The organism is Streptomyces afghaniensis (assembly GCF_044327915.1).
Lineage (GTDB): Bacteria > Actinomycetota > Actinomycetes > Streptomycetales > Streptomycetaceae > Streptomyces > Streptomyces afghaniensis.
In genome coordinates, this window is record NZ_JBIRGJ010000013.1 from 182422 (window position 1) to 237968 (window position 55547).

The following is a 55547-nucleotide window of genomic DNA, read 5'->3' on the forward strand; positions in this document are numbered from 1 at the left end:
CTGATGGTTCCCGAGGAGACCCACGAACGCCACGGCCGCGCCCAGGCAGCACGCCTGCGGGCCGCGCTGACAGCCGGCAGCGACACCCCCCGAGCCGCCCGGATCCTCGCCGAACTCCAGGAACACAGCCCCGAGTTCGTCCGCATGTGGGAACTTCAGGAGGTCGCCCGACGCTACGACGACTGCAAGACCATCCTCCATCCCGAACTCGGCCGCATCGACGTCGACGCCCAGCTCCTGTTCACGGAGAACCGCGCCCAGACCCTGGTGGTGCTGACCACTCGCCCCGGCACGGAGAGCCACAGCAAACTCGAACTGCTCTCCGTCATAGGGCACCAGCAGCTCACCCCCTGACGTCTGGCGGCGCCGCGGCCCAGGCGCTTCATCTCTCCGTGGTCGGGCCGCCGGTTTGACCGGATGCCCCCTCCGTTTTACTCTCGGATGCATACGGAGGCGGCATCCGTTTTGATGCGGCCAAAGGATCACGGCAGGCAGGAGGGCGCATGAGCGCCGGTGAACAGCGGGGACGCAAGCCCCGCGCGGACGTCCAGCGCAACCGCGCCGCCCTCCTGGAGACCGCGCAGCGTCACTTCCTGCAGCACGGGGTCGGCACCTCCCTTGAGGCGGTGGCCAAGGAGGCGGGCGTCGGGCCCGGCACCCTGTACCGGCACTTCCCCACCCGGGAGGCGCTGCTGGCGGCTGTGCTGCAGACACGCTCCGAGGAACTGATGGCCCGCCGGGCCGACATCGATCAGCTCGGCGACCCGGCCGAGGCGCTGGAGCAGTGGCTGCGGGCGATGGAGGAGTACTTCAGCGCCTTCAGCGGGCTGCCGGACCCGCTCATGGCCGCGGCCCGGGCTCAGGAGCCGGACAACCCGCTCACGATTCCCTGCCACATCCTCATCTCCGCCACCGATCAGTACGTGCGAGCCGCGCAGCTCGCGGGGCGCGTGCGGGCGTCGGTGCAGGGGCACGACCTGTTCCTCGCGGCCTGTTCCATTGCCTGGATCAAGGGCAACGGCGCCGAGGAGGAGTCACTCGACCGGCTCCGCATGCTCATCGCGAGCGGCTACCGCGAGCGGGACACCCAGGCCTAGACGCCAGACCCCCGGACCCGGCCCCCGCAACACCAGGTGGCACGACCACCCAGCCATCACATCGCGCTGCCCTCAGGGGCAGTGCGACCTCCCAAAGGACAAATCATGAAAATTACTGTCATAGGCGCCGGCGCCATCGGCGGGAACCTCGCTGCCAAACTCAGCACGGCCGGTCACGACGTCCAGGTGGCCGACGCCCGCGGCCCCGAGGCCGTCCGGGCGGAGGTGCTGGAGTCCGGGGCCCGCGCGGCGGAGCTCGCCGACGCCGTCCAGGGCCGGGACGTCATCGTCCTGGCCATACCCTTCGGGGCGGCGGGGAAGCTGGCCGGCCTGTTCGCCTCGGTCCCCGCCGAGACGGTGGTCATCGACACCTCGAACTACTATCCGCACCTCAGCGGGCAGATCGAGGCCGTGGACAACGGCGCAGTCGAGAGCGTGTGGAACGCCGAGCAACTGGGGCGCCCCGTGGTCAAGGCATGGAACGCCGCCCTGGCGGAGACCCAGCGGACCAAGGGGGTTCCGGCCGGAACGCCCGGCCGCCTCGCCATCCCCGTCGCCGGCGACTCCGAGGAGGCGCGGCGTGTGGCCATGCAGCTCGTGGACGACACCGGCTTCGACCCCTACGACGCCGGCACGCTGGCCGACTCCTGGCGTCAGCAGCCGAACAGCCCCGCCTACTGCACCGAGCTGACCCTTGACGAGCTGCCGGCGGCCCTGGCCGCGGCCGACCGCGTCAAGGACGCCCGCATCCGCGACAGCGTGCCGGAACGCCTCGCCACCCTCCCGGCCACGGCCACCCTGGAGGACGTCGTCGAGATGAACCGCGCCGCCCACCGCTGAATCACCCGACGCGGCTCTCGTGCACGCAACGGCACGAGGGCGGCAGCGTCGGCACGCCACGAACACACACGACGAACACGAAGAGCGCACAGTCCCACGCGCTGCAGCCTGCGGCGTCGGCACGCCGCTGCCTGCGAGCATCCGCAAGCCTGCCTGCACCCGCAGGGCGCATCCTGCACCCGGCCCTTACGCCGGCTGCCTCCTTGCGTGGCCTGCCGTACTGCGCTGCGCCTGCCGCCGTGGCTTTTACTGCGCGCCATGGAGAGGAACCGCCTTGCCCGGCACCGCATCACCCTTCACCGACATCGCCCGCTCCCGACGCTCCCCCCGGCAGTTCCTGCCCGATGCCTTGTCCCCTTCGGACATCCGCGGCGTGCTGGAAGACGCACAGACGGCCCCCTCGAACAGCAACACCCAGCCGTGGACGGTGCACGTCGTCTCGGGTGCGGCGCGGGACGCCCTGGCCAAAGAGCTGCTCCGGGCCGAGGAGGAGGGACGGACCTCCCCGGATTTCACCGATGGCTACGGCGAGGGCATCTACCTCGAGCGGTCGCAGGCCCTGGGTGCGAGTGTTTACGGGGCCCGGGGTGTCGAGCGCTCGGACCGGGACGGCAGGAGGGCGGTGGTCCGCGAGAACCTGGAGTTCTACGGCGCTCCCCATGCCGCCTTCCTGTTCATGCCGGCACTCGGCGACGGGGTACGGACCGCCGGCGACATCGGCATGTACGCGCAGAACTTCCTGCTCTCGCTGGCGGCCCGGGGGCTGGCCGGCATCCCGCAGGCCGTGCTCGGCCTCTACGCCGACACCGTCCGCGAGTTCCTGGGTGTCCCCGCGGAGCTCAAGCTGCTGTTCGGCATCTCCTTCGGCATGGCTGACCCGGCGGCACCGGTGAACACGCTCCGTACGGAGCGGGTTCCGCTGCAGCGGAGCGTGGTCCTGCATGACACCCCGGGAGTCCTCGACAGGCAGTAGTTCCTCCGCCCGCCGGAACCATCAGACGCCGGGCCCGGGCCGCCACTCGGCCGACCCGGGCCCGGCGCCCGCGTACCGGAGAGATTCATTGCCGACACCCCGGTCCTGGACGTCGACCTCGACCACGATGCCCCGCACCCCATGATCGACCCGCTGCTGATCCTGGCCGGCCTCGCACGCGAGACCGAGCGGATCGGCTTGGTCACCACCGCCTCCACCACGTTCACCGAGCCCTGTAATCTCGCCCGCCAGTTGAGGCCCTGGACGTGATCAGCCGTCAAGCGCGCCGGCCGCGACCCGCCGCCCTGGAGCGGCGCCGCTTCCTGGACGAGGTCGTCGACCTGAAGCAGCGCGTCCGCTACCTCGGCGCCATGATCGGCCTCCCGCTCGGCCCTGGCCGGCTCGACGAGCCGCTGTCCGCGGACCAGCTCGCCGACGCCATGCCCAGCCCGCACGACCCGCGCTCCGTCCGCGCCCTCGAAGTGGCTCGGGAGGGGTGGACCCTGCACGACGTGCTCCCCCTCGGTGTCATCGACTACCACCCGGTGGCCGCCGGCCCCGCTGCCGACGTGGCCACCACATGCAGGTCGTCCCGATCCTGCAGGGGCGCGGCCTGTTCCACGACGACTACGAAGGCCCCACACTGCGCGAGAACCTCGGCGCCCACGAGCAGTACGGCAGTACGGCCTCGACCCGCGCCTCACGAAGCCGACCCGCCGAGTGTCCGTTTAGTCATACCTTGACCTAAATCTGACTGCAACAACACACATATCGGGCATACGGGCAGGCAGTGTGGGAGTGCGCCCGACGCTCGCCACATCTGGTGGGAGGTTCCACCTCATGGCTCGCATCCCCGGCCCTCACTCTGGGATCCCGGCCCCCCGTCCAGACGTCGCCTTGGCCCGGGGCTGTGAGAGATGCAATGGCTGGGGCACTGTCGTCACCCCCGAGGGCCGTCATGAACTGTGCGAGGCCTGCCAGCAACCCACCAGTGCCCCTCCTGCTGCGGCCACCGCGCCAAACTCCTGAGGAACCTTTCTGGCTCCCGCTTCGGTCGGCGGCCTGATCGACATGTGAGCCCGCTCTCCCGGGGAGTTGAAATGACAGGGGCCCGGGGCATGAACAGCGGACGAGCGCCGGGACCTGCGCTCGATGAGCAGATCCCGGCCGACACGGCTCGCCGTCCGTTGGTGGCCTGACGGGCCGGGCCTTACCTCAGGTGTCGGGTGAAGAACTGGACTGCGGCGTCTCCCGCGAACTGCGGGACGCCGGTGTGCCCGCCCATGTTGGCGTGCAGGGACTTCTCCTGGGAGCCGAAGGCGTCGAACAGTTCCAGGGCCGCCTGACGGTCGTTCCCTTCGTCGTCCCACTGCAGCAGGACGTGCAGCGGAATAGTGACCTGCCGGGCCTCCTCGAACATGGCGCGAGGCACGAAGCTCCCGGCGAAGAGGCCGGCGGCCACGATGCGCGGCTCGACCACCGCAAGCCGGATGCCGATGGAGATCACTCCTCCCGAGTAGCCGACCGGGCCGCCGATCTCGGGCAGCGAAAGGAGGGCGTCCAGGGTGGCCTGCCATTCCGGGACTGCCTTTTCGACCAGTGGGAGGACGAGAGCGTCGACGATCTCGTCGCTGACCGGCTCGCCGGCCTGCATCACCCGGCGCAGGTCGGCACGGGCCTGCTCGGCGGCGGGCCAGCGGGGCCGGTCGCCGCTTCCGGGGAGCTCGATGGTGGCCGTGGCGAAACCTTCCGCCGCGGAGCGAAGGGCCCGGACCACCAGTCGGGGGTACATCTTGCGCAGCCCGAGGGGAGGGTGGCCGAGCAGGATCAGCGGCACCGGTGTGCATACGGATGCGGGTGTCCACAGGATGCCGGGGATCTCACCGAGGATGAATTCGCGTTCGAGGACACCGTCGTCGAGACGCTGTTCAGAAGTGAAACGCATGGTCGTGCCTTTCGGGAGTGCACTGGAACGGCACTCCCGGACGACCTGTCTATCGCCCGACCGTGACCCCGGAGGGGAGCACCCATGTCGATACTGCGTTCACGGGTACCACCTCCTCGATCTCTCGCACGGCCTCCGAAAACGTAGCAGTGGTCACCCTCGTCCGTCAGCGGGTTTTCGCGGAACCTCCGTGGCCGGACCCCACGGAGACACTGGGTACTTTGGGTGTCGTCGCGACTTCCCGGTGTGGCGTGCGATTACTTGGAGCGCATCCAGGCGACCCTCGACCCCTTCGCGGGCCGTTCGTGTGGTGGGTGCTCACGGCCGTGCTGGTCGCCATCGCCGCCGCGGGGATCGTGGCCCGCTGGGTGCGCCACGGATGGACGGAGCGGCACCAGTCAGGTGATCGTGATCGGCGGGATCGTCGCCGGCTAGGCCGCTCTCGGCTGCTGGGTCTGTGGCCTGGCATGATCGTCCTTATGGACGTAGAGATCACATCAGCTGAGATATGTGACATCCATCAGGTCCTGGGGGATCACCCGCGCTACTGGGGAGAGCGCGACCTCCGGTCTCTGCACCTGTTTTCCTTGGTGCACGAGTTCGGTTCAACGTGCCTGGTGGCCCGTGCCGGGGACGGGATCCGCGGGTACGTCATCGGTTTCGTCACGCCCACCGGCACGGGGTACGTGCACTTGATCGCCACGCGGGACGATGCCCGGGGCACTGGGCTCGGGCGGCGTCTCTATGCGGCGTTCGCACAGGCCGCGCGTCACCAGGGCGCGCAACGGCTGAAGGCGATCACGTCTGTCGGGAACACCGGCTCGATCGCCTTCCACCGCGGTCTCGGCTTCGACATGCAGATCGTCGAGGACTACGACGGCCCCGGCCGCCCCATGGTCGTCTTCGGCCGGCCGCTGCCGCCGGAAGGCGCGGTCTGGTGAGGCGTTCAGCGACTCCGGAGAAGGCGCGGGAGCGCCGTGGTCAGGCGCCGGGGCCGAGCTCGTCGATGACGTAGCGGAGCTGCTGTTCGTCGAGTTCGTAGACGGTCTCGCCGGCCTGCGGGTCGCGGGCATGGAGGGTGTGGAACAGAGGGCCGTGCGCGCCGAGTTGATCCAGGGTGGCGGAGGCTCCCCGCACTGCCCGTTCGGTTCGCGGGGCGGCGGTGAGGCCAACACGGCTGACAACGCCTGGGGTGACCCACACCGAATGCGCCGCTCCGCGGTCACGGCAGGTGCCGGAGCCACACGGCGCATACTGCGCATGCTGCGCGACCCTCCTCCTATGGGAAGTCCTGGCACGGCTGCACCGTCGCCTCGGTCAACAGTGCGCTCCAGCGTGCCCGCGCCACCCTGGCCGCCCGCCGCCATGCGACCGGCGACACGGTGGCACAGTCGCCCGACGCCGTTCAGCGGGCACTGGCGAAGCGGTATGCCGCGGCCTTCTCCGGCTTCGACATGGAGGAGCTGCACATGCTGCTGCACGTGGACGCCACCATGTCCCTGCCGCCACACGCCCTGTGGATGCGAGGCGCCACCGACATCCAGGCGTGGCTGACCGGACCCGCCGTCGGCTGCCGGGGATCCCTGCTGGTCCCCACCGTGACGATCGGCTCGCCGGCCTTCGGCCAGTACCGGCCCAGCCTCACCGGAGCGGGATTCGAGCCCTGGGCCCTTCAGGTCGTCGACATCTCCGGGGACAGGATCACCGACATCCATGTCTTCCGGGACACCGAGCGGCTCTTCCCGCTTTTCAACCTGCCCCCGCACATCGGCGAGCAGCAGGTGTGACGCAGCACACCTTTCATCGACCGCTGAGTCTGTTCGTGTTCCTCGGTCATACCAGCGACAACACCAAAGCAACACAACGGACAGACAGGATGGCCGACATGACCGCCACCGTGAAGGGCCCTGCCAGCTACTTCCCTTCCATCGAGAAGAAGTACGGCCGCCCGATCGCGGAGTGGAAGGACCTGATCCGCTCCTCTCCTCTGACCAAGCACATGGAGCTCGTGAACTGGCTCAAGGCCGAGCACGGGCTGGGCCACGGTCACGCCAATGCTCTCGTCGCGCACACCCTTGCCGAGCAGTCCGGCAATTGAGCTGCCACGCACGGGAGCACATTGCATGGGGCGGTCCGAGCGCACCCCGCCAACGACGGGATGCGCTCGCACGCCGTGACCCGGGCAGGCCGCCCCGGTTCCTGCTGCACCGCGAGGAGTACCGCACCAGCAGCGAAACCGAGTAGGAGGACTTCCTCGGCGACTTCGAACACGCCGCAGACTCTCCGCCGGCACCTGCGTCCGCGCCTACGGCACCGCCTGCATCCACGACGCTTGCGTCAGAGGGTCGCTCCTCCGACCTGACCCGACCCAACGGTGCGGATTGCCGAGATCCGCGACAACTTGATCGCCCGAATCGCCGAAGCCGAGACGCAAGCCCGGCTCGGCGAGGTCGAAGGTCTCCACTAGGACAAGTTCGAAGAAGCGCGCGTCAAACGCCCTTCAGAACACGATCAAGTGCTGCCCGGCCCACGGGTCCCCAGTGCGGCTTGCCGCCGGGAAGGCCCCGATCTCCGTTCTGCCCCATGAGCATCAGGAAGAGGCTCTTCATAGCGGCCAGTCCGCGGGCGCGCCGGATCGTCGCCTCGTCTGCATGCGCGTACGTGTCGAAGAACCGTGAGGCCGTGCCCGCGGGTAGCAGCACCCATGCGGCGGCGAGGTCCCAGGCCGGGTCGCCGGCGAACATGGCACCGAAGTCGACGACGCCCGAGAGCGTTCCGTCCGAGACGACGACGTTCGCGGGATGGAGGTCGCCGTGCACCCACACTGGCGGGCCCTCCCACTCGGGGGCCGCGACGGCGTCGTCCCAGACGGCCCGGGTGTCGGCAGCGATGTCGTCGGGGGCGACGGCCTGGAAGAAGTTCTCGAAGCCCTCGGTGCACTTCTTGGGGTGAGCGCCGAAGTCCGAGCTGATCGGTGCCTCGTCGGGCGCCTCCACATGGAGCGCCCGGAGGAAGCCCGCCAGCGTGTCGGCCGCGTGGGCGCCGCGGCTGATCGAGCCGTGGTCCAGCGGCTCGCCGGGAACCCACGTCATCACGGTCCAGTACTTGGGGAAGCGCTCGGACGGTTCGCCGAACCGCACCGGGGTCGGCACCGGGAGCGGCAGGCGCGGGGCCAGCACGGGTAGCCACCGTCGCTCCTTGAGCTGGAGTTCGGGGGTGGGGTCCATGCGCTGCATGCGCACGGCCAACTCGTCCCCGAGACGCCACATCTGGTTGCCCCAGCCGCCCGCCACTTCGCGGATGGTCAGCCCTGCAAGGTCTGGATGTTGCTCCTGCAGCAGGTCGCGAACCAGGTCTGCGGTGATCTCGATCTCGGTGTCGGTCATGCGAAGTCACAGTACTGAGGCCGCAGCGGAAAGGCGGTCGCTCCCCGGAACATCTCGCTGTGAGGCCTCTGGCATCACCGATTCGGTTTCACAGCGCTGCAGAGGCTTTGGGACGGACCGGCCTCAAAGTTCAGGAACGTTTTTGAACTGCGGCTGGCTTTGGGTGGTAGCCAGTGATCATTTGGATGCCGGGACGCTCACGACTCCTGACTGCGCGTGTTGGAGCTCCTGGATCTGGTGTTCGCTGAGTTCGGCGCGTCGGGACGCCGGTGGGACGTGAAGTCCATCCTCGTAGTCACGAGCGGCAAAAGAGTGTCATTGGAGCCTCCGGTACAGGTCAGCGAGACGTCCGGGTCGTTGGCCGAGCTAAGGGCTGGTCGGCGGGGCGACGACCAACTCGGTGTTCGGGTCGTGCTCGATCTGTGGAGGGCCGGCGACGATCATGGTGGCTCGGGCCCACGGCTGTTCTCGCAACATGAACGGCAGTTCCTCCAGCAGCCAGTTCGCCATGTGCTCCAGCTGCTCGGGGGAGTCGCCGTCGCGGGCGACCAGCAAGCGCTCTTGCTCAGCGAGGTCACCCTGCATCCACACTGAGGCGTCCAACCACCGGGCAAGCTCTTCGCGGATGATGCCGGTGCCCTCGACCCAGATGAAGTCGGCACCGGCGGGGATGGTGATCGATCCGGGCCGGTCGTGGGTGATCCAGGCATCCGGGCGGAAGTGCACCGCCTCGCCCCGATGCAGGGGTTGCAGGATGTTCTCGACGAGCACGGCGCTCCAGTCGAAGTAGGCGTGGTTCCAGGCGATGTCGTCGGTGTGCACGATGGCGGAGTTGGGCACCGCCTTGCGCAGCCGCTCGGCCAGGGTGGTCTTGCCGGCGCCGCCCCGGCCGTCGACCGCGATCACCCGCGGACGTCCGGTGACGTCGGGTGATGCATCGCGCAGCTGTCGAACGGCTTCGAGCAGGGGCACAACCCGCCAGCCAACGGCCTCGGTCTCGCCTGGATGCAGATGCATCGACAACCTGTCTCCGGAGGTGAAGGCACCCATCCTGCCTGCCCGGACGGGTCCGCCGATCGCCTGACCTTATCGACGTCATGGCCGAGCGGCCACGTCCGTGTCGGGCCGCGGCACTCGATCCAGAGTGGCGCTGGAGACCATTCGCGGGCCACTCAGCGGTTGGTGTCGCCCCATCAGATCCCAAGCTCGGGACGCCAACCGCACGAGGGCCGGTTGAAGAGAAGCACCACTCCTTGCGTCTCGAGACGGGAGCACGCTACGGCCGCGAAGGCTGGCTGGGGACTCCTAGCGGCACGACTCACAGGGGCACGGTGCTTTCCCGGACCACGAGGGTGGGCCGGAGCAGGACCTGTTCGGCCTTGGCGTCCGGGTCCTTGAGGCGGTCGAGGAGGAGGCGCATGGTGTGTCGTGCGACCAGTTCCATCGGCTGGGCGAGGCTGGTCAAGCCCGGGTCGACGAGGCGTGCGCCGACGCTGTCGTCGAATCCCACGACGCCTACGTCACGGCCGACGGCCAGTCCGCGCTCCCGGCACGCCTGGAGCGCACCGATCGCGATCGTGTCGCTGACGCACACGAATCCTGTCGGCGGCGTCTTCCCGTCGAGGAGTCGGCCGGCGACCTCCCGGCCCGTGCTGATCTCGTCCGGCCCGCCGGCCGCGAGATCACGGGTCGAGAAGCCGTGTGAACGCATGGCCCGGCGCCAGCCGGACTCACGGTCGTCCCCGAATCCGCTGGGCCCGTCCAAGCCCAGGTAGGCAATGCGCCGGTGGCCGCGTTCGGCGAGATGGTCCACGGCCTGCTCCATGCCGGCGGCGCCGTCGACGTCGACCCACCACGTGTCCGACATGGGGTGACCCCAGGGGCGCCCGAAGGAGACGAAGGGGATGCCGCGTTCGCGCAGGAAGGTGATACGAGGGTCGTGGTCCTGGGTGAAAGTGATCACCAAGCAGTCGACGGTGTTCGTGCTGAAGATCTCCTGGATGACCTGGATCTCTTCCTCGTCGGTGGCGGCGGGGTGGCAGTAGACCGCGTGGTCAGCTCGGTGTGCCGCTACCGAGAGTTCGTAGAGATAGCTCGCCCATACCCCGCCCGACTGACCTTCGGTGGTCGGCAACAGCCGAAAGCCCACGGCCCGCGGAGACTGCGTTCGCAGTGAACGCGCAGCCTGGTTGGGTCGGTAACCCAACTCGTCGACTGCTTTGAGGACCCGACGCAGCGTTGTCGGGCTGAGACGGTCCGGGGAGTTCAAGGCGTAGTGAACCGTCTGCTTGGAGACTCCCACCCGCGCCGCCACCATGGCCATGGTCGGCCTTGACGATCCGGACGTTCCCTCAGTGGCCGGTCTCCGGCCGCGCTTCGGATCCGATGGTTGATCGGTAAAACCCATCCGCCCATTCTGGTCGGCAGGAAGCGTGACAGTCAAGGATGTTCGACTCGCCCGCCCGTATCGTCACGCCGGTCAGGCCGCAGGGGCGCTGCGGGCTGCCGTCGAGCGTCCTCCGGGTGTGTCACGCGTATGCCTCGCGCCCCAGCGAATCGCCGTGACCTGGTGAAAGGTCCGGCGAAGTGGTCAGGGGCATGTCGGGCCCGCCCCGTGACGCCCCAGTGCGGGCACCGCTGCGACGGTCGCCGTCTGTTGCGTGCAGACCTCTTGACTTGCTGCGGCAAACGCCCCTACGGTCCCCGTTTTATCGGTAACACGGAAGTTATATCGATGACACCGAGGGCCCGCGAACCTGCGCCCACAAGCTCGACCAGGCGCCGTGACGCGGCGAAACGAACAAGGGCTGCTCTACGGCGACGTACCGTCAGCGGAAGGGACGACTGTGTTCAGACACAAGAATGTGATCAGGGAGGCGGCTGGCGCCACGGCCATGGACCGCCGCAGCCTCCTCAAGGCGGGCATGTTCGCCGGTCTCGGTCTGGCCGCCGCGCCCGCGCTCGCGGCATGCGGTGGCAGTTCCGCAGCGGGTGGACCTGGACTGAAGTGGGCGGGTTGGGACGGGCCGCCCCAGTCGGAGGTGTTCCGCCGGTTCTCCGAGAAGATGACTGAGAAGCTGGGCGTGAAGGTCACCTACCAGCAGGTCGTGGGTGACTACCTCTCCAAGCTGCTGCCGCAACTGTCGGCCGGCGCTGCTCCGGACGCCTTCTACGTCGGTGACGTATACATGGCCAAGCTGATCGAGACCAAGCAGGTGCTCGACCTCACCGACTACCTGGAGAGCGGCAACGCCGCGGTCAAGCTCGATGACTTCCACGAGGGGCTGTACCGGTGGTGCAGGCCCGCGGACGGCAGCCCCGGGCTGTTCGGGCTGCCGGTGGACTGCAGTCCGCTGGTGTTCTGGTTCAACAAGGACCTCCTGGCCGAGGCGGGCGTCAGTACCGACCCGGCTGCCCGGTTCGAGGCGGGCACCTGGACCCAGGACGCGCTGACCGACCTGCTCGACAAGGTCCGCGCCACCAAGAAGAGGGGTCTGGTACTCAATGGCAGCAACTGGTTCGACTGGTTCGGCTGGATGTCCACCTTCGGCGGGACGCTCTTCGACGAGTCCGGTAAGGCGGTGTTCGACACCGACCCCAAGTCCCAGGAGGCGCTGGCTTGGCTGTTCGAGCAGTTGAAGTCGGGAAACATCACCTACTCCGGCGCCCTCCCGCAGGGACAGGGCGCTGACGTGCTGTTCTACGCCGGCCAGCTGGCCTGCCTCACCTACCCCCGCGTCATCCTGCCGAACATGAAGAAAGTCAAGTTCGGCTTCGATATCGCCCCCTTGCCCTCCCTGTCCGGTAAGGACGTCATGCCGGTACCGGTCAACACGGCGGCGCTGTCGGTCAACGCCAAGTCCAAGAACCGGGCCAAGGCGCTGGAGTTCCTCGGCAACTTCCTGAACGCCGAGGGGCAGAGGTTCCGCCTGTCCGGCGGCGGCAACGCGGTGCCGTCGATCAAGGGCCTGGACGACGTCGTCACCGAGGGCAACGTGCCCGCGCACGGCAGCCTGTTCAACGACGTCGCGGCCAAGGGCTACGCCGTCCCCAGCGCGATCGCCGGCAACGCGAAGGTCGCCCGAGAGCTCCCGGTGATGGTGGACAAGATGCTCAAGGCGGGCAACGAGACGCCGCGTTCGTTCAGCGGCAAGGTGGTCAAGCTGATCAACGGGGGCGCCTGATGGCCGTCAGCAGCGCCGGTTCCCGGGCCCGGGCGCGGCTGACGTCCGCGGACCCGGACGTCCACCCGGACCGCCGGAGCCGGCGTCGGCGAGGCGGGGACACGGCCGCGGGATACCTGTTCCTGGCGCCCCAGTTGCTGGGGCTGGTGGTGTTCATGGTCGGCCCGCTGCTGTTCGCCCTGGTGCTGGCGTTCTACCACTGGGACGGGTTCGGCACCCGGTCCTTCGCCGGCCTGTCCAACTTCACGGAGGTCGTGTCCGACCCGCGCATCCAGCGCTCGGCGGTCAACACCGTCTGGTTCACGGTGTTGCAGGTGCCGGGACTGATGCTCACGGGACTGTTCTTCGCCCTGCTGATGCAGCGTGCCGGCAAGCTGACCCCGGTGTACCGGCTGGCGTTCTTTGCTCCGGTGATCACCTCCTCAGTTGCGGTCGCGGCGATCTGGCTGTGGCTCTTCAACCCCGACATCAGCCCGGTCAACAACGCGCTACGCGGGATCGGGCTGCCCGCGCCGAACTGGCTGCAGGACGCCCGGTTCGTCATCCCGGCCTTCGCGATCGTCGGGATCTGGCAGGGCCTGGGCTACCAGCTGATCATGTTCATGGCCGGGCTGCAGAGCATCGACCGCTCGTTCCTGGAGGCCGCCTTGCTGGACGGCTGTTCGGAGTGGCAGAAGCTGCGGCACGTCACCATCCCGCTGCTGTCCCCGACCATCCTGTTCCTCTCCATCACCTCGATCATCGGCTCCTTCCAGGTGTTCGACTACATCTACGTCTTCTTCGACGACAGGGCTCCGGACTCCGCCCGCACCATCGTCTACGAGGTGGTCCGGATCGCCTTCGGGGAGTTCAACTTCGGGGCTGCATCGGCTCTCGCCTTCCTCCTGTTCCTGGCCCTGCTCCTAGTCACCGGCTGCCAGCTCGCAGCCCAGAAGAGATGGGTCCACTACACAGAATGAGTACTTTCTCCAACCCCATCAGCCGCACGGTCACGACCGCCAAGGGCGCTCCCGGCTCCGGTCGGCCCGCCCGGCCCGCCCGTCGCAAACTGCTGCTGCACGCGGTCCTCCTCGTCTGCGCCATCGGCATGGCGCTGCCGTTCGCCTGGATGCTGTTCTCCTCGTTCAAACCCCTGGGCGAGATCTTCATGCAGCCGCCCAAGCTCTTGCCCCAGGACTGGACCGAGCAGGGCTACCGCACCGCCCTGGGCGGGGCCGACTTCGTCCGCGGGTTCTGGAACAGCACCTACATCGCCCTGACGGTCACCGCGGTCTCCCTGCTCACCTCGGCGATGGCCGCCTACGCGTTCGCGCGGATCGACTTCTGGGGCCGCCGCTGGCTGTTCATGGTCTTCCTCGCGACCATGATGGTCCCCGGCCAGCTCACGATCATCCCGCTGTACATCATCATGGGCTGGCTTGGCTGGGTGGACACCCATGCCGCAATCATCGTGCCGCCCGCACTGTTCAACGCCTTCGGCGTCTTCCTGCTGCGCCAGTACATCAAGGGCATCCCCGTGGAGTTGGAGGAAGCCGCCCAGCTCGACGGCGCCGGCCGGGTCCGCACGTTCGTGACGATCATCCTGCCGCTGCTGCGCACCCCGCTCACGGCGTTGGGGATCTTCACCTTCCTCGCCCAGTGGAACAACTTCTTCTTCCCGCTGATCTTCCTCAACAGCTCCGACAAGTTCACGCTGCCGCTGCTGGTCAACCAGTTCAAGGGCCAGTACGTCTCTGACTGGCCCGCGCTGATGGCCGCCACGACCTTGCTGGCTGCACCGATGCTGATCGTGTTCGCGTTCGCGCAACGCCAGATCGTCGAAGGCATCGCCCTGTCCGGCTCCAAGTCCTGAGCCACGCGCGTTCAGGAGACCGGTTCTCGAACTCCGGGCTACGCCGAGGCCACCGAGCACTCCCAGCCCATGAACCCCCCACAACAAGACCCAACAGAGAAGGGCACGCATGACCCCCCACGGAGACCCCTCCGACCAGGACAACCCCACCCACGACCCGGCACCCGCGCGGTCCGAGCACGCTCCTCCCGGTCACGACGACCACACGACCACCGCCACGGAAAAGTCCCGGCCCGACGCCGGATGGACGCTCAGCACCACCGAAACCGACGGCGACTACGCGCCGACCTTCCTCGGCAACGGCTATTTCGGTGGCCGGATCCCCGCGGCGGGGACGGGATACGCGACGACGCCGATCGAAACCCAAGCGCACCTGGCCGGGTTCTTCGCCCAGGACGGCTCGATCGAGAAGTACGCGAACATCCCGACCTGGTCCACGCTCGCCTTCTCCGACGAGTCGGGCACCTACGGACGGCTGCCGCAGGCGGCACGGGCAGGTGAAGAGGACGACCCGGAGCGGGGAGCGGTCAGCGACTACCGGCAGACACTGGACCTGCGGGCCGGGTTGCTGACCACACAGGCGACATGGACCTCACCGGCGGGCCGCCGCACCGATCTCACGTATCAGGTACTGGTCCACCAGTCCCGGCATCGGGTGGCCGCGGTCCAGCTCACCTTCACACCGCACTGGAGTGGCAGCGCGCGCGTGTCCGGGGTCTTCGACGGGACCAGCGCAAGGCTGACCGAACGGTCGAGCAAGGGCTACGACGGTACGGCGGCCGAGTCGTACGAGACGGTGACGACGCTCGGCACGGGTATCACCGCAGCGCTCGCGTCGCGACTGGAACTGCCCACCGGGGTGGCGGCACACGTCGCCGAGTTCGAGACCGGCCAGGTGCAGTCGGCTGGTGTGCAGGCCACCTTCGATGTGCAGGCCGGCACCACGTACACGGTCACCAAGTACGTCGGTGTGGCCAGTTCCCAGGACTGCGAAGACCCGCTGCCGGCTGCTCGCGCCGCAGCGGCGGCCGCGACGGACACCGGGTACGGGGACCTGCTGGCCGAGCACGAGGCGGCGTGGGCCGACCTGTGGCGGGCCGACATCGAGGTCCTGGGGGACCCGGTGCTGCAGCTGCAGGTCCGAGCCAGCAAGTTCTACCTGCTGGAGAGCACCCGCGCCGGGGTGAACTGGAGCCTGTCCCCGTGCGGCCTGTCCGGCGACGGTTACAACGGGCACGTCTTCTGGGACACCGAGACCTGGATGTATCCAGCGCTGCTGGCCCAGCACCCGGACATTGCGGCGGGTATGAACACCTATCGACAGCAGCGGCTGGCCGCGGCCCAGGAGTACGCGACCCGAACGGGGTTCGCGGGCGCGAGGTTCCCCTGGGAGAGCGCCTTGCATGGAGACGAACAGACCCCACCCGGCTTCGAAATGGGTGACCTCGAACACCACATCACCGCTGACGTGGCACTCGCCCACTGGCAGTACTACCTCGCCACCGGCGATCGCGACTGGCTCGCCGAGAACGCCTGGCCGGTGCTGCGGGGTGCCGCCGAGTTCTGGATGAGCTCCGCCGTTCCCCATGCTGACGGCGGCTACGGCATCAACCAGGTGATGGGCCCGGACGAATACCACTTCCCGGTCGACAACAGCGTGTACACCAACGTCGCGGCCGCGGAGACCCTGCGGATCGCCACCCGGGCGGCGAAGGCCGTGGGCGTAGCCGCGGACCCCGAGTGGGACCGGGTCGCCGACGGCCTGCGGATCCCGTTCGACGAGGATCTGGGCATCCATCCGCAGTACGACGGCTACGACGGCGACACCGTCAAGCAGGCCGACGTGGTGATGTTGCAGTATCCCTGGGAGCACCCCATGCCCGCCGAGGTCGCGCGGAACGATCTCGACTACTACGTGCCGCGCACCGACCCCGACGGACCGTCCATGACCGACTCCATCCACTCCATCGCCCACGCCGCACTGGGTACGCCGGGGTCCGCGGCCTACGACTTCATGCGGCGCAGCGTGGACCCCTTCATACGCGGACCGTTCGCACAGTTCGCTGAGCAGCGTCACGGAGGCGCGTTCACGTTCACCACCGGACAGGGCGGCTTCCTGCAGGTGTTCCTCTACGGCTTCAGCGGGATGCGCTGGCGTGAGGACCGGCTCAGGCTCGACCCGATCCTGCCACCTCAGCTGGACGGCCTCACCCTGCGCCGGATGTTGTGGCAGGGACGCGAGTTCGACGTGGCGATCGGCCCGGAGCACACCACGATCACGCTGACCGGAGGTCTCCCGACGACAGTCGAGGTCGCGGGCGTGACACACCCACTGCGTCAGGGCGCACCGCTGATCCTGCCGACCCGCCGGCCTGACCTGCTGCCCACCAGTGACCTCGCCGGCGCGTCGAGGAGAGCGTGAGCGCAAGTGTTTCCCAGGAGATCGAACTCATGAGTTCACAAGCACACCGGAATCCGGCAGCTGCGTGCCAAGGGGCGGGATCGGAGTCGTCCTCTCGCCCAGAGCGCCCCGCGGGCCCAGTGACCATGACCTCGCCGGCCTACCGGGACCCTTCGAGGCCGCTCGAGGAACGCCTCGAGGATCTGCTCGCCCGCATGACGCTGCCGGAAAAGGTCGGGCAGATGCTGCAGCTGGACGCCCGGGGCGACCTGGAGGATGTCGTGGCCACGAAGCTGGCCGGGTCGATCCTGCATGCCTCACCCGAGCGCATGCACGCTGCCGTCGAGCTGGCGGCAGCCACCAGGCTGGGCATCCCGCTGCTCGTCGCCGACGACTGCATCCACGGCCACTCGTTCTGGCCGGGTGCCACGATCTTCCCCACGCAGTTGGGGATGGCCTGCACCTGGGACACCGAACTCGTCGAGCGCATGGCCCGGGCCACCGCGGTGGAAGTCGCCGCGACGGGCATCCACTGGACCTTCTCGCCGGTGCTGTGCATCACCCGCGACCTGCGCTGGGGCCGTGTGAACGAGACCTTCGGGGAGGACCCACTGCTCATCGGGGAGCTGGGCGCCGCGATGGTCCGCGGGTATCAAGGAGCGGGACTTGACGACCCGACAGCGGTTCTGGCCTGCGCCAAGCACTTCGCGGGCTACTCGGAGACGCAGGGCGGACGCGACGCGAGCGAGGCGGACCTGAGCCGGCGCAAGCTGCGCTCATGGTTCCTGCCGCCGTTCGAGAGGGCTGCTCGCGAGGGCTGCCGCACGTTCATGCTGGGCTACCAGGCGATGGACGGGGTCCCGATCACGGCGAACAGGTGGCTCCTGAACGATGTCCTCAAGGGCGAATGGGAGTTCAGCGGCACGCTCGTGACCGACTGGGACAACGTGGGCCGGATGGTGTGGGAGCAGAAGGTCTGCGCGGACGCCGTGGAGGCCGCGGCGGTCGCGGTGCAGGCCGGAAACGACCTGGTGATGACCACGCCGGACTTCTTCGAGGGCGCCCAGGAAGCAGTCGCGCAGGGGCGGCTGCGAGAGGAGGAGATCGACGAGGCGGTCCGGCGGATTCTGAAACTGAAGCTGGAACTGGGCCTGTTCGAGGACCCCCGCGCGCCGGACCGGGCACGCCAGGTCGACGTGATCGGGTGCGCCGAGCACAAAGCCCTCAACCTCGAAGTGGCCCGGAGGTCCCTGGTGCTGCTGCGCAACGACGGCACCTTGCCCTTCGACGGCGGACTGGCCGTAGAGGGTCACGGCCACACCGTCACCGCCGGGGGCCCTCGCACGATCGCCGTGATCGGCCCCAACGGCGACGACCCGCAGGCCATGCTCGGCGACTGGGCCGGCGCGTCCGGTCAGGTGGACTGGATGCCGGACGGGCACCCGCGCGAAACCGTCACGACGGTGCTCGACGGGTTCCGCGCAGCCGTTCCCGACGGGTGGACGGTCACCTACGCCCGCGGCGCCGACATCGGGCAGCTCGTGCCGGACCCACAAGGACCGGTGTATCCCGACGGGCAGCCACGTCCGCCCCTGTTCGCGCCCGCGCCCGTGGACGAGGCCCAGCTCGCGGAGGCGGTGAGCCTCGCGCGCGCGGCTGATTACGTCGTCGCCGTCGTCGGAGACACCGTCGCGTTGACGGGTGAGACGTGCTCGACCGCGACCCTGGAGCTGCAGGGCGGACAGGTCGCCCTCCTCGAGGCGCTCGTCGCCACCGGCACACCCGTCGTCGTGGTGCTGGTCCACGGCAAGCCTTCGGTACTCCCCGACGCCGCGCTGGCGGCGGCAGCGCTGATCGAGGCGTTCAACCCGGGCATGCGAGGCGGCCAGGCGGTGGCCGAGCTCGTCCTCGGTCTCATCGAGCCGTCGGGACGCCTGCCCCTGTCCGTGCCACGCCATGTCGGGCAGCAGCCCGTCTACTACAACCAGGTGCGCGGCCAGCATGGTGACCGTTACGCCGACCTGACCCAGGAACCACTCTTCGTCTTCGGGGAGGGCCTGTCCTACAGCACAATCGAGTACACCGACCTGGCCATCCTCGACGAAGTCGTGACACTGGACGGCGTGGTTCGCGCCGAGGTGACCGTCTCCAACACCGGTGCCCGGCCAGTACTGGAGACCGTGCAGGCCTACATCAGCGACGTGGTCACGAGCGTCACGTGGGCGGAGCGGGAACTCAAGGCCTGGCGCCAGGCCACGGTCCCACCCGGTGACAGTGTGCGGGTCCGGCTGGCGATCCCCGCCGCGGCATGCTCCCTGGTCGACGCCGAAGGGCGCCGGATCGTCGAGCCTGGAGCGTTCGACCTGCTCGTCGGCCACAGCTCACGCGCCGCCGACCTGCTTCGCGCCCGTTTCACCCTCAGCCGGCCGTGACATCCGCCACGACGCCACGGTGCAACGAGCTGCCGTGCGCGTCTCTGTGATCGGGGACCGGGGCGTGGCGCCGCACATCGTCCAGCCGGGGCAGCTCAGCCCTGTTCCAGGCCACCAGGGCCTGTCCGGTGTTCCTCCCCGCCGACCGGGCAGGCCCTGGTCCCCACCCATGCGCAGGGACGGGCCGTGGCCGTTCGTCCGGCGTGTCCTGTGCGTCTGCCGGACGCCTGGGGGGAAGCCGCCGTCGCAGCGCACGGTGAACGCGACGGTCCTCCCCGCCTTCTGCCGAAAGTCCGGAGTGCCGCAGTCAGACTCGCACGGCGCCCTGACCAGCCACCGGGGCCCTGGCACTCCTCGTGGAGACAACGGCGGCCCATAGCCGCACTCATTCCTGGTGCGGATCCAGGAGAAACCAGTAGTTCACCGTCGGTCCCTGCGCAGCAAGCCCACCTCCGAGGGCTTCGTAAAGGGACCGGGCCGCCACGTTCGCCTCCCCGGTGGTCAAGAACATCTTCGTTGCCCCGGCCTTCGCCCCAGCCTCCATGAAGGCGCGAAGAAGATCCCGTCCGACGCCCCGGCGGCGATGGGCTTCCGCCACCTCGAGTTGGTGGACATAAAGCATCGATGACGAGTCCGGGCGCGCCAAGCAGTGCCCCCAGCACCACCCGATGATCTCTGTCTCATCAGCCGCTACGAACGCGAGTGCGCTGGGCGTGCCGGCGAACGCTCGAACCACATCGGCCTCCTCCATGCCACGGAAGTGGCGGACCGCCCGCTCAAGCAGTGAAAGGTCGTCGCGCGAAATCTGTGTGATCACGCTCTCATCGTGCCCCGTTCGCTCAGGCGGCGGGAGCGGAGCGGTCGGCAACGGATGGGGTAAGCCGCTGGTGAGGTCTGAACGGTGCCGGGCTGGGGGGGCATGCACGACGCCCCTGATACCCCAACTCTGGTTGGGTGAGGTCACGGGGGCCTGCACGAAGGCAGCGTCGTTGCGGCGCGGCCGCTCCTGCACGCTGTCGCCATTCCTGAGGGAAAGGTCCGAATGAGTACCGATCCGGGTTCCGCAGTCGTCCTGATCACCGGCGTGATGGCGTCGGGGAAGTCCACCGTGGCTGAACTCCTGGCGAGGCAGCTGCCCCGAGCCGCCCACATCCGCGGTGACGTCTTCCGGCGGATGGTGGTCTCCGGCCGGGAGGAACTGCTGCCCGAGGAGACCACGGAGGCCAGGGCCCAACTGGACCTTCGCCACCGGCTCTCCGCGCTCGTAGCCGACGAGTACGCGCGCGACGGATGGACCGCGGTCGTCCAGGACATCATCCTGGGCGACGACCTGACCCGGTATGTCGCCAGGGTGCACACCCGCCCGCTGTACGTCGTCGTACTGGCCCCCTCCCGCGAGGTCGTGCGCGCCAGGGAGGCCGAGCGCGCGAAGACCGGGTACGGCGTCTGGACGGTCGAGGCACTCGACCACGCCCTGCGGGCGGAGACTTCGCGCATCGGGCTCTGGCTGGACACCTCTGAGCACACACCGGCACAGACGGTCTCAGCGATCCTCGACAACCTCCCCGCCGCCGACGTCGGGAACGGCTGACCAAGGTCACCGCGCGGCCCGGCTGCGGCACATCGGATCCACGTCGGCAACGGTCTGGCCGCCAAGGACTACGTGGGCTCCAGGTACGGCGATGCAACCTGCACTTACCTGGCGCACAGAGTGCCGGGGGAGCACGTCGCCACGTTCGGCACTTCCACCGGCCGATCTCGGCTTACCTCGCGTGCCTGTTGATGCTGATGGTGAAGTCTTGGGCACAAGAAGCCGGAGACCGTCCGCCACTACTTCAAGCCCGTTCCCCGTAGGCCATCTCCGAACTCACCAGCCTGCTCGCGCCAGGCGACGCGCGCGGGTGACAGCGGTCGCCGGGCCGCTGACCAGGCCAGGCCGCCCGTTGTAGCTCGCGGGTGACCCGGCCTGCTCCGACGCAGCAGTTCACCTGCCCCGTCTCGCTTCGGGAGCCTGCTCGGCCCGGTCGTCAGCGGGACGCTGCTATCAGGCGTCGCAGTGCGGTGTGAGCCGGTGGGCCCCAGGTGGCCTTACCCCCAGGGCGGCCGCGGACGCCGGCTTCTCCGATGCAGATGCCGCTGAGTGCGCGCAGCACCGCCCAGCCGCGGGCGCGGCGCAGGGTCGCGGCGTCCGGGGCCAACTGGTAGGCGTCATAGAAGCGGTCGGCGGCGCCGTCCGGCAGCAGCAGCCATGGGGCGGCGAGGTCGCAGGCCGGATCACCGGCACAGAGGTCGCCGAAGTCGATCACGCCGCAGAAGGTGCCATCCGCGGTGAGGATGTTGGCCGGATGCAGGTCGCCGTGAAGCCACAGTGCCGGGCCCGCCCACTCGGGCGCGGCGACGGCGTCTTCCCAGATCGCTCGGACCGCGTCCGGATCGGGGAGTAGCCCCAGCTCAATGGCCGAGGCGAGATGCTCGGCGAACTGCTCGGCTCGGTCGGCCAGTGGCCCCCCGCTGCCACGACCGGCGGGCGCCCCGTCGGGGGCAGGTCGGTGAAGAGCTGTAAGGAAGGCGGCCAAGGCGTCGGCGGCCTCCGCAGCGCGGGTGGCGGGAGCGTGGTCGGCGGGCGTGCCCGGCACCCAGGTGGTGACGATCCAGGGCCGCGGAAACCGCTCGGTGGGCTCGCCGAGGCGCTGCGGGACGGGGACCGGCAGTGGCAGGTGCGGGGCGAGGGCTGGCAGCCAGGCGTGCTCCTTGCGCAGCAGCGCGTCCGCGGACGGTGTCGCCCAGGGCACCCGGACGGCGAGGTCGTCGCCAAGCCGCCACAGTTGGTTGTCCCAGCCGCGCGCGCCGAGCCTCACAGGGCGATCGGCCAGGTCGGGGTGCTGGTCGCGCAGCAGGTCCCGGACCAAGTCCGCGGTGATCTCGATCTCGGTGTGGGTCATGCGGAGCAACGGTAGTCGGGCAGCGGCTCGCCCTCAGCCGGTTGACTGGGCTGCCTGTTCACAGGCCGAGCTGCACCGGTCCGGTTGGCACACCAGAGGTGATCAATGAGGTCAAAGGCGTGGCAAGGTCGCGCGGGGAGAACAGGTCGGTACCGACATATGCATCGACCTCATCAGGGTGCCACCACTTCAGACCGCTGATGTTCTCCGCGGCAAGCTGTTCGTCGGTCAGAGTCCCGCGCGGACTGAAATTGAAGGTACGTACAAGGAAGTAGTCGTTGATGACCCCGTCGTAGCCTTCGGCGTGACCAGGCGCCACGACCTCCTGGTGCCAGACATGCGGCGGATCGCTCCCGACGACTAGACCAACCTCTTCAAGCAGTTCACGGCGGAGGGCGGCAATTGGCGTCTCCCCAGGCTCGATTCCTCCACCGGGAGCTGCCCACACCACGGTGCCTGCTGGCTTTGGAATGGCGAACCGGCAGAGAAGGATGCAGTCGTCCTCATCGAGGATGATCGCGCGGACTGAACGTCGCAGGCTCACAGACGGCATCCGCACACGCTACTGAACTTGAATTCGTGATGTCGGTCTGACAGGGGCGGGTGGGGTGCTGCTGTCCGGCTCGAAGGGGGTCGACCAGCGGGCTTCCGTTCACCAGACTCCGTGCTGTTCTCTTCGACTCAGACCCGGCGTGCTGATGCAGCCGATCGGTGGCCTCGCCGACTTGAGCCGCGAAGTCCCCCCGACCGTGTTCCTGGAGAGGTACCCGGACGTCGAGGAGACCCTGGAGGAGCTGAGCCGGCGAGGGTGCGGATGGCCGTGGTGTCGGATGCCTGGCCCGGTTTGCCCGAACTCCAACGACTCGGCTGTCTCGGACGTGCCCTCCATCACCTCCCTGACGGAACTCCTGAATTTCTTCTGACACACCGGCACGGTCTCCTGGGTTCGGTCGCAGCGGAGTTGCCCTAACCACCGCGCAGATCCGAGTCGGCATCGTTGTCGCCGATGGTGACCGGCTGGTCGTTCTGGAGTTCGCCGAAGAGGGTCTTGGCCTGTGCCATGTTCCACAGCACCGCGTCACCGGCGTTCGGTGTGTAGTCGTTCGCGTTCGCGATCGGGACCGTCAGCTCGTGACCCTTTCCGCCGGAAATCCCCTTCAGTCCCAGGAACATTCGCGCCAGATCATAAGGGGTCATGTCCTTGTCCACGTTCAGCGTCGCGATACCCGCGTTGAGTGCCGGATAGAGCCTGAACGGGTTGAGGAGAGTGGACGGGGTCTCCGCCTGCCGGGCGACCGCGGCCAGGAACTTCTGCTGGTTCGCCATTCGGCTGAGGTCCTGGCCCGCTTCCTGGTGGCGCTCCCGGACCAGTTCGAGAGACTGTCCGCCGTCCAGCTTCCGGCACCCCGCCTTGAGGTCGGCTCCCGAAGCCTCGTCCACGATCGGCCGGTCCAAGCACACGGTGACGCCACCGAGCGCGTTGACGAGATCGACGAAGCCACCGAAGCCGATCTCCGCGTAGTGGTCGATGTGGACGCCGGTGTTGTACTCGACGGTCTCGGCCAGCAGTTGGCCACCGCCCAGGGAGTACGCCGAGTTGAGTTTGTTCGTCGTCGCCGGATGCCGTACGCCGTTCGGGTCGGTGAAGGCCGGAATGGTCACATAACTGTCGCGCGGCAGACTCACCAGAGTGTCACCATGCGCGCCGATGTGCAGCAGCATCGTCGAGTCGCTGTTTCCGTACGGGCCCTCGTCGTCATTGCCGGTGTGCAGTGCTTTCCGCTGTTGCGGCGTCAGGTTCTGGCGGTTGTCGGAGCCGGCGATGAGATAGGTGGTGCCCTGGTCCGGCGGCGGCCGGTCCGGGAGTTCGCCGAGGTTCACCGTACGGTCCAGCTTCTCGTCCGCCCATGCGTATGTACCTGCAAAGACTGCGAGCACCGTGAAAAGCAGTGCCAGCAGGGCCCGAGTGATTCTGCGACGCCCGTCGTGCGGCCGTACCACCGACGCCGGATCACGTTTCATCCGGACCTCCCTGAAGGTGAGCGTCGCCCCGCCGAACGGTGCCGTTCGATGTTCGCCGCGTCTCAGCGTAGGGATCGACTGAACACTCCCAGAGAGAGCTGCCGAATCTTGACCCTTGTCAGGCATGTTCCTGAGGAAAACTGCATGGATTCCCTACCCAGGCCTTATGGCATTTTCACGCGGATAGCGCGTAATAAGGAATCGCAGTAACGAATCGCAATAAGGAATCAGGGCCGGGCTCAGGGGAGGCGTTCGAGCATGATGGCTGTCGTGTCCCATGTCGGCCGCACCGGTCCACTCGGCCGGTTTGCCGCCGCCGGTGCCCTCGGCGCCGGAGCCGCGGTGCTCTTCGGTCTCGCGCGGTCCCTCTTCCGCTACGGTTTCGACGCCGTTGCCACCCTTGCCGTCTTCGCCGCCGCCACCGGTGCCGTGCTCGCGCTCGACGGGCTCGTACGCCGAAGCGCGGTGCCTCGGTGGCTGCGCCGTCTCATCACCCGTGGGTGCGTCCTCAGCCTCGGCGCGGCCGTGGTGCTCGCGGCATTGGGAGGTGCCCTCTTGGCAGCCACTCCGGGGGTGGGTGACGCGCAGGCCCGGGTGCGCGCACAGGCCGTCGCGCACGCGGTGAGCGACACCGATGCGGCCACGCCCCCGAGGGTCGTCGCGGCCCTGGTGGCCACCGAAGACGCCCGTTTCTGGCACAACCCCGGCATCGACCCTGTCGGAGTGCTGCGTGCGGTGGAGTTCTGGGCACGCGGTCACGGGGGCGACGGAGGAGGCGCCACCATCGAGCAGCAACTCGCCAAGATGCTCTACACCGACGGACAGCGCACCCGGCGCGACCAGCTGGAGCAGGTCGCGTTGGCCGTCAAGCTCGCTCATGCCTATCCCAAGGGGGAGATACTGCGGATGTACCTGTCCACCGCCTATTTCGGCCAGGGGTACTACGGTCTGACCGCGGCCGCTCGCGGGTACTTCAAGAAGAGTCCCGCCCAGCTGGACTGGCCCCAGGCCGCCCTCCTCGTCGGTCTCGTCCAGGCACCTTCCGCCTACGATCCCCTCCACCACCCCGATCTGGCCAAGCAGCGCCGGGCCGAGGTCCTGCACCGCCTGGAGGCCGTCGGCGACCTGACCCCACGCCAGGTCAAGGCATTCGCCGCCGCTCCGTTGGATGTCTGAAGCCGGGTCGGCCTCCGGCGTCGCACAACCCTGTGGGCGGGTTGTGAGTCCTCTGATCGATCACGTTGTGATCGGAGCCACGAGGAGACCGTCATCAATCCCATACGCAAGACCCTGACCGCCACCGCCGTCGTCGGAGCCGTCCTCGCGGGCGCGGCCGCCTGCGGAACGGTGGAGCAGCTGTCCGCCGGCAAGAAGCTCGACCGGGCCTTCGAGAAGCTCGGCAAGAAGAACACGCTCTCCTTCGAGCTCGACCTGGACACCGACGTCACGTCCCTGAAGGCGCTGGACGCCGGGTCAGGCCCCGCGCCCGGTGAGGAGATCCCGGACGAGGCCGCCGAGCTGCTCAGCGGCGCGAAGATCACGGTGACCGTGCAGTCGAGGAAGCCGCTCGACGAGTCCGGTGAGAAGGACCTCGTCGGCACGGCCATGAAGATCGGCACCCCGGACGGTGACCTCGTCGAGTACCGGCTGATCGGCGACCAGGCCTACATCCGTGCCGACCTGGACGCCATGGGCAAGATGACGGGCAGCCCCGTGCCGGACGTCGACGATCTGCCCCCGGAGGCCGGGGCGTTGAAGGACGTCATCGAGGGCAAGTGGGTGACGTACGACGCCAAGGAGATGGACAAGGCCGTCGCCGAGGGCCAGGAGGCCGAGGGCGGTCCCGCGCCCGCGCCGTCCCTCGACGCCAAGACGCAGCAGAAGCTCGTGAAGGCCCTCCGGGAAGTCATCTCCCGTGAGGTGGAGTTCAAGACGACCGGCGGCGGGGACGGCACCGAGCACGTCACCGCCACGGCTCCCTTCCGCACACTGATCACCGAGCTGTTCGACGAGATTCGCCCGCTGGTGAAGGACCTGCCGCAGGGCATGGATCTGCCGACGGCCAAGGACCTGAAGGACGCGCCCGACGCCAAGGTGACGGCGGACTTCACGCTCAAGAACGGCGAGCTGGCCCAAGTGGACGTGGACCTCGCCAAGCTGGCCGAGAAGGCGAAGGTCAAGAAGCTGGGTCTGACACTGCGGATGCGGGAGGGCAGCAGGCCCACCGCTCCGGCCGGTGCCACGAAGCTCGACCTGAACGAACTCATGAACGGCCTCTTCGCCGGCCCGGCGTTGAGCGACGCCGAGTCCGGCGAGAGCCCTCTGGCCGACGAGGACTTCCCCCTGGACGAAGTCTGATCGCGCACAGCGCGGGCTCCCGCCACCTCCCGAGGGACGAAGGCGGAAAGGACCCGTGCGGGAAGGACCCCCGGCAGGCGGTCGGCCTGGCAGGGGTCCTTGCCGGTGCGGCGAGCGTCAGCCGTCGGACTCCGCCGACGGGATGTAGGCACCGGGCACGTCGTCCGGGGCGTAGATCTTGCTCTCGCCGGGGTATGGGCGCGTCCAGTTGTGGGTCTGGTACCAGGTGAGGTGGTTCATCTGGGCCGGGTTGGCGTAGTCGGGAATGGCGTGGGGGCCGGTCAGATGCTGCTTGGACTTCCAGGCGTCCCACGCGGCGGCGAGGGACTCCTTGTCCGCCGGCACCTTCGCCGACGGTACGGCCGCGGCCTTGGGGTCCTGGGCCGCGGGGGTGTCCACGCCGCAGGACGGCGGGGTCTTCAGGCCGTCGGTCAGTGAGGTGCGGTTGGGCAGCGCGGTGAACGGCGTGTAGTCGGGGTGCCGGGTGAACGCGCCCCGCATGGGGGTGGCCGCGCTGTCCTTCTGGTTCATCGGGTGGATCCCGAGGATCTGCTCGATGGTGCGGATCATCGTGATCTGCGAGTAGTAGTGGCTGTCGACGGTGCCGTGCTGGGCCCAGGGGCTGATGATCTGGACCGGGGCTCGGTGGCCGTCGACGTGGTCCAGGCCGGCCTGGGAGTCGTCCTCGACGACGAAGATCGCCGAGTCCTTCCAGTACGGGCTGTGCGAGATCTTGTCGACGATCCTGCCGGTGGCGAGGTCGTTGTCGGCGACCTGGGCGGCCGGGCTCGCCGGGCCACCGGTGTGGTCGCTGGAGAGCCAGAACATGTTCAGGTTCGCCGGGCCGTTCTTCTCGAAGTCCTGCTTCCAGATCTCGTACCGGTACAGGTCCGGGATGCTGGTGTCGAACTTCGGGAAGCCGGGCACCGACACGCTGTTCAGCGACGGGATCGGTGAGGAGGAGTTCAGGGGGTAGGCGGTGGCCCGGCCGGTCGCGTCCATGTTCCTGGCGTCGCAGTACAGGTTCTGCCAGCTGGCCCCGGACGGCTTGGTCAGGAACTGCTGGAACTCGCCGAAGTCCCGCACGCTCTTGCCGGCCGCCTGCGCCCCCGTCCACAGGAAGCCGGTCTTCTGGTGGCCGAGGGCGTCGTCCTCGGTGTCGTAGCTGCGCGTGTACTCGCCGGCCGAGGACTCGGTGTACTCGGGGTTGTCGGCCTGCATGAGCCAGTTGTGGCCCTCGGCGGAGTTGGTGCCGATGTCGTAGGTGTTGTCGTACAGACCGAACTGCTCGGCCAATGCGTGCTGGTTCGGCGTCACGTTCTCGCCGAACTGAGTCAGCGACGGGTCGCCGTTGCCCTGGGGGATGTCACCGAGGACCTGGTCGTAGGTGCGGTTCTCCTTGACGATCAGGAAGACGTGCTTGATCGTCGACGGGTCGCCGATCCGCGCCGGAACCGGCTGCGGACTGACGCGGCTGTGGCCCTTGGCCAGCGGGACGGAGCCGGCGCTCCAGCCGTTCTGCTGGAAGACCTTGGCGGTCTGGGAGCGGATGACACGGTCGCTGGGCAGGGTGAACTGGGTCAGGCTGGAGGTCGTGTCGTGGGTGCCGTGACCGGCCGTGCCGGGGCGGCGCGCGTCGATGCCGCGGGTGTTGGAGACGACGACCTTCTTGCCCACGGTGGTGATCTCGGCGGGGAAGTAGTCCGTCGGGAGGAGCCCGATGTAGCTGACCGGCTCCTGCGGGGAGGTGTAGCGGTAGACGGCGACGGCGTTGGCGCGGCCGAGCGTCACCAGCAGGTGGCCGTCGTCGGTGAGGGTCACGGCGTCGGGCTCGTAGCCGACCGAGGCCTCCGGCCAGGGCTGGGTGGAGATGGTCTGTACGACCTTGCCGTTGGCGGTGTCGATGACCGACACGTTGTTGTCGGCGGTGTTGGTGACGAAAACCGCGCCCTTTCGGGCGTACACGGCGGTCGGGTGCAGACCGACGTCGATGGTGCCGACGGGGGCGGACGGGTCGGCCAGGTCGATGACGCTGACCGTGCCGGTGGTGGTGGCGCCGGTCTTCGGGTCGGCCGGCACCTGCGTGCCGTAGGAGTTGAGCGTGGAGTCGCCGGCCTTCGCCGGCCGGCCCCCCTCGTTGCTGACGTAGAGCTTGCCGCCGGCCAGGGCCATGCCGCGCGGGGCGTTGCCCACCGCCCAGCTCCGCTCGACGGCCCCGGTCGCCGCGTCGATCGCGACCACCCGGTTCTGGCCGTTGACCGCGGCGTACACGGTGGAACCGTCGGCGGAGAACACCGCAGCGGCGACCAGGGCCTGCTTGCTGCCGTCGGCCGGGACCCTGACGGCCACCGGGTCGGCGAGGGTGCCGTCCGCTTTCACGGTGAACTTGGTGTAGCCGTCGGCCTGGCCCAGCCACAACTGCTTGCCGTCGGGTGAGTACGTCGGGCCTTCCTGGCCGACGGAGCCGCTGCTGATGCGCAGGTCGTCGGCGGCGTTGGTGCCGACGCGCTGCTTGATCTGCCCGGTCGCGAGGTCCACGACCACCAGCGCGGCGTCGCCGTCGGTGACCGCGGCGGCGAGGTGGCCGCCGTCCGGGCTGACCGTCGACGACATGATCTTGCCGTCGTTGATGAGGAGACGGTCGCCGTACGGGGCGATGTACTGGTCGGCGGATACGACCTGGCCCTTGCCGGTGACCTGGCCGACCTGGTCGGTGCCGAACTGGCGGGTCTCGGCAACCGCGGTGCCGGTGGCCAGGGCGGCCGTGGTGATGCATGCCGTGACCAGCGTGGCCCGGCGGCTGACACGTCTGCCCAGCAGGTCGTAGTACTTCTTCTCGGCCTGCCGGCGACGGCGTGCTATCTGCATGTCATTCCTTCGGGGATCGGGCGACTTCGGGGGGTGGCCGGAGAGGAAGAGTTCAGGGAGCCGGGGACTCCGGGGAGGTGGCGAGCAGGTCGACGTTGCCGTCGAACTGCCACAGCGGGTTGGGTGCGTCTCCGGTCGAAGTCCGCACCAGGAAGTAGCCGTTCACTTCCTTCGGTCCGTCGCCGTCGGCGACGAAGCGCCCGTCTGCCGTGATGTCGAGCTGGTAGACGGCCGACCCGGTTGCCGCGGCGCCCGGCAGGTGCCAGGAGACGACGCACCGCCAGTCGTTGCCCGGGCCCTGGGCGCCGTCCTGGACACCGGCCTTGGTGCACGCCGCGGCGGTCCTCAACTGCGCCTCGGTGACAGGGGGCCGGTGGAGCTGGTCGGTCTGCAGGCGGTACAGGTGGGCGAACTCGGTGGCGAGCGAGTGCTGCACCTTGGCCTGCTCGATCCCGGAGCCGGTGGCCGTGGTCGTCGCCGCCACGACCGCGACCGTCACGCCGAGCAGCCCCACGAGCGGCAGGGCGGCCGTGGTGAGCGCGCGGCGCGCCGAGCCGTCGTCGGTGGGGTTGGTGAAGTCCCGCCGCAGGAACAGGACGTACGCCAGCACCGTCGCCGTCACGGCCCACAGGAGACTGACAACGATGCCGATGAGGAGCGAAGTGAGCTGCGCCGGACTGGTGAACAGGCCGTTCCAGGTGAGGAAGGCGTCGCCGGGCAGGGCGAGGCGCACGGCGACGGGCAGCGGCAGCATCTGGACGAGCTGCATGGCCAACGCGACGATCGCGGGCAGCAGCAGACCCATGGGGGAGCGGCCGAGTACGACCGACCCGAGGAGCCCGATTCCGGCGAGGGCCAGGGTCGGGGCGAGCACACAGGCCCAGGCCAGCAGGACCGTGCCGGCAGCGTTCCCGGGCTCGAGCAGATGGCCGTCGAGGCCGACCAGCGGCTGATTGCCGACGGCCACCAGCCCGCCGACCGTGCTGGAGACGGCCAGCCCGGCCACGAGCAGCAGGATGAAGGTGAGGCCGGCCAGTGCCTTCGCCGCGAAGATCCGCCGGGGCGAGCGGACAGCGACGAGCAGATGGCGCCAGGTGCCGAGCCGGTCCTCGGACGCGAACACGTCGCCGGCGACGACGGAGGTGAGCAGCGGAAGCGCCCAGGTGCCGGCGAAACCGAGTGTCACCAACGGCCCGGCCCACCCGGTGGCGTGCATCCAGCGGCCGAAGAGCGTGTCGGTGGGCAGCGTGCTCTGCGCGCTCACCCCGGCCACGAAGAGCGCCGGCGCGATCCAGCAGGCGAGGAGCAGGAGGCGGATCCGCCACTGGGAGAGGAGCTTGACGACCTCGAAACGGTAGCTCCGGGCAACTGTGACACGGCCTGACGCGGTGGTGTGCGCTTGCGCAGAGGGCACGGCGGCCGGGGTGGGGGGTGCGGATGAGGTTGTGGTTGCGGTCATCGACCCGTCTCCTGCTGCTGGGCGTCGGTCTTCTGCTGCTCGGTCAGTGCCAGGAACGCCGCCTCCAACGGGGAGACGACCGGGGCGAGTTCGCGCAGCGCGATGCCCTCGTGGACGAGCCGCACCACCAGGTCGTCGAGGTCGGGCACCAGCGCGCGCACCACCAGCACCTCCCGGCCCTGGCGTCCCGTGGTGTCGTCGGCCAGGTGGATTCCCGGCGCGTCGGCGGCCAGCCGGTACGCGCGCTCCGGGTCGGACGTGATCAGCCGGTAGTCGAGTTCGCGGTTCTCGGCGGCCAGCTTGCCCAGCGGCCCGGAAAAGACGATCCGCCCGGTCGCGAGGATGGTGACCTCGGAACACAGGACCTCCAGGTCGTCCATGCGGTGACTGGACAGGACGACGCTCGTTCCCTGCCGCGCGAGCCGGGTGAGAACACCGTGGACGTGCTTCTTCCCGGCCGGGTCAAGGCCGTTGGAAGGCTCGTCGAGGACCAGCAGCCGCGGCGTGGTGAGCAGGGCCGTGGCGAGGCCGAGCCGTTGACGCATGCCCAGGGAGAAGCCGCGGGTGCGGTCGTCGGCGACGTCCGCGAGCCCCACCTGAGCGAGTGCGTCGTCGATCCCGCCCGACCGCGTGTCGCCGCCCCGCAGAGCGGCGAGCGCGGCGAGGTTCTGCCGGGCGGTGAGCGAGGGGTACAGCCCCGGCCCGTCCAGGAACCCGGCGACACCGCCGGGCGCTTCGAACGCCCGGCCCACCGGCGTGCCGAGGATCTCCAGACGTCCGCTGTCCGCCACGGCCAGGCCGAGGAGGAGGCCGAGCAGTGTTGTCTTGCCGGCCCCGTTCGGACCGACCAGGCCGTGGATCTGGCCCTGTGCCACATCCAGGTCGACGCCGTCGAGCGCGACGACGTCGCCGAAGCACTTGGTGATGCCGCGAGCCCGGATGGCGAGCTGTGAGTCCATGAGCCCCTTCTTTCGGAAGGCTTCATGGACCATAGGGAGCACACACGACACCGACGGGGATCACCGGCTGAACGCTCAGGGAACGGGACCCCATACGGGAGTCAAAAGGCGTCCGTCGCGCCGGTGGTCGTAACTCTCCCGTGCGGTTGCGACGCGCAGGGACACAGCAGCAGGCCACTGTCTGCCGGCACCCTCACGGTCCTGGGCCGTCCAGCCCCCTTCTTCCGGTTGGCGGCTTCGTCCCTCTTCTCCGGGATGACCACCTTGATCAGCGCAGGTAGGCGCGGTTACCGCGGGACGAGTCGGTCTTGTCTGCCGCGACCGGGTCAGGCCGCGTGCGAGGACGGCCGACGGGCAGACGGACCCGCATCAATCCGAGCTTGCGCCGTCGCCGGACGTGTCGCCGCTGTCCCTGCTCGGGGCAGCGCGGTGAACACGCCGAAGTCTGGAAGGACCTGCGGCCGCGGCGGGAACAATCGGTCCGGCCGGCAGGGTTGCATCGACCGAGGGGACCGGCGCCGCACGGGCCGGGAAACACGGAGACCACAAGGTCTTCCGCCCCACCAGAATCCGGCCCTCAGGATCGCGGTACGCCCACCGCGCGCCTGGACCAAGACGCATTTACGCAGGAGGACTGTTTCATGACTGACCGGCCCTTGACGCTCATGGCAGTACACGCACACCCCGACGACGAGGCCACCGGAACCGGGGGTGTCCTCGCGCGGTACGCGGCGGAAGGCATCCGCACGGTTCTCGTGACGTGTACCGACGGCGGTTGCGGTGACGGGCCGGAGGGGGTCAAGCCGGGCGATCCGGGGCATGATCCGGCGGCGGTCGCCTTGATGCGCCGTCAAGAGCTTCAGGCGAGCTGTGATGTCCTGAAGGTCAGCGATCTGGAGATGCTGGACTATGCCGACTCCGGGATGATGGGCTGGCCGAGCAACGACGCCCCCGGCTCCTTCTGGCAGACCCCCGTGGAGGAGGGGGCCGCCCGACTCGCGGAACTCATGCGGCACTACCGACCTGACGTGGTCGTCACCTACGACGAGAACGGCTTCTACGGCCACCCCGACCACATCCAGGCCCACCGCATCACGATGGCGGCGCTGGAGATGACCGCGCTGTCACCGAAGGTGTACTGGACCACGATGCCCCGCTCGATGATGCAGCGGTTCGGCGAGATCATGCGCGAGTTCGGTGAGGACCTGCCGGAGCCGGATCCTGCCGAGGCCGCCGCGCTGGCCGAGATCGGCCTCCCCGACGACGAGATCACCACCTGGGTGGACACCACCGCGTTCAGCGGTCAGAAGTTCGACGCGTTGGCCGCGCACGCCAGTCAGGGCGAGAACATCTTCTTCCTCAAGATGGGCAAGGAGAGGTTCGGCGAGTTGATGGGCATGGAGACCTTCGTACGTGTCCAGGACACCACCGGCGCGGCCGTACCTGAGACCGACCTCTTCGCCGGACTGCGCTGATCCGCCCCATCCCACCGGCCGGGGAAGCGCATCAACCGCAGGGCGCGATCGAGCCGGTCGTGCACCGGAGGCTTGTTCACGCGAGTTCCGCTGGGGCGGCCGCGCCGGAATACGGGCGCGGCCCGCTGTGTTGGGTGGAGTGTGGTCGTGAAGGGGACAGTGTCCCCGGGCCTCACCTATTGCCTGCGGGGAAGATCGTTCGGCTGAAGCCCCGCAGCGCCTTTCGCCGCGTAGGCGACCGCCCTTCACGACCGCGCATGCGGATCAGCGCTGCCCGGTGACGCTTGCCGGGCAGGGCTGACTGCTGCTCCGGTCCGGGGCCATGCGCAGCAGCTGTACGGCTTCGCGGCGACCTGCCCACTCGGCGCCGGACAGTAGCCCTCGCCGATCTTCTTGTGGCCACTGTTCGAACGTGACCATTGACCGGCTTACGTCAGGCCGACTCTTCGTGTGTGGCGAGCAGCGGGGCATGACGGACGGCCGGACTGACTGTGCGGCTACCGAGCCCCGTCGATCACTCCACGCGCGGTCGGTACAGCCGCTTCGGGCCCGTCCGGCACGGGCTCCGCCTCTGCCGTAGTCCGAGCGGTCGCGGTCCCGGGAGGCTCGCTTCCCCTCGCGCCCGGATTCGCCGTGGTCTCCTGTCCCCGCTCGACCATGCCCAGCGCCACCCCGACGATGATGATCACGCCGCCCGTCACCTGGGCGAGCCGGATCGACTCCCCGTTGATCACGACGGCGCCGATGACGCCGAAGACCGGTACCAGGTTGAGGATGTTGACCGCGACGCTCGACGCCATCCTGCGCAGGCCGTAGTTGTAGAGCAGGAAGCCGCCGACCGAGCACGCCACGGCCAGGTAGACCAGCAGGGATGAAGCGGTCGCGCCCGGCATCCGCCAGTCGTCGGCCTCCAGCAGGGACGCGAGCAGGAAGCCGCCCGCGCCCGCCAGGGTCTGGTAGTAGGTGACGCTCGCGGCGTCCTGGCCGGCGCTCGCGCGCTTGCCGAGCACGTTGTAGCCGGCCCAGGCCAGCCCGCCGAGCAGCAGCAGGATGTCCCCCAGCCAGCGCGAACTGCCGCCGACCTCGGCCCCGTTGCGTACGACGAGGAACGCGCCGACGGTGGCCAGCAGCACGCCCGTCACACGCGGCAGCGGCATCCGGGTGCGGAAGACGACCAGCTCCACCAGCATCGTCATCAGCGGGTACGTGGCCACGATCAGCGACGCGTCGGATGCCGTGGACAGATCGACGCCGACGTTCTCGAGGATGAAGTACACGGTGATGCCGAGGAACCCGCTCAGGTAGAGCTGCCGCCGCTGCCGGGGGTCCGGACGGGCCGGGCGGTGCCTGCTCAGCCGTACCATCACGCCCAGGAGTAACGCCGCGATGGTGAACCTGATGGCGCCGATACTGAGCGGGCCGACATCCTCCAGTACCTGCTTGGTCACCGCGTACGAACTGCTCCAGAACAGCGCGGCCGCCATGACCGCACACACCGCCCACACCGTGGGTCCTCGATTGCGCATGACAAGTCGCCCCTCTCTACTACCCACTGCCGCCCACCACGCGATGACCGAACGAACATCGGTCAACTAGGCTGGAGGCTAACAAGATCATCGAAGATGATGCGAGGAGTCCGAATTACCTTCGGAATCCGGGGAGGTGAGGCAAGCGTGGACGAACTAGATTCGGCGTTGGTGCGGATGCTTCAGGAGGATGGTCGGCGCACCAACCGGGACATGGCTCAGGAACTCGGTATCGCCCCGTCCACGTGTCTGGAGCGAATCCGGTCGCTGCGCAGGAGCGGCGTCCTGACGGGATTTCATGCGGAGGCAGACCTCGCGGCGATCGGCCGCGGGTTGCAGGCGGTGATCGCCGTACGGGTCCGCCCGCCGACACGTGCTGTGATCGAGGCCTTCCAGACCTTCTTGGAGGGGATGCCCGAGGTCATCTCGATCTTCGTCCTCACCGGAAACGACGACTTCCTCGTGCACGTCGCCGTCCGGGACACCGACCATCTGCACGCAGTGGTCCTGGAGAAGCTGGCGAAGCGCCCGGAACTCGCCGACGTACGGACGTCGGTGGTTTATGGGCACATGCGCAAGAAGGTCATCGGTCCGGCGTGACACCGGCGCCGACCCCGCTCGCGGCGGGCCACCGGGCCCGCGGTGCGGTCGACGGAGACAAGAACCCGGGAACCCGTCCCAGTTGGGTTCTGCGGCCCCAGCCGGGCCGCAGAGTGGCGCACGCCGTGACCCGCGCGCGGCTGGCGGAAACCTTCTCGGGCGGCCCGGTCAGGAGGGAGAAGTTGCCGACGGGTACGGGCTGGTGGAGCCGGGCAATGGGGATGCTGTCAGGGTCAGGTCCCGGCAGGCGGAGGCGGCGCAGGCTGGCGGCGTCGAGTTCGGGGGCCCACTGGACGGGTTCGTCGATGCAACGAGCCCGGGCCTCGCGCGGCGAGGACGCCGACGTGCAGGAGCTGCCATAGAAGAAGTCGACGGCCCGGGCGGCGAAGGAGCAGCCGACGACCCAGAAGGTCGCAGCGAAGAAGACGACGAAGAAAGCTACGGCGAGGAAGACATCGGGACACCGCTCGAAGAGGGTTGCCGAGTGGCTCTGGACCAGGGGTCGAAGCAGGCCAGATCGGGGGAGGGGTTCAAGCGGTTCGGTGTCGGCGGGCGGGATGGTGCGTGCGGCGGCTGCAGTCGCTCAGACGCCCCATCGCATGCGGTCCCAGGTGACTGGGCCGACGATGCCGTCGTCTTTGATCTGCCACCCCCGCTGGAATTCCTTCACCCAGGCCTCGGTCCTTTCTCCGAAGTCGCCGTCGACCGTGAGGATCTGGCGGCCTGCCCATTCGTTGAGGATGCACTGGACCTCGCGTACCGCGTTGCCCTTGCTGCCGCGCCGCTGGGTCGCGGAGCCGTCGTAGTAGTCGCAGTAGTACTGGATCCCCACCTCGGACCGTGCCGACGCCGGCGCTGGGGGATCGGAGGCCTGGGCAGCGGAGGGCGCGGTGGCAAGGATGCCGCCCGCCATCACGGCACTGCTGAGCAGGGCTGCTGCTCGGCGACGGATGGTCATGAGTCTCCCTCTTCGGCTCCGTTGGTCTGTCCGTGAAGGTGGTGAAAGCAGGGCACCACCGACCGGCTGTCCGAACAGGTGACCAGAGGAGAGATGCTGCGGTAAGACGACGCTGAGCCAACTTTCGTGCCCCTCGGCCGGCGGTCACAGCCGTCGGCCGTCGTCCCGCCGGTGCGGCGAGACGAGTTCCTGGTATAGGTCCAGGAAGCAGCGCAGCCTTACGCCGGGCTCGCCGGGCTCTCGGGTCGTACGGTCCGCGGGCGCGATCGCATACCGCGCGGTGAGCAGCTCCTGGACCGCGAAGGCGGTCCCGTTCATCGACGACCGCGACCTCCACTCCACACAGCCGGCCCGGCCCTGCCACATGTGACCTGTTCGACGCCCGCGACGCGCAGGAAGGCCGACGGTGGCGGCTGCTGTGTGCCCGCGCCGCTCGGCCCGCTGGGACTCACAGGTCGCCGAGTCGACGCCCGACGGTGCGATTTGCCTGGTTTCCGTGGCCCCTTTTCCTGCCCTGCGGCCTCTTCAGCAGCGGCAGCAGTTGCGGTTCGACCACCATCCCGGCCGCGTAGTGATGGGCGCGGACCACCGCGGAGTCCACGCTGACCAGGGGCCGTGCGCGGTCGACCGGGCTGGGGCCGCTATTGGGTCCCGCCCGGCCGCCCCTGCACGTGCGAGGAGTCGATCACCGCCCGCGACCAGTCCAGCTTGTTCTTCCACCGCAGCTTCTTGAGCAGCACGGCGTGCAACTGGTCCCAGACGCCGCCCGGCAGTAACGGTCGATGAGCGATCACAAGCCCAAAGTCACATGATCAACCACTTCTGTTAGGGCCAGTCAGCCGATGTCCACATTCACCGCTTCGTAGATCTTCGGCTCCGCCTTCGGAAAGCCGCCCTCCTCGAAGATCGGCGCCGCCTTCTCCATGAATGCCCCGAAAGCCTCCTTCGACTCCCACAGGTCGACCACGAGCCAGCCGCCGTCCGACGGGGCCCCCGCATGGGAAATGAAGCCCTCCGCCGGCCACCACGGCGCCGCGTGGATGTTCGCGTGGTTGGCCTGGTACTGCTCCTTGGTGACGCCTGGCAGATCGACGATGACGATGACGGCCATAGTGCTGCTCCGTGAAGTCAGGGGCGAGGGACGCCTCCAGTCGAGCAGCCCGCCCCAGCCTCCGCACGGCGGCGTGAGCCACCCGGGCTACCGGCCCAGACCGTAAGCAGCACCGTCAAGCGAGGGCCACCTGATCGCAACGGTGAGCTTCGCCTGCGACTTGGCTCGTAAGCCGGCCTCGGCTACCGGTTGATCGAGTGCCGCACGGGTGCCTCCCGGTGTCGGGCTCGCGTTCGGTGAGCCGCATGGGTTGATCCGGGGCAGGCAAACAGCTGCTCCGCCGGGGGGCGAGCGGCGGCGTCAAGGGGCTCGGTGAGATCGTCATCGTCGGAGTGGCACTCGCCATCTCCAACGCGGTCTTCAACGCCCCGGTCGTCGGATCCGCGAACTGACCATCACACCCGAAGCTCTGCTCTGAACGCCCTGCGGCCCACGACGCCACACCGCCGGGTGTCAGGGCCGCCGCCTGGTCTCCCCACCTCAGGGCCCGGCGGCGGCCCGCTCATGCGGCCAACCCTCGTCCTCGTGCTCACCCACAGAGACGTTGACGCCCGCCTGTGCTCTCCGCGACAGGCCGGCAGGCCGGCAGGCCGGCAGGCCGACTGTCCCGATGTCTCAGTTCTCCAGGACGAAGATCGGCTTGTGGCCGGCCCGGTCGGAGGTCAGAACGTCGGGGATCTCGTCCCAGCCGTAGATGCCGCTGGTGACCAGCTCGGGGTGGAGCGTGCCGGCGGCCACCGCCTCCAGGGTCGGCGTCATGTTCGGCCTCGCGTGCCCCTTGCCGTTGTGGAAGTGGACTCCGCGCTGGTACAGCGCGAGCAGCGGGAGCTGGACCTCCTCGAAGTAGATGCCGACGCTGTTGACGTATCCCTCGGGCACGACCGACAGCAGTGCCTTGCGCAGCCGCTCGGGGTTGCAGCTGGCGTCCACGGCGAGGTGGAAGTCCTTCTCGCGCTTGCCGTGGATGTCGTGGACCTCGGCGCCGAGCTGCTCGGCGACCTTCAGCCTGACCGGGTCGTCGTCGTAGTAGACGGTGCGGGCGCCGGCGCAGTGGACCGCGACGTCGACGCAGTACAGGCCGATGGAGCCGGTTCCGCCGAACACCGCGATCTTCGGGTCGGGGATCCCGGCGACGGTCGGCATCACCGTCTCCCAGCCGAGGGCGAGATTGTCGCCGATCGAGGCCAGGTGCACGGGGTCGACCCCGGCGGGCAGCTTGGCGAGGTTGAAGTCCGCGTAGGGGACGCGGATGAGCTCGTCGAAGGTCCCGCCCCAGGCGCCGTTCACCGGCAGGCCGTACTGGGCGTCGCCGTGGAGGAGACAGCGGGCGGGGTGTCCGAGCTCGCACTGCGCGCAGGTGCCGCACGCGATGTGCCACGCGACGCCGACGACGTCGCCGACCGTGACCTCCGTGCAGTCGGGGCCGACCTCGACCACCGTGCCCACGCACTCGTGTCCGAGCGGGAACGGGCCGAATCCGGAGAACGGAGTCTTGTCGGCGATGACATGGTGGTCGAGATCGCAGGTCGTGGCCGCGAGCGGGCGCACGAGCGCGTCCGTGCCCTCGACGAGAGTGGGGGCGTCGACCTCGTCGAAGCGCAGCTGTCCGGGCGCGACGAACATCAGGCTCTTCATGGGAATGCTCCTCGGTTGCGTGGGGTCCCGGGCCGGGCCGACCGCTGTCGTGCGTCGGCCCGGCCCCCGTTGTCGGTCAGACGGTGCCGGCGTCCGGGTCGCCGGCGGGGACGGCGTCCAGGAAGACCATGTCCGGCGGTCCGGCCAGTGCCTGCGCCAGGGCGATGCCGATCTCACGCATCGTGGCGCCCTTCATGTGCGCGCCCAGCGCCTCCTGCGAGGCCCACTTCTCGATCATGACGAACTCGCCGGAGGTGCCCGCCTTGCGGTGCAGCGCGTAGCGCAGGCATCCGGGTTCGGCGTGCACCTTGGGCAGCGCCGCGGTCAACGTCTTCTCGACCAGCTCTTCCTGGCCCGGCTTGGCGACCATCGTCGCCACCAGGACTACCGGCTCGGCCATGGGTTACCTCTCTCGCTTTATGACAGTCGTTATAAAAATGGCAGATGGCGCAGGCCGCCGTCACGCGCCGCCGGCTCGGTGGCGAACCCGTCGACGCATCAGCGCCCTCGATCCAGGGCTGCGAAAGCGGCCTTGACGTACCGGGTCGTGCGGTCGCTGCCGAGCAGGCCGGTGCCCATGCGGTTCATGACGTACGAGACCGCGGCCCGGCGTTCGGTGTCGATGACGACCACCGATCCACCCCATCCGGTCCAGAAACAGATCCGTCCTCCCGGGAGGTACGGCACCGCCGGGGACGGCAGTCCGAATCCGATGCCGAAGCGCAGGTGCGCCCCGAGCACCAGGTCCGGCCCGTCCGTCTGCTGACGGAATATCAGGTCGATGGTCGACGGTGACAGCAGGCGTACGCCGTCGAGCGTGCCCCCGCAGGCGATGACGGAGTGGATCCTGGCGAGCGACCTGGCGTTGCCGTGGCCGCCCGCCGCGCCGATCTCGGCGCGACGCCACTCGGGGTGCCACGACTCCTCGGCACCGCCCAGGGGACCGGTGAAGGTCTTCGTCGCCACACCGTTCGGATCGGCGCCGACGAGATCGCTCGACCGGAACGGCGGCGGCACGACATCGGCGACCCTCCCGAACTCCGAGTCCGGCAGACCGATGTGGAAGTCGGCGCCCAGCGGACCGGCGATCTCCTCGGCCACGAACCGGCCCAGGGTGCGCCCGTCGATCCGCCGGACCAACTCGCCCACCAGATGGCCGTAGTTGAGCAGGTGGTAACCGGATGCCGTGCCCGGGGGCCACCACGGTGCCTGTGCGGCCAGCCGGGCCGTCGACGCCGGTACGTCACGGACGTCCGCGACGGTCACCGGCCGGTCCCACCCCGAGACGCCGGAGGTGTGCGACAGCAGGTGCCGGACCAGCACGCCCTCCTTGCCGCGCGCGGCGAACTCCGGCCAGTACCGGGCCACCGGGGCGTCGACGTCGAGCAGTCCGCGCTCCACCAGCAGCAGCGCCGCCAGGGACGTGACCGTCTTCGTGCACGACCAGACATTGGTGATCGTGTCGCGCCGCCACGGCGCCGTACGGCCCTGGTCGGCCCAGCCGCCCCACAGGTCGACCACCGGCTCCCCGTCGACCAGGACCGCGATCGAGGCCCCCAGTTCGTCGCCCGCGTCGAGGTTCTCGGACAGCCGCGCGGCCACCTCCGCGAAACGCTCGTCGCACACTCCGTCCAGATCCGCCATGGTCAGCCTCCGGCCCTGATGTCGTCGGCGGCCGGGCGAACCGACGCGCGAGGCACACCGCGCAGCTCGCGTCGGAGGCTGGCGCGCGCGATGTCGGCGGTGTCCAGCAGATAGGTCTGGCGCATCCGCCACGGGGCGCGGTGGCCCTGCCGGGGAAAGCTCTGGACGCCCCGCTGGACGTAGCCGGACGCCAGCTCGATCAGGGGCTGTTCCCGGACGCCCGGCTCCGCGGGCGGGGTGACCGCCGCGAGGTCGGCGCGACGCATGTGGTTGAGGACCCGGCAGACCAGCCGCGCGGTGAGGTCCGCCCGCATCGTCCAGGACAGGTTGACGTAACCGAAGCAGAGCGCGAAGTTCGGCACGTCGCTGAGCATGGCGCCCCGCCACAGCAGATGACGCGCGGGCTCGACCGGCTCGCCGTCGACGCTCACCGCTATATGGCCGAACGCCAGCATGCGCAGCCCGGTCGCCGTCACCACGATGTCGGCCGGCAGTACCCTGCCTGACCGCAGCCGGATCCCGTCGGCGACGAAGCCGTCGATGTGATCGGTGACCACTTCGACCTCCTCGCGCTTGATCGCCTTGAACAGGTCCGCGTCGGCCGTGATGCACACCCTCTGGTCCCAAGGCGCGTACGGCGGGGTGAAGTGCTCACGCACCGCCTCCTCGCCGATCCGCCGCGCGGCGGCCCTGGTCAGCAGGGTCCGCGCGCGTTCGGGAAAGCGCCGGCAGTAGTGGTAGAAGCCGTTGGAGTAGGCGGTGTTGCGCGCCCTGATGACCCGGTGCGCCAGCCCGGCGGGCAGCCGCCGCCGGACCCTGGCGGCGAACCGGTCCCGGCGCGGCAACGCGCTGACCCAGGTCGGCGTGCGCTGCAACATGGTCACCTGTGCCCCGTCGCGGGCCATCGCGGGGACGATGGTGATCGCGGTCGCGCCACTGCCGATCACGACGACCCGCTTGCCCGTGTGGTCGAGCCCCTCGGGCCAGAACTGCGGATGCACCACCGTCCCGTCGAAGGACTCGATGCCAGGGAACCGCGGGTCGTGGCCGCGCTCGTAGTCGTAGTAGCCGGTGCACAGGTAGAGGAACGAGCAGGTCACGGTGGACAGCCGCGGTCCGTCCTCGCCCCCGGGCTGCTCGACGGTCACCGTCCAACGGGCCGTCTCACCGGACCAGTCGGCCGCGACCACCTTCGTGGAGCAGTGGATGTGGCGGTCGATGCCGAACCGGTCGACGGTGCGCCGCAGGTAGTCGAGGATCTCGTCCCCGTCGGCCATGGAGTTCTCGCCGGTCCAGGGCTCGAACGGAAAACTGAGCGTGTAGATGTCGGAGTCGGCACGGACTCCCGGATACCGGAACAGATCCCAGGTCCCGCCCAGGGACTCACGGGCCTCCAGCACGGCGTACGACCGATCGGGACACTGCGACCCCAACCGGTACGCGGCGTCGATACCGGAGATACCCGCGCCGACGATCAGGACGTCGACATGACCGGGCAGCGAGGCGGGGCGTGGGGGACTGGTCATGGCACCCGAGTATGGAAGCGCCCCGAAGACGTCGCTTTGCCCTGGGCGACAAGAATTTAACTCCGCACGACACGCGGCGCGGCAGAGGTGTTCCTGGCGTCACGGCGGACCTGCGTCGGCGTCCTGCCGAACCAGCGGCGCGCCGCACGCGTGAGGGCCGCCTGTCCGGCCAGGTCCACCAGCGACGCGACCTGGGAGAACGTCATGTCGGTCCCCGTCAGCAGCCGGTACGCCGCGTTCTTGCGGACGTCGTCGACGATCGCCTGGAACGAGGTGCCCTCCTGTGCCAGCCGGCGCTGCAACGTGCGCGGATGCGTGTGCAGCCACTGAGCGACCAGATCGATCCGCGCCGGGCCCGTGCCCAGCGCGCGGCTCACCGCCGACCGCACCGCGGTCACGACGCTCTCACGCGGATCGGTGTAGTGCGCCTCCAGGTACTCCACGACCATGCGGCGCAGTTCGGGATTGACCGGGGTCGACATCGGCTGGGCGAAGAGCTTCGTCGGCACCCGCAGCAGGGCACGGCCGGTGTCGAACCGGACCGGCGCACCGAAGAACTCGGTGTACACCGACTCGTCGGTCAGCGGCGGATGGGGCAGGTAGACCCCGAGCAGGTCGTATCCCCCGCTCATCGTGATGAGATTGCGGTGCAGCAGTCCCAGACCCGCGTCGATGGTCTGCGGCTCGTAGGGGATGTCCGGATGCAGCATCCGGTATTCGACGGCGCCGACGCCCGCATAGCGTTCGGGATCCCGCGCGCGCGACAGACGGATCCCCTGGTTGTGCACGTAAAGGAACCGCGACGCGCAGTCCAGCCCCTCTCCGACCGTGTCGCAGTTCCCCACCGCCAGAGCCAACGGGCCGAGCATCGACATGTCCTGATACGCCGCCAGGCGCAGCCCGAAATCAGGGCAGTTCAGTCTCTTCGTGGCGCTGCGCAGGATCCGCCCGGCCGTCACTGTCGGCAACAACCCGTGCTCCGAGTCCAGATCAGCGGGCGAGACACCGAACTCGGACAACAGCGCCGCTCCGTCGCCACCGAGGTCGTCGATCAGACGATCGATGCCGCGGATCGCGGCGGCCCGGATCTCCATCTGCATGCGTCGATCTCCTGCGGTTCCTGATCCTCTCCGGCGGCGGACACCCGCTGCCGGCAGGCCCTCCAGTCGCCGTGGTCGCTCAGGTTTCCTCCCGCATGCCGGGGAACAGCGCACGGGCACGGGCGGGGTCCGGCGCGATGAAGACACCGTCCGCGGTGACCAGGTTCGTGGAAGGGTCCGCCTCGGTGGTGATCGTCCCGGTCACGAAGACCTTCCGGTTGTCCGTGCCGGTGACGCGCCCGAGGACGCGCAGGGGTGTCTCCAGCGGAATGGGCTGGTGGTAGCGCATCTGGAGGGAGACGGTCATGCCGGGGGTTCCGGCGGCGGTGCAGGCCTGGCCCATGAGTTCGTCCAGGAGCATGGCGCTCATGCCGCCGTGGCCGTAGCCGGGCGGGCCTTCGTGGGCGATGCCCAGCGTGCAGTGACCGATCACACCGTCATCGGTGGGCGTGATGCTCACGGGCGGGGCCAGTGGACTGCCCGCCCCGACGACCGGGCTGTACATCCGTGGCCCGCCGGGGAACCCGTCCACCTCGGGGATCTCCGCTCGTGCGCGCCGACGCCCGGTCAGCTGGCCGGCGACGTGGCGGACGCCGTCCGCCACGCGGTGGAGCGTGTCGGGCGAGGCGGCGGTGCGGACCGTGGCCTCCACCAGGGTGCGCAGTTCGTGCCCCAGGCGGGTGATGGCCGCCTTCTGGTGCTCCAGGTACTCCGCTCCCGCTTCTGCGGGCGGCTCGGCGAGGGGGGTGTGCATCGGCTTTCTCCGTGTGTGGAGGGGCGAGGTCCGGTGGGCGATCACGGTAAGCTATGACAATTGTTATAGATCAGGGATCAGAAGGGGTTCGCAGGTGACCGAGTCCAGTCCGTCAGCGCGCGAGCGGATCGTGGCCGGTGCGGCCGACATGATCAGTCGGCGTGGCCTGAACGCGACGAGCATCCGCGAGACGGCCAAGCACGCCAGGGCGCCGCTCGGCTCGACGTACCACTACTTCCCCGAGGGCAAGCACCAGTTGGTCACCGAGGCTGTGCGCTTCACGGGCGAGTGGACCGCGCGCAGCCTGCGCAAGGAATTGCGGGCTGGTCCGGTTGCCGGTCTGCAAGCCTTCCTCGCTCTCTGGCGTCAGGTCGTCGTCGACAGTGACTTCCGGGCTGGTTGTCCGGTCCTCGCGGTCTCCATCGAGGAACCAGCCGCCGGCGAGCCGTCCGCCGTCCTGGCGGCCGCTGCCGACGTCTTCACCACATGAGAGAGCCTGCTCTCCGACTCCCTGCGTGAGCACGGCGCCGAGCCGGAGCGGGCGTCCCAACTCGCGACGCTCTTGGTCGCGGCCGTCGAGGGAACCGTGGCCATGTGCCGTGCCAAGCGCAGCACCGACCCCCTTGATCGCATCGCCGAGCAGTTGCGGGCGCTCGTCCTTGACGCGATCGAGGACTGAGCCGGCTGGCGCTCGACGCCTCAGGCCTCAGATGTCCAGCGCGGCACGGACCGCCTTGACCCGCTCCTCCGTGAACACTCCGCTCTGAAGCAGCGGCAGGATCGACAGCACACCGCCGGACGAGCCCCAGCTGCCCTCGTCGATCACCCGGAAGTTGACCCACCAGGCCGGCGCCGGCTTCTCCAGCCCGCATGCCGCCGCCATCGCGGCCAGCACGCGTTCGATGACCTCGGCCCGCACCTCCGGCTGCCAGGCGGCGTCCATGACCGCGAGGTCGATCACCATCACGTCGAGTTCCGGATCGGCATCCGCCAGCAGTCGGCCGCCGATGGCCATCATGTCCCGCTCGCGCTCGACGAAGTGCACCTGGAAGCCGGGCCGGGCTGCCGGAGCGAACTGGCCCACCTCGGGCACCAGCACCGCGTCCGTCAGCGTCTCGGCCAGCTCGCGGCGTTGCTCCAGGCTCAGGCGTCCCTTGGGGGTGTTCACGGTGATGATGGTCACGACATCCTCCTATGACAGTCGTTATGGACAGCAGGCTACACAGCTTCTATAACAACTGTCATATCGAGATGTGCTGGCTGGACTGGTCGGCCGGAGCGAGGTGGTGGCGAAGCGTCAGTCGGTGATCACGGGGCTGCGGTGGATCCACTCGCTGCCGTGTACCACCTGGTGCATGAAGGCGGCCACGTCCGCGCGGCTGATCGTCGGGTTGCCCTTCATTGGCAGACGGTCTCCCGCGCTGTACGCGCCCTTGGCCGGGCCGTGAGTGAGCCGGGTCGGGTAGACGACGGTCCAGTCCAGACCGCTGGAGCGGATGCGGTCGTCCGCGATCTCCTTGTCGGCGTAGATCGACCGCAGCAGCGTGCGGTAGATCACCTTCTGTGCGGTGCTCGACCAGTCGAAGGTGCGGCCGACGCCGAACGACGACAGCCACACCAGCCGGGAGACGCCCGTTTCCTTCGCCGCACCGATCACGGCCGCCGAGGAGCGTGTGAAGAGGCCGTCCGCGCGCACCGAGTTGCCCCTGCCGAGTGCGGAGACGATCGCGTCCTGCCCGACCGCGGCAGCGGCGATGTCGCGGTGCGATGTGGCGTCGCCCTTGACCGGCGTGACCCTCTCGGCCAGGTCGTCCAGAGATGCGGGATTGCGTACCAAGGCCGTGACCGAGTCACCGGATCGCAGGGCCAGGTCGACGACATGGCGACCGGTGGGACCGGTCGCACCCAGGATGAGCAGTTTCATGGCAAGGGGGTCTTCCGTGAGCGTGTGGGCCGGGTGGGGGTGGGTGTGCGCCTGGCGCGTCAGCAGTCACATGCGTGCCACAACGGCAGGACCGAACCGGATAACTGTCCGATACTGGGAAGGTAGCGGACAGCTATCCGGTTAGCAAGGGAGGTTCCGGCACGGGTCGAGCGCGGACGTCGGACAGTGAGCTCACGGAGGCCGGTGTGCGGGCACGTGACGCGAAAGGGTCGAGGCGGATCCATTCACCGAGCGGATTCCGTCGGCCACCCCCCCCGTCTCGCGCCGCTGTCGGGGTCGGGTCGCCCTCAGTGCCGCCCCGGAGCCCCCGTGCGCAGGCCGTCCATGACGAGATCGAGCAGTCGGGTGGTCTTGGCGTGCCAGTCCCCGCGGATGTCGATCTGCCAGATGCCGGCGATGGCGAGGAGGAAGTCGTCGGCGGTCACTCCCGGGCGGATGGTGCCTGCCTCGTGGTTGGCGTTGAGCAGGGTTTCGATCGATCCGTACACCAGCGAGTACCCCGACGGCTCCGGCCCTGCCGTCGCGCCGGCGGCCTGGCGCAGGGCGTCGGCCAGTCCGGTCTTGGCCATGATGAAGCGGGCGAGGCGGTCCATCCATGTACGCAGGGCCTGGTCGGGCTCCTTGGTCTTCAGCAACTCGGCGGCGTGCTCGGTGAGTTGCTGCACCTCATGGCGGTACACCTCCATGATGAGCGCCTCGCGGTTGGGGAAGTTGCGGTAGAGAGTCCCTTGTCCGACGCCCGCCTTCTTGGCGATCACGCTCATCGGGACGTCCGCGGAATGCGACAGTTCGACCAGTGCCACCTCCAGGATGCGCTCCCGGTTGCGCTGCGCGTCCGACCGCTGTGGCCCGCCGGCCATCGACTCCACATGCCCTCCTCTCGGGCTTACGTCCGAAGCCCTTGCCTAACCGGACACTCGTCCACTAGGTTCCCCGGTGCCGGACTGCTGTCCGCTTGAGTTCCACCATAGCGGCCGGACCGTTCGACGACATTGGCCGCTGGTGTGCGCCACTGGCGTCCGCCCCTATATCCCGACTGATCGCCACCCGGCCTCGCCCCGTCTTCGGACACGCCCCTTGATCCGTCTGCCTGCCGGACGCTCCCGACGCGTCCCGAACCCGTGAAGGAAGGCTGATCCAGGAAGCGATCTCGTCATGCTGCACAGCCACGAACAACGGAGACGAACCATGAGTGAACGCGCCGACCAGATCATCGCTGCCCTGCGCAGCGGACACGACCACCTCGCCTCGCTGGTGCGCGGCCTGGACGCCGTCGACCTCACCCGGAAGTCCGGGGCGGCGGAGTGGGACGTGTCGCAGGTGCTCGGTCACCTGGGAAGCGGTGCGGAGATAGCCCTGGCCGTCCTCGAAGGCGCCCTCGACGGCACCGGCCCCAAGGACGCGGACTTCAACAAGTCGGTGTGGGCGCGCTGGGACGCGATGTCCCCGGGCGAGCGGGCCGAGCGCTTCGGGCCCGCCGACGAGGCGCTGGTCACCCGCTACGAGAGCCTCGACGCGCAGACGCGCGAGGATCTGCGGATCAACCTCGGTTTCCTGCCGATGCCCGTGGACGTGGCCACGGTGGCGGGCCTGCGGCTCAGCGAGCTCACCTTCCACACCTGGGACGTCGAGGTCGCCTTCGACCCGGCGGCCGTCCTGGCGTCCGCCGCGACCGGACCACTGCTCGACCAGGTCGGGATGCTCGTCGGCCGCCTCGGCAAGACCGATGCCCTGGACAGCCGTCCGGTCCGCCTCGCGATACGGGCCACCGCACCCGAGAAGTCCTTCGGGCTCCACCTCGACGAAGCGGTCGCGCTCGGCGAGGAGCCGGCCGAGCCCGACGCGGTGCTGAGCGCGCCCGCCGAGTGGTGGCTGCGCCTCACGACGGGCCGCCACGCGCCCGCGTACACACCGACGAGCGCGACCCTCACCGCAGGTGCCCTGACGCTGGACGACCTGCGGCGGGTCTTCCCCGGGTTCTGAGCCCGGGCGGTGGCCGGAGACACCCGCGACCTGTGTCAGCGGCCGTTCCCGATCTGTGAAAGAAGGCTGATGATGCCCCCATCGATGACCAGCACCATCACATTGCACATCAACGGCGAGAAACACAGGCTGCCCCTCGATCACCGCACCACGCTGCTCGACGCACTGCGCGAACGGCTCGGTCTGACCGGCACGAAGAAGGGCTGTGACCAAGGACAGTGCGGTGCCTGCACCGTCCTGCTCGACGGGCGCCGGACCGTTTCCTGTCTGCAGCTCGCGGCGGCGGCCGAGGGCCGGCAGATCACCACGGTCGAAGGTCTGGCCGACGGCGAGCAACTGCACCCGGTGCAGCAGGCGTTCCTCGAACTGGACGGTTACCAGTGCGGCTACTGCACGCCGGGACAGATCTGCTCTGCCGTCGCGATGCTCGAAGAACACGCGGCGGGCTGGCCGAGCGCCGTCACCAGTGACGTACGGCCCGAGACCGGGCCGCCGCCCCTTTCCGCGGACGAGATACGGGAGCGGATGAGCGGCAACCTGTGCCGCTGCGGCGCGTACGCGGCGATCGTCCAGGCGGTCGCACGTGCGGCCGAGGGGGAGAGCGCGTTTCGCTCTGGGCGTGAGCGGTCGCGCCCGAAAGAGGGCGGGTGCGGACAGGCCGCTCCTCGGACGCCGAAGCCGACGCCGCCGCCGACGCTCCGACGGACCCGCTCCCCAAGCGCCCTGAGGCACTCCCACGTGGCTGCAAGGCAGTGCCCTTTCCTTGGCGCCGCTCACTCGAGGCTCAAGCGTTGGACATCGTGGGGGCGCCGACATTGACCGAGGGCGCCAGGCGATCGGCGCTCCGCGCCAGGCGGAGGTGCGTGCCCGCAGCACCGACCGCTGAATTCCGTCACCACGACGACATTCGGCCAATACTCCACCCCTTGCCGTCTTTCGGACAACCGAACAACCGGTCCGCTGCTCTCACAGCGCGGGCACAGCAAGCGCCTCTCACGTGACGGCCCCGGCCCGGACCTCGCGGACGCGCCGTGCCGCCTGCTTCCTGCTCAACGCACCGGAGGACGAGGGAACCATGACCAGAAGACGCACCGCTCGGCTGCGGCGTACGCTGCTCGCCGGCACCACGGCCGTCGCCGTGACAGCCGTGACGGCCGGCATCGTGGCCGCGGCGCAGGAGCCGGCGAAGGCCGCGAGGGGCCCCGAGCTGAGCCTCATCGCGGCGACCACTTCGGTGACGCTCACCTCTTGGAAGGAGGAGCCGGGTGTGTACTTGGACCTCGGCACCTACCTCATCGCCGAGGGGGCACCGCTGGAGCTCAAGGTGACCCGGAAGTCCTACAAGGACCCGGTGACCATCACCCAGACCGTGTACGAGGGCGGCAAGGCCAAGACGAAGAAGCTGCCCGCCGGCACCGTGAAGGACTTCTCCGGCCTGCCCGGCTTCGCAGAGATCACCCTCACCGACGAAGCCGGCAAGAAGGTACTCACCCGCAGCGAGAGCTTCTGCCCGAACAACGCCAGCGGCCGAGTGCGGCCTGATGCACCCTCCACGTCCAAGTATCCGGAGAGCTGCCCCGCCAACCCGTTCACCCTCGGCTCCGTGTGGGGCGTCGAGAAGGGCTGGGCGGCCAACACCTACGCGGGCTCCTACACCGAGCCGGTCCAGCTGCCGGCCGGTACGTACACGGCCACGGTCGGTGTCGCCAAGAAGTACCGCGACCTGTTCGGCATCGCCGACAAGGCGGCCACGGTCAAGGTGACCGTGGTGGAACGAAGTGGCGAGGACGAAGAGGGCACCACCGGGGCGGTGCCCCGGTCCGCGAAGGCCGGCGAGCACGCCGGGCACGGTGCCGGTCACCAGGCGCCGACCGCGCACGCCGGTCACGGGCCGGGGCATGCCCCGGGCCCCGCCGAGGCCGCCGCGCCGGTGACGAGCGGTGCGGGTCCCTCGTACAACGTGGGCCACGGCCCGCTGAAGGCCGCGCCGCCGGCACTGCCGTGGGCACTGAAGAAGAAGCAGAAGTCCGCGCTGTCTCCGCAGGCCGGGGACACCGGCGGCCAGACCGACGGCTCGCGTCAGGCGCCCGCCCTCGAACCGCTGTCGAAGCGGCCCACCGGTAAGTCCTCCGTCCCGGACGTCCCCAAGCCGGACCTGCGCTCGCTGCCGGCCTACGGCATCACCATCAGCGACGGCGGCAAGGACATCCCGGGCAAGGACCACCTGGCGTTCAGCGCCAACGTCTGGAACGCCGGCCCGGCGCAGCTCGTGGTGGACGGGTTCCGCTCGCCCGGCAAGGACAAGATGGACGCCTTCCAGTACTTCTACGACGCCAAGGGCAAGCAGGTCGGCTACACCCCGACCGGCACCATGGAGTGGGACCCGCGCCCGGGGCACGAGCACTGGCACTTCACCGACTTCGCCAGTTACCGGCTGCTGAAGGCGGACAAGAAGGAGGCCGTGCGCAGCGGCAAGGAAGCGTTCTGCCTGGCCAACACCGACGCGATCGACTACACGGTGAAGAACGCCAACTGGCACCCGTACAACACGGACCTGGCCACCGCCTGCGGTGAGGAGAACTCGATCTCCGTTCGCGAGGTGCTGGACGTCGGCTCCGGTGACACTTACACCCAGGACCTGCCGGGCCAGTCCTTCGACATCACCGACGTGCCCAACGGCACCTACTACATCCAGGTGCTGGCCAACCCGGAGAAGCGGCTGAAGGAAACGAACCTCGACAACAACAGCGCCCTGCGGAAGATCGTGCTCGGCGGCAAGCCGGGTGAGCGGACGGTCACCGTACCGGCGCACGACCTGGTGAACGCCAACTGACCCCACAGCGCGACTCGGTGCGTGTCCTCGCCCTGGATCGGGGCGGGGACACGGCCATCGGCGGCATCCTCTGAGCGTGAGTCCGTAGCTCACATATGGCAGTCAACAGTCGCGGCGGTCGGTGACTTTCATTCGGGCGCTGAAGGGGAGCCGAGACGGGATGAAGCCCGTCGACCAAAGGTTGCTGCGCCAAGAGCGGCCTCGGCCGAAGCCGTCGCTCCCCGACGGCGGGGCGGCGCTGTCCGGATGCATTCGCCCTCTTTGGCGTGCACACGCTCGGATTCGTAGGGTCGCCCTGACATCGAGCGGGATGGGGCGGCAGCGGCTTCGACTGCGGGTCCGGGGGACGGTTGGTGGCAGTGACCCACGGCGACCTCGCCGCGCGATGGGCTGCTGCGAGGCCTGGTGCGCGGGCCAGGCGGCTCAGCCGTGCAGCCCCTTCAGCATCACCGCCAAGTAGCGGCGGCCGGACTCCAGGCGCGTCTGCTGGTCCTCGGCATGGACGTTGGCGGCAAAGGCGATCCCGCACATGAGCGGCAGCAGGTCGTCCCAGGTGACCACACCGCGTACGGCGCCTGCTGCGCGCGTGCGGTCGAGCAACTGGCCGGCGAGCGAGTCCAGTGCGGCGGTCAGTTCCTCGGTGCGGGGCAGGACACGATCCGGCGCGGCGCGCACGATGGTCAGCGAAGGGTCGGTCAGCTGCGCCTCCAAGGTGACGTCGAGGAAGCCGGTCAAAGCCTTCCAGGGGTCTTCCTCGGTCAGTGCCCGTTCCGCGTGGGCGACCAGTGCTTCCAGACCCGGGGTCGCCACGGTCTCCATCAGGGCCTCCGGTGTCGGGAAGTGCCGGTAGACGGTGGCCACTCCCACGTTGGCGAGGCGGGCGACGTCGTTGAGCTGCAGCGAGGTGCCCTCGTCGACGAGCTGCCGGGCTACGTCGACGATGCGCTGCCGGTTGCGGGCAGCGTCCTTGCGCATGGGTGCACTGGTCATGCGAACAGCATAAACGGATGAAGTATCCGCCTTGTGTTACGGTGAAGCGGATACATCATCCGGTTCGCTGTGGCGGCCCGCACCACGAGGGGAAACACGATGCCGTTCACCGTCACCGACGTGCCGAACCTGCCCGCCGGGTTCACCGACACGTTCACCAGCCACACCGTCAAGACCGGCGACCTCACCCTGCACGCCGTGGCCGGCGGTGACGGCCCGCCGCTGCTGCTCCTGCCCGGCTGGCCGCAGTTCTGGTACAGCTGGCGCCTTGTCATGCCCGCCTTGGCCGAGCACTTCACTGTCATCGCCCCTGACCTGCGCGGCATGGGCGCCAGCGACAAGCCCGCCACCGGCTACGACGCGGCCGCGCTCGCCGACGACATGGCCGAGTTGATGACCGCCCTGGGCCACGAGCGCTTCGCCGTCGTCGGTTACGACCTGGGCATGCTGGTCGGCTACGCCCAGGCTGCGAGCCACCGTGACCGCGTCACTCGCTTCGTCGGCGCCGAGTCGATCCTTCCCGGTCTCTCGCCGTCCCCGCCGTTGATGTCGGACCCCGCGACCAACGAGTTTCTGTGGCACTTCGCCTTCAACCGGCTGCAGGGCATCAACGAGCGCATGGTCGCCGGCCGCGAGGAGATCTACTTCGGCCACACCTTCACGTCCAAGACAGCCACACCCGGCGCCATCCCGCAGCACGCCATCGACGTCTACGTCGACAATCTGCGTGACCCGGCTGCTCTGCGCGCCAGCTTCGAGTACTACCGGACCCTGGACACATCCGCCGAGCACGCCCTGCGCTGGCGTGACGAGGGACCGCTGTCCATCCCGGTCCTGGCGATAGGCGGTCAGTACAGCACCGGCACCATGCCGGCGGAGACCATGCGCATGGTGGCCACGGACGTCACCGGCCTGGTCATCCCCGGAGCCGGCCACTTCCTGCCCGAAGAGGCACCGGAGGAACTCAGCAAGGCAGTGCTGGACTTCCTGCGCTGACCGGGCGATCCCGCCCCGCACGACAAGAGGCCGCAGGACCTCGGCCACAAGCCACGTGAAGGCCATCCTGCGCTGTGCAGTGTCGCCAATACGGCCTCGTCGTCGGCGGGGGGAGCAGGAACCGGGCCCCGCACCGTTGCCGCGGCCGGGTGTCGCGGACGCGTACCCCACACCGACCCCGTCACCGGGCAGATGTCATGCGGTAGTTGATGACCTCCTTCGAGCCTAGAGGAACGGCGAGCAGGAACGAACAGGGTGCGGGTGGGGGAGTCGCCGTTGCTGATGAGGGTCCCGCAGGGCCAGGACGGCTTCCCCTCCGGGGACAGTCCGCCGGCTGCCGGTGATATCGAGACGGTCCGCCACCAGATGCCGTGCTGCTCCTCCACGATGCCGCTGGCGACCGGCCATCCGGCCTCGAGGGCCTCGTCGTAGGGGAGATAGGCGGCGTTGTTCTCCAGCTAGCGGCATGCCCGGTCCGCCGCACCCCGTTGATCTGCGGACAGGCCCAGTTCTGGAGGACCTCGACGATGTCCCGGTATGAATCCGGCAGCACTCCCACGGCCAGTCCGGGCGCCAAATGCGGCACCAGCCGCACCCCGACCGCCGATTCCGCCGGGGACCGGCGCTCTGCCATCTCCGCGTCGCCCGCGTCCGCTTCCGCCGCGGCAACCGAGACGCTCTCGTCGCCCGACAGGATCTCGGTCGTGCTCGCCCGCGTGATCTCCAGCCGGGAAAGCACCACCTCCCGCGTTGTTCGGCCGGCCCGGTCAGGCCGGTTGGGTTTGCGGTGTGGGCGGGGCGGGTTGCTGTGCGCGGCTGCGGATCCGGACGGTCACTGTGCTGGCGCAGCCGGCGAGGATGCCGAAGACGAGCGCCGCCGACACGCCTGAGCCTTCGGAGACGTAGTAGGGCAGGGGCCCACCGGTGCTGCCTTGATAGGAGAGGAGCGAGTGCCAGAGTTCGCTCATCACCATGCCCAGGGTGGTGGCGACGGCGCCGAGCGAGTAGGCGGGGTAGGTGACGCGGTCGAGTAGGACGGGCAGCAGCCGCAGCCCCCACCAGACCAGGGCGAGTAGCACCAGGTCGCCGATCCGGTACAGCAGCCAGCGCCCGGGAGCGGAGCCAGTGGGCAGGGTCCAGGCGCCAAGCTGGATCCACTGCCGCAGCAGATCACCGGGCTCGGACAGCCGCTCGTTGCCCGCGAACCCGGTCTGCATCCGCCCGGCCACCCGGTCGTTGGACAGGACGGCGAGGGCGATGGCGACCACGGCGGTGCCCAGGGTCGCGGCGAGCGGCGCGGTGGCCGCGGTCGGCACAGGCCGGCCAGGTGGGGGTGTCACTTCGGGCCGCAGCAGGGTCATGAGGCCGACGGCGCCCGCGGCGGCGACCAGGGCAGCACCCACCGGGAGTTCGCGGCCCTGGGACATGGCACTTGCGAGGCCGGGCAGCAGCCGGAACGCGGCGGAGCCGCCGGAAGCGACCATCCAGGGCGCGGACACCGTGACGGCGAGCATGGCCGCAACGATTCCCCAGCCCCACAGGGCCGCCACGGCGACGGCCGCGCGCCCGGCGCCGCGGTCCGACAGCCGGCGCAGCAGTGGCACCGCGCCGCACGCGAAGAGCAAGACGAGCGCGGCGTAGCGCACCTGCATGGCGGTCTCCCTCAGGGCCGCGTAGTCAGCCCCGTGTCCGGGTGCACCTGCAGGGTCGGTGAACTGGGCTGATGACGGGGAGTCGGTCGACCAGGGCATCGTCCACGCGGTCAGGCGGTTGACAACGGCCTCAGATGTATCAGACATCCAGAGCGTGCTGCACCCAGGGACAGCACGACGCTCGGGACGCCTGTCCGTGGCCGGGCTGATCGCCATGCGGCGTGACTCCCACACCCGGCTGGCGGGGCTTGTGGCGGTCTCTGCGCCTCTGGCCAACCTGAAGGGTCGGCTGGATCTGGTTGAGGATCCCGCACACCGGCATCCCCAAGGCGGCATCTATGGCCGGCTGTTTCCGAATGGGCTCCGCAAGAACGGCCGCAGAGGAACAGCAAGCCCGGGCCGCAGCGCAAGATGCCGCTGACTGAGGTCACCACCCCGGGCCCCGTCCACGACAAGGCCCGCATTCACCGGCGTCAGGAGGGCGCCAGGATCAAGGCGCCTGTTCTTGCCCGCCGTGTCCAGTGCGGCGAATGTGCACCGTGCCGGCGTCCAGGTCCACCCGGAAGGGCGGGTCTTCCGCCGGCCTGACGTTCTTGCGCACGCGTTCCTGTTCCATAGCGCGTTTGACGGCCTGGGCTCCGGGGTCACTCTCCTGGATGAGGTCAACACCGATGGACGACAGGCCCTTGGTCTTGCGCGAGTAGATCCAGCCCCGAGCCTCCATCACCAGCAGAACCCGATCCGCCAGGAACACGGCAACGCCCAGCCCAACGACTGCTCCGGCAGCCCACAGCACAGTGTCCACCGGTCAGCGACCATGCCGCAGCCGATCGACCCAGCGGCCGAGCCCTCGACGTGACCGGCGAGGACGCGGCTGACGGGGCCGACGCTCCTCTGCCCCCGCTTGACCGGCTTGGCCAGGGCCTCGCCCCCAGTGGTCGTCAGGCGACAGAATCGGCGCCTTGCGTTCCGCCTGCGCTCGGATCTCAACGTGAGCCTCATGAGCCGTGATCCGGAATGCCTCCTCGTATGAGGCCAGGGCTGCACTCATGGCCCCGCCCGCGAGGCCCCGTCGACGGATATGCGCCGCCAGCCACACAA

The 55547-nt window shown here is 69.1% G+C and carries 50 protein-coding genes and 4 pseudogenes (1 of these 54 running past the window's edge); 23 read left to right on the forward strand and 31 right to left on the reverse strand.

Annotated elements, in window-relative coordinates; all coding sequences use genetic code 11:
* The 5 genes from ACH4G3_RS40775 to ACH4G3_RS40795 form a co-directional block, all read left to right on the forward strand.
* Positions 1-354, forward strand: partial view of a helix-turn-helix transcriptional regulator gene (locus ACH4G3_RS40775; RefSeq protein ID WP_397629204.1) — the 3' end only. 486 nt of this gene lie to the left of the window's left edge; only the last 354 of its 840 coding nucleotides appear in the window; its start codon lies beyond the left edge, outside the window; it ends in the stop codon at positions 352-354.
* Positions 355-503: 149 nt separating this feature from the next.
* The gene (locus ACH4G3_RS40780) at positions 504-1097 is read left to right on the forward strand and encodes a TetR/AcrR family transcriptional regulator (protein WP_397629205.1); all 594 of its coding nucleotides are present in this window, start codon (positions 504-506) and stop codon (positions 1095-1097) included.
* Positions 1098-1202: 105 nt separating this feature from the next.
* Positions 1203-1937, forward strand: a complete 735-nt coding sequence (locus tag ACH4G3_RS40785) for an NADPH-dependent F420 reductase (RefSeq protein ID WP_397629206.1) — start codon at positions 1203-1205, stop codon at positions 1935-1937.
* A 274-nt stretch (positions 1938-2211) separates the two neighbouring features.
* The gene (locus ACH4G3_RS40790; protein WP_397629207.1) at positions 2212-2910 is read left to right on the forward strand and encodes a nitroreductase; all 699 of its coding nucleotides are present in this window, start codon (positions 2212-2214) and stop codon (positions 2908-2910) included.
* Positions 2911-3051: 141 nt separating this feature from the next.
* Complete coding sequence (locus ACH4G3_RS40795) at positions 3052-3180, forward strand: hypothetical protein (protein ID WP_397629208.1); 129 nt, start codon at positions 3052-3054, stop codon at positions 3178-3180.
* Positions 3181-4120: 940 nt separating this feature from the next.
* Here ACH4G3_RS40795 and ACH4G3_RS40800 read toward each other — a convergent pair.
* The gene (locus ACH4G3_RS40800; protein WP_397629209.1) at positions 4121-4855 is read right to left on the reverse strand and encodes an alpha/beta hydrolase; all 735 of its coding nucleotides are present in this window, start codon (positions 4853-4855) and stop codon (positions 4121-4123) included.
* A 467-nt stretch (positions 4856-5322) separates the two neighbouring features.
* Here ACH4G3_RS40800 and ACH4G3_RS40805 point away from each other — a divergent pair, with 467 nt between their 5' ends.
* Positions 5323-5796, forward strand: a complete 474-nt coding sequence (locus ACH4G3_RS40805) for a GNAT family N-acetyltransferase (protein ID WP_397629281.1) — start codon at positions 5323-5325, stop codon at positions 5794-5796.
* A 40-nt stretch (positions 5797-5836) separates the two neighbouring features.
* Here ACH4G3_RS40805 and ACH4G3_RS40810 read toward each other — a convergent pair whose 3' ends face one another.
* A complete protein-coding gene (locus tag ACH4G3_RS40810; protein WP_397629210.1) occupies positions 5837-5992 on the reverse strand; it encodes a hypothetical protein in 156 nt (51 codons plus the stop codon).
* A 245-nt stretch (positions 5993-6237) separates the two neighbouring features.
* Between ACH4G3_RS40810 and ACH4G3_RS40815 the strand changes: the two genes are divergently transcribed.
* Positions 6238-6642: a sigma-70 family RNA polymerase sigma factor family protein gene (locus ACH4G3_RS40815; protein ID WP_397629211.1), complete on the forward strand. Its 405-nt coding sequence runs from the start codon at positions 6238-6240 to the stop codon at positions 6640-6642.
* Positions 6643-6740: 98 nt separating this feature from the next.
* Positions 6741-6953, forward strand: coding sequence for a DUF4287 domain-containing protein (locus ACH4G3_RS40820; RefSeq protein ID WP_256910764.1), 213 nt, complete (start codon positions 6741-6743; stop codon positions 6951-6953).
* Positions 6954-7344: 391 nt separating this feature from the next.
* On the opposite strand, the gene ACH4G3_RS40825 is transcribed toward ACH4G3_RS40820, so the two are convergent.
* The 4 genes and pseudogenes from ACH4G3_RS40825 to ACH4G3_RS40840 all read right to left on the reverse strand — a co-directional run.
* Positions 7345-8241: an aminoglycoside phosphotransferase family protein gene (locus ACH4G3_RS40825; RefSeq protein WP_397629212.1), complete on the reverse strand. Its 897-nt coding sequence runs from the start codon at positions 8239-8241 to the stop codon at positions 7345-7347.
* 366 nt (positions 8242-8607) lie between these two features.
* Positions 8608-9291, reverse strand: a complete 684-nt coding sequence (locus tag ACH4G3_RS40830) for a uridine kinase family protein (protein WP_397629213.1) — start codon at positions 9289-9291, stop codon at positions 8608-8610.
* A gap of 268 nt (positions 9292-9559) precedes the next feature.
* Positions 9560-10375, reverse strand: a complete 816-nt coding sequence (locus ACH4G3_RS40835; protein WP_397629282.1) for a substrate-binding domain-containing protein — start codon at positions 10373-10375, stop codon at positions 9560-9562.
* Positions 10376-10441: 66 nt separating this feature from the next.
* A pseudogene (locus tag ACH4G3_RS40840) lies at positions 10442-10648 on the reverse strand (LacI family DNA-binding transcriptional regulator); the annotation flags it as partial.
* Positions 10649-11135: 487 nt separating this feature from the next.
* On the opposite strand from ACH4G3_RS40840, the gene ACH4G3_RS40845 reads away from it, so the two are divergent.
* The 5 genes from ACH4G3_RS40845 to ACH4G3_RS40865 all read left to right on the forward strand — a co-directional run bounded on the left by ACH4G3_RS40845 (position 11136) and on the right by ACH4G3_RS40865 (position 19110).
* Positions 11136-12425, forward strand: coding sequence for an ABC transporter substrate-binding protein (locus ACH4G3_RS40845; RefSeq protein WP_397629214.1), 1290 nt, complete (start codon positions 11136-11138; stop codon positions 12423-12425).
* Positions 12425-13384, forward strand: coding sequence for a carbohydrate ABC transporter permease (locus ACH4G3_RS40850; protein ID WP_397629215.1), 960 nt, complete (start codon positions 12425-12427; stop codon positions 13382-13384). The genes ACH4G3_RS40845 and ACH4G3_RS40850 overlap by 1 nt, the downstream gene beginning before the upstream one ends.
* Positions 13381-14277: a carbohydrate ABC transporter permease gene (locus tag ACH4G3_RS40855; RefSeq protein WP_397629216.1), complete on the forward strand. Its 897-nt coding sequence runs from the start codon at positions 13381-13383 to the stop codon at positions 14275-14277. The genes ACH4G3_RS40850 and ACH4G3_RS40855 overlap by 4 nt, the downstream gene beginning before the upstream one ends.
* Positions 14278-14386: 109 nt before the next feature.
* Positions 14387-16699, forward strand: coding sequence for a glycosyl hydrolase family 65 domain-containing protein (locus ACH4G3_RS40860; protein WP_397629217.1), 2313 nt, complete (start codon positions 14387-14389; stop codon positions 16697-16699).
* Positions 16700-16824: 125 nt separating this feature from the next.
* Entirely contained in the window at positions 16825-19110 is a 2286-nt protein-coding gene (locus ACH4G3_RS40865) for an exo-beta-d-1,3/1,6-glucosidase (protein ID WP_397629218.1), read from the forward strand.
* Between the two features lie 385 nt (positions 19111-19495).
* On the opposite strand, the gene ACH4G3_RS40870 is transcribed toward ACH4G3_RS40865, so the two are convergent.
* The gene (locus tag ACH4G3_RS40870; protein WP_397629219.1) at positions 19496-19927 is read right to left on the reverse strand and encodes a GNAT family N-acetyltransferase; all 432 of its coding nucleotides are present in this window, start codon (positions 19925-19927) and stop codon (positions 19496-19498) included.
* 225 nt (positions 19928-20152) lie between these two features.
* Here ACH4G3_RS40870 and ACH4G3_RS40875 point away from each other — a divergent pair, with 225 nt between their 5' ends.
* The gene (locus ACH4G3_RS40875; RefSeq protein ID WP_397629220.1) at positions 20153-20701 is read left to right on the forward strand and encodes an AAA family ATPase; all 549 of its coding nucleotides are present in this window, start codon (positions 20153-20155) and stop codon (positions 20699-20701) included.
* Positions 20702-21137: 436 nt separating this feature from the next.
* Here ACH4G3_RS40875 and ACH4G3_RS40880 read toward each other — a convergent pair whose 3' ends face one another.
* From ACH4G3_RS40880 to ACH4G3_RS40890, 3 genes are all read right to left on the reverse strand, one after another.
* Complete coding sequence (locus tag ACH4G3_RS40880) at positions 21138-22052, reverse strand: aminoglycoside phosphotransferase family protein (protein ID WP_397629221.1); 915 nt, start codon at positions 22050-22052, stop codon at positions 21138-21140.
* A gap of 58 nt (positions 22053-22110) precedes the next feature.
* The gene (locus ACH4G3_RS40885) at positions 22111-22605 is read right to left on the reverse strand and encodes an NUDIX hydrolase (RefSeq protein WP_397629222.1); all 495 of its coding nucleotides are present in this window, start codon (positions 22603-22605) and stop codon (positions 22111-22113) included.
* A 413-nt stretch (positions 22606-23018) separates the two neighbouring features.
* Positions 23019-24200: an LCP family protein gene (locus tag ACH4G3_RS40890; protein WP_397629223.1), complete on the reverse strand. Its 1182-nt coding sequence runs from the start codon at positions 24198-24200 to the stop codon at positions 23019-23021.
* A gap of 132 nt (positions 24201-24332) precedes the next feature.
* Between ACH4G3_RS40890 and ACH4G3_RS40895 the strand changes: the two genes are divergently transcribed.
* Together ACH4G3_RS40895 and ACH4G3_RS40900 are read left to right on the forward strand one after the other, a co-directional pair.
* On the forward strand, positions 24333-25250 hold the full coding sequence (locus ACH4G3_RS40895; protein WP_397629224.1) for a biosynthetic peptidoglycan transglycosylase: 918 nt from the start codon (positions 24333-24335) through the stop codon (positions 25248-25250).
* Between the two features lie 171 nt (positions 25251-25421).
* Positions 25422-26432: a hypothetical protein gene (locus ACH4G3_RS40900; protein ID WP_397629225.1), complete on the forward strand. Its 1011-nt coding sequence runs from the start codon at positions 25422-25424 to the stop codon at positions 26430-26432.
* Between the two features lie 117 nt (positions 26433-26549).
* On the opposite strand, the gene ACH4G3_RS40905 is transcribed toward ACH4G3_RS40900, so the two are convergent.
* The 4 genes and pseudogenes from ACH4G3_RS40905 to ACH4G3_RS40920 all read right to left on the reverse strand — a co-directional run.
* Positions 26550-29300, reverse strand: a complete 2751-nt coding sequence (locus ACH4G3_RS40905) for a bifunctional YncE/alkaline phosphatase family protein (RefSeq protein WP_397629226.1) — start codon at positions 29298-29300, stop codon at positions 26550-26552.
* Positions 29301-29352: 52 nt separating this feature from the next.
* Positions 29353-30759: an ABC transporter permease gene (locus tag ACH4G3_RS40910; RefSeq protein WP_397629227.1), complete on the reverse strand. Its 1407-nt coding sequence runs from the start codon at positions 30757-30759 to the stop codon at positions 29353-29355.
* Positions 30756-31718: an ABC transporter ATP-binding protein gene (locus tag ACH4G3_RS40915; RefSeq protein WP_397629228.1), complete on the reverse strand. Its 963-nt coding sequence runs from the start codon at positions 31716-31718 to the stop codon at positions 30756-30758. The genes ACH4G3_RS40910 and ACH4G3_RS40915 overlap by 4 nt, the downstream gene beginning before the upstream one ends.
* Before the next feature lie 206 nt (positions 31719-31924).
* Positions 31925-32097 (reverse strand): annotated as a pseudogene (locus ACH4G3_RS40920) (IS5 family transposase); the annotation flags it as partial.
* Between the two features lie 262 nt (positions 32098-32359).
* On the opposite strand from ACH4G3_RS40920, the gene ACH4G3_RS40925 reads away from it, so the two are divergent.
* Positions 32360-33193 (forward strand): PIG-L family deacetylase, encoded by an 834-nt coding sequence (locus ACH4G3_RS40925; RefSeq protein WP_397629229.1) that lies wholly within the window; start codon positions 32360-32362, stop codon positions 33191-33193.
* A 497-nt stretch (positions 33194-33690) separates the two neighbouring features.
* Here ACH4G3_RS40925 and ACH4G3_RS40930 read toward each other — a convergent pair whose 3' ends face one another.
* Positions 33691-34719, reverse strand: coding sequence for a DMT family transporter (locus ACH4G3_RS40930; protein ID WP_397629230.1), 1029 nt, complete (start codon positions 34717-34719; stop codon positions 33691-33693).
* A gap of 147 nt (positions 34720-34866) precedes the next feature.
* Here ACH4G3_RS40930 and ACH4G3_RS40935 point away from each other — a divergent pair, with 147 nt between their 5' ends.
* On the forward strand, positions 34867-35319 hold the full coding sequence (locus ACH4G3_RS40935; protein ID WP_150478461.1) for an Lrp/AsnC family transcriptional regulator: 453 nt from the start codon (positions 34867-34869) through the stop codon (positions 35317-35319).
* Between the two features lie 583 nt (positions 35320-35902).
* Here ACH4G3_RS40935 and ACH4G3_RS40940 read toward each other — a convergent pair.
* The 10 genes from ACH4G3_RS40940 to ACH4G3_RS40985 form a co-directional block, all read right to left on the reverse strand.
* Positions 35903-36277 (reverse strand): peptidoglycan-binding domain-containing protein, encoded by a 375-nt coding sequence (locus tag ACH4G3_RS40940; protein WP_397629231.1) that lies wholly within the window; start codon positions 36275-36277, stop codon positions 35903-35905.
* A 144-nt stretch (positions 36278-36421) separates the two neighbouring features.
* Complete coding sequence (locus tag ACH4G3_RS40945) at positions 36422-36595, reverse strand: DUF6207 family protein (protein WP_397629232.1); 174 nt, start codon at positions 36593-36595, stop codon at positions 36422-36424.
* Positions 36596-36918: 323 nt separating this feature from the next.
* On the reverse strand, positions 36919-37071 hold the full coding sequence (locus ACH4G3_RS40950) for a hypothetical protein (protein ID WP_397629233.1): 153 nt from the start codon (positions 37069-37071) through the stop codon (positions 36919-36921).
* A gap of 41 nt (positions 37072-37112) precedes the next feature.
* Positions 37113-37388 (reverse strand): hypothetical protein, encoded by a 276-nt coding sequence (locus ACH4G3_RS40955; protein ID WP_397629234.1) that lies wholly within the window; start codon positions 37386-37388, stop codon positions 37113-37115.
* A gap of 615 nt (positions 37389-38003) precedes the next feature.
* Positions 38004-39023, reverse strand: a complete 1020-nt coding sequence (locus ACH4G3_RS40960) for a zinc-dependent alcohol dehydrogenase (protein WP_397629235.1) — start codon at positions 39021-39023, stop codon at positions 38004-38006.
* 76 nt (positions 39024-39099) lie between these two features.
* A complete protein-coding gene (locus tag ACH4G3_RS40965) occupies positions 39100-39423 on the reverse strand; it encodes a putative quinol monooxygenase (RefSeq protein ID WP_397629236.1) in 324 nt (107 codons plus the stop codon).
* Positions 39424-39521: 98 nt separating this feature from the next.
* The gene (locus tag ACH4G3_RS40970) at positions 39522-40667 is read right to left on the reverse strand and encodes a serine hydrolase domain-containing protein (RefSeq protein ID WP_397629237.1); all 1146 of its coding nucleotides are present in this window, start codon (positions 40665-40667) and stop codon (positions 39522-39524) included.
* Positions 40668-40669: 2 nt separating this feature from the next.
* The gene (locus tag ACH4G3_RS40975; protein WP_397629238.1) at positions 40670-42193 is read right to left on the reverse strand and encodes a flavin-containing monooxygenase; all 1524 of its coding nucleotides are present in this window, start codon (positions 42191-42193) and stop codon (positions 40670-40672) included.
* A gap of 56 nt (positions 42194-42249) precedes the next feature.
* Positions 42250-43293, reverse strand: a complete 1044-nt coding sequence (locus ACH4G3_RS40980; RefSeq protein ID WP_397629239.1) for an AraC family transcriptional regulator — start codon at positions 43291-43293, stop codon at positions 42250-42252.
* Positions 43294-43372: 79 nt separating this feature from the next.
* Complete coding sequence (locus ACH4G3_RS40985) at positions 43373-44047, reverse strand: PaaI family thioesterase (RefSeq protein ID WP_397629240.1); 675 nt, start codon at positions 44045-44047, stop codon at positions 43373-43375.
* A gap of 94 nt (positions 44048-44141) precedes the next feature.
* On the opposite strand from ACH4G3_RS40985, the pseudogene ACH4G3_RS40990 reads away from it, so the two are divergent.
* Positions 44142-44726, forward strand: a pseudogene (locus ACH4G3_RS40990) (TetR/AcrR family transcriptional regulator).
* A 27-nt stretch (positions 44727-44753) separates the two neighbouring features.
* Here ACH4G3_RS40990 and ACH4G3_RS40995 read toward each other — a convergent pair.
* From ACH4G3_RS40995 to ACH4G3_RS41005, 3 genes are all read right to left on the reverse strand, one after another.
* Positions 44754-45230, reverse strand: a complete 477-nt coding sequence (locus ACH4G3_RS40995) for a tautomerase family protein (protein ID WP_397629241.1) — start codon at positions 45228-45230, stop codon at positions 44754-44756.
* A 114-nt stretch (positions 45231-45344) separates the two neighbouring features.
* Positions 45345-45971: an NAD(P)-dependent oxidoreductase gene (locus ACH4G3_RS41000; RefSeq protein WP_397629242.1), complete on the reverse strand. Its 627-nt coding sequence runs from the start codon at positions 45969-45971 to the stop codon at positions 45345-45347.
* Between the two features lie 308 nt (positions 45972-46279).
* The gene (locus tag ACH4G3_RS41005) at positions 46280-46852 is read right to left on the reverse strand and encodes a TetR/AcrR family transcriptional regulator (RefSeq protein ID WP_397629283.1); all 573 of its coding nucleotides are present in this window, start codon (positions 46850-46852) and stop codon (positions 46280-46282) included.
* 328 nt (positions 46853-47180) lie between these two features.
* Between ACH4G3_RS41005 and ACH4G3_RS41010 the strand changes: the two genes are divergently transcribed.
* From ACH4G3_RS41010 to ACH4G3_RS41020, 3 genes and pseudogenes are all read left to right on the forward strand, one after another.
* Positions 47181-47975 (forward strand): maleylpyruvate isomerase N-terminal domain-containing protein, encoded by a 795-nt coding sequence (locus tag ACH4G3_RS41010; protein ID WP_397629243.1) that lies wholly within the window; start codon positions 47181-47183, stop codon positions 47973-47975.
* Between the two features lie 72 nt (positions 47976-48047).
* A pseudogene (locus ACH4G3_RS41015) lies at positions 48048-48581 on the forward strand ((2Fe-2S)-binding protein); the annotation flags it as partial.
* Between the two features lie 469 nt (positions 48582-49050).
* A complete protein-coding gene (locus ACH4G3_RS41020; protein WP_397629244.1) occupies positions 49051-50808 on the forward strand; it encodes a lysyl oxidase family protein in 1758 nt (585 codons plus the stop codon).
* Positions 50809-51231: 423 nt separating this feature from the next.
* Here the strand turns inward: ACH4G3_RS41020 and ACH4G3_RS41025 are convergent, their stop codons facing one another.
* Complete coding sequence (locus ACH4G3_RS41025; protein WP_397629245.1) at positions 51232-51798, reverse strand: TetR/AcrR family transcriptional regulator; 567 nt, start codon at positions 51796-51798, stop codon at positions 51232-51234.
* A 99-nt stretch (positions 51799-51897) separates the two neighbouring features.
* Here ACH4G3_RS41025 and ACH4G3_RS41030 point away from each other — a divergent pair, with 99 nt between their 5' ends.
* A complete protein-coding gene (locus ACH4G3_RS41030; protein ID WP_397629246.1) occupies positions 51898-52794 on the forward strand; it encodes an alpha/beta fold hydrolase in 897 nt (298 codons plus the stop codon).
* Between the two features lie 767 nt (positions 52795-53561).
* Here the strand turns inward: ACH4G3_RS41030 and ACH4G3_RS41035 are convergent.
* Positions 53562-54446 carry a hypothetical protein gene (locus tag ACH4G3_RS41035; RefSeq protein WP_397629247.1) on the reverse strand — a complete coding sequence of 295 codons (885 nt, stop codon included), beginning with the start codon at positions 54444-54446 and terminating at the stop codon, positions 53562-53564.
* A gap of 490 nt (positions 54447-54936) precedes the next feature.
* The gene (locus ACH4G3_RS41040; protein WP_397629248.1) at positions 54937-55251 is read right to left on the reverse strand and encodes a hypothetical protein; all 315 of its coding nucleotides are present in this window, start codon (positions 55249-55251) and stop codon (positions 54937-54939) included.
* Between the last annotated feature and the right edge of the window lie 296 nt (positions 55252-55547).

What these genes read in the sequence shown, in the direction of transcription:
- ACH4G3_RS41030 (WP_397629246.1), top strand. Translation starts at nt 51,898, where the DNA reads ATGCCGTTCACCGTCACCGACGTGCCGAACCTGCCCGCCGGGTTCACC.
- ACH4G3_RS40860 (WP_397629217.1), top strand. Translation starts at nt 14,387, where the DNA reads ATGACCCCCCACGGAGACCCCTCCGACCAGGACAACCCCACCCACGAC.
- ACH4G3_RS40855 (WP_397629216.1), top strand. Translation starts at nt 13,381, where the DNA reads ATGAGTACTTTCTCCAACCCCATCAGCCGCACGGTCACGACCGCCAAG.
- ACH4G3_RS40930 (WP_397629230.1), bottom strand. Translation starts at nt 34,719, where the DNA reads ATGCGCAATCGAGGACCCACGGTGTGGGCGGTGTGTGCGGTCATGGCG.
- ACH4G3_RS40780 (WP_397629205.1), top strand. Translation starts at nt 504, where the DNA reads ATGAGCGCCGGTGAACAGCGGGGACGCAAGCCCCGCGCGGACGTCCAG.
- ACH4G3_RS40905 (WP_397629226.1), bottom strand. Translation starts at nt 29,300, where the DNA reads ATGCAGATAGCACGCCGTCGCCGGCAGGCCGAGAAGAAGTACTACGAC.
- ACH4G3_RS40875 (WP_397629220.1), top strand. Translation starts at nt 20,153, where the DNA reads ATGAGTACCGATCCGGGTTCCGCAGTCGTCCTGATCACCGGCGTGATG.
- ACH4G3_RS40975 (WP_397629238.1), bottom strand. Translation starts at nt 42,193, where the DNA reads ATGACCAGTCCCCCACGCCCCGCCTCGCTGCCCGGTCATGTCGACGTC.
- ACH4G3_RS40825 (WP_397629212.1), bottom strand. Translation starts at nt 8,241, where the DNA reads ATGACCGACACCGAGATCGAGATCACCGCAGACCTGGTTCGCGACCTG.
- ACH4G3_RS40880 (WP_397629221.1), bottom strand. Translation starts at nt 22,052, where the DNA reads ATGACCCACACCGAGATCGAGATCACCGCGGACTTGGTCCGGGACCTG.
- ACH4G3_RS40850 (WP_397629215.1), top strand. Translation starts at nt 12,425, where the DNA reads ATGGCCGTCAGCAGCGCCGGTTCCCGGGCCCGGGCGCGGCTGACGTCC.
- ACH4G3_RS40940 (WP_397629231.1), bottom strand. Translation starts at nt 36,277, where the DNA reads ATGACCATCCGTCGCCGAGCAGCAGCCCTGCTCAGCAGTGCCGTGATG.
- ACH4G3_RS41010 (WP_397629243.1), top strand. Translation starts at nt 47,181, where the DNA reads ATGAGTGAACGCGCCGACCAGATCATCGCTGCCCTGCGCAGCGGACAC.
- ACH4G3_RS40830 (WP_397629213.1), bottom strand. Translation starts at nt 9,291, where the DNA reads ATGGGTGCCTTCACCTCCGGAGACAGGTTGTCGATGCATCTGCATCCA.
- ACH4G3_RS40985 (WP_397629240.1), bottom strand. Translation starts at nt 44,047, where the DNA reads ATGCACACCCCCCTCGCCGAGCCGCCCGCAGAAGCGGGAGCGGAGTAC.
- ACH4G3_RS40955 (WP_397629234.1), bottom strand. Translation starts at nt 37,388, where the DNA reads ATGGCCGTCATCGTCATCGTCGATCTGCCAGGCGTCACCAAGGAGCAG.
- ACH4G3_RS40970 (WP_397629237.1), bottom strand. Translation starts at nt 40,667, where the DNA reads ATGGCGGATCTGGACGGAGTGTGCGACGAGCGTTTCGCGGAGGTGGCC.
- ACH4G3_RS40785 (WP_397629206.1), top strand. Translation starts at nt 1,203, where the DNA reads ATGAAAATTACTGTCATAGGCGCCGGCGCCATCGGCGGGAACCTCGCT.
- ACH4G3_RS40915 (WP_397629228.1), bottom strand. Translation starts at nt 31,718, where the DNA reads ATGGACTCACAGCTCGCCATCCGGGCTCGCGGCATCACCAAGTGCTTC.
- ACH4G3_RS41025 (WP_397629245.1), bottom strand. Translation starts at nt 51,798, where the DNA reads ATGACCAGTGCACCCATGCGCAAGGACGCTGCCCGCAACCGGCAGCGC.
- ACH4G3_RS40865 (WP_397629218.1), top strand. Translation starts at nt 16,825, where the DNA reads ATGACCTCGCCGGCCTACCGGGACCCTTCGAGGCCGCTCGAGGAACGC.
- ACH4G3_RS40890 (WP_397629223.1), bottom strand. Translation starts at nt 24,200, where the DNA reads ATGCCTGACAAGGGTCAAGATTCGGCAGCTCTCTCTGGGAGTGTTCAG.
- ACH4G3_RS40945 (WP_397629232.1), bottom strand. Translation starts at nt 36,595, where the DNA reads ATGAACGGGACCGCCTTCGCGGTCCAGGAGCTGCTCACCGCGCGGTAT.
- ACH4G3_RS40895 (WP_397629224.1), top strand. Translation starts at nt 24,333, where the DNA reads ATGATGGCTGTCGTGTCCCATGTCGGCCGCACCGGTCCACTCGGCCGG.
- ACH4G3_RS40805 (WP_397629281.1), top strand. Translation starts at nt 5,323, where the DNA reads ATGATCGTCCTTATGGACGTAGAGATCACATCAGCTGAGATATGTGAC.
- ACH4G3_RS40925 (WP_397629229.1), top strand. Translation starts at nt 32,360, where the DNA reads ATGACTGACCGGCCCTTGACGCTCATGGCAGTACACGCACACCCCGAC.
- ACH4G3_RS41020 (WP_397629244.1), top strand. Translation starts at nt 49,051, where the DNA reads ATGACCAGAAGACGCACCGCTCGGCTGCGGCGTACGCTGCTCGCCGGC.
- ACH4G3_RS40820 (WP_256910764.1), top strand. Translation starts at nt 6,741, where the DNA reads ATGACCGCCACCGTGAAGGGCCCTGCCAGCTACTTCCCTTCCATCGAG.
- ACH4G3_RS41000 (WP_397629242.1), bottom strand. Translation starts at nt 45,971, where the DNA reads ATGAAACTGCTCATCCTGGGTGCGACCGGTCCCACCGGTCGCCATGTC.
- ACH4G3_RS40795 (WP_397629208.1), top strand. Translation starts at nt 3,052, where the DNA reads ATGATCGACCCGCTGCTGATCCTGGCCGGCCTCGCACGCGAGACCGAG.
- ACH4G3_RS40885 (WP_397629222.1), bottom strand. Translation starts at nt 22,605, where the DNA reads ATGCCGTCTGTGAGCCTGCGACGTTCAGTCCGCGCGATCATCCTCGAT.
- ACH4G3_RS41005 (WP_397629283.1), bottom strand. Translation starts at nt 46,852, where the DNA reads ATGGCCGGCGGGCCACAGCGGTCGGACGCGCAGCGCAACCGGGAGCGC.
- ACH4G3_RS40965 (WP_397629236.1), bottom strand. Translation starts at nt 39,423, where the DNA reads ATGGCCGAGCCGGTAGTCCTGGTGGCGACGATGGTCGCCAAGCCGGGC.
- ACH4G3_RS40910 (WP_397629227.1), bottom strand. Translation starts at nt 30,759, where the DNA reads ATGACCGCAACCACAACCTCATCCGCACCCCCCACCCCGGCCGCCGTG.
- ACH4G3_RS40845 (WP_397629214.1), top strand. Translation starts at nt 11,136, where the DNA reads ATGGACCGCCGCAGCCTCCTCAAGGCGGGCATGTTCGCCGGTCTCGGT.
- ACH4G3_RS40800 (WP_397629209.1), bottom strand. Translation starts at nt 4,855, where the DNA reads ATGCGTTTCACTTCTGAACAGCGTCTCGACGACGGTGTCCTCGAACGC.
- ACH4G3_RS40960 (WP_397629235.1), bottom strand. Translation starts at nt 39,023, where the DNA reads ATGAAGAGCCTGATGTTCGTCGCGCCCGGACAGCTGCGCTTCGACGAG.
- ACH4G3_RS40980 (WP_397629239.1), bottom strand. Translation starts at nt 43,293, where the DNA reads ATGCAGATGGAGATCCGGGCCGCCGCGATCCGCGGCATCGATCGTCTG.
- ACH4G3_RS41035 (WP_397629247.1), bottom strand. Translation starts at nt 54,446, where the DNA reads ATGCAGGTGCGCTACGCCGCGCTCGTCTTGCTCTTCGCGTGCGGCGCG.